Source organism: Acetobacteraceae bacterium (assembly GCA_004843345.1).
Classification (GTDB): domain Bacteria; phylum Pseudomonadota; class Alphaproteobacteria; order Acetobacterales; family Acetobacteraceae.
On the sequence record CP039460.1, the window covers coordinates 1,881,029 to 1,938,699 of the forward strand.

Annotated in this window: 51 protein-coding genes and 2 pseudogenes (2 of these 53 running past the window's edge); 35 read left to right on the forward strand and 18 right to left on the reverse strand. The window is 41.6% G+C overall.

The features are described 5' to 3' along the window. Positions 1-1,725, forward strand: a pseudogene (polA, locus tag FAI40_09200) (DNA polymerase I) (it extends 1,100 nt beyond the left edge of the window). Between the two features lie 55 nt (positions 1,726-1,780). Beyond that, a complete protein-coding gene (locus FAI40_09205; GenBank protein ID QCE35491.1) occupies positions 1,781-3,172 on the forward strand; it encodes an exodeoxyribonuclease VII large subunit in 1,392 nt (463 codons plus the stop codon). Between the two features lie 12 nt (positions 3,173-3,184). Here FAI40_09205 and FAI40_09210 read toward each other — a convergent pair whose 3' ends face one another. Then, the gene (locus tag FAI40_09210; GenBank protein QCE35806.1) at positions 3,185-5,605 is read right to left on the reverse strand and encodes a ribonuclease E/G; all 2,421 of its coding nucleotides are present in this window, start codon (positions 5,603-5,605) and stop codon (positions 3,185-3,187) included. A 581-nt stretch (positions 5,606-6,186) separates the two neighbouring features. On the opposite strand from FAI40_09210, the gene FAI40_09215 reads away from it, so the two are divergent. From FAI40_09215 to FAI40_09250, 8 genes are all read left to right on the forward strand, one after another. Further along, positions 6,187-7,017, forward strand: coding sequence for an N-acetylmuramoyl-L-alanine amidase (locus FAI40_09215; GenBank protein QCE35492.1), 831 nt, complete (start codon positions 6,187-6,189; stop codon positions 7,015-7,017). A gap of 228 nt (positions 7,018-7,245) precedes the next feature. Beyond that, positions 7,246-8,286: a rod shape-determining protein gene (locus tag FAI40_09220; GenBank protein ID QCE35493.1), complete on the forward strand. Its 1,041-nt coding sequence runs from the start codon at positions 7,246-7,248 to the stop codon at positions 8,284-8,286. Positions 8,287-8,319: 33 nt separating this feature from the next. Then, positions 8,320-9,192, forward strand: coding sequence for a rod shape-determining protein MreC (locus FAI40_09225; protein ID QCE35494.1), 873 nt, complete (start codon positions 8,320-8,322; stop codon positions 9,190-9,192). Then, on the forward strand, positions 9,189-9,731 hold the full coding sequence (locus tag FAI40_09230; protein QCE35495.1) for a hypothetical protein: 543 nt from the start codon (positions 9,189-9,191) through the stop codon (positions 9,729-9,731). Before FAI40_09225 ends, FAI40_09230 begins: the two co-directional genes overlap by 4 nt. 64 nt (positions 9,732-9,795) lie before the next feature. Continuing rightward, positions 9,796-11,739, forward strand: coding sequence for a penicillin-binding protein 2 (gene mrdA / locus FAI40_09235; protein ID QCE35496.1), 1,944 nt, complete (start codon positions 9,796-9,798; stop codon positions 11,737-11,739). Positions 11,740-11,871: 132 nt separating this feature from the next. Then, entirely contained in the window at positions 11,872-12,966 is a 1,095-nt protein-coding gene (gene rodA / locus FAI40_09240) for a rod shape-determining protein RodA (GenBank protein ID QCE35807.1), read from the forward strand. Between the two features lie 98 nt (positions 12,967-13,064). Beyond that, positions 13,065-14,342, forward strand: coding sequence for an alpha-keto acid decarboxylase family protein (locus tag FAI40_09245; protein ID QCE35497.1), 1,278 nt, complete (start codon positions 13,065-13,067; stop codon positions 14,340-14,342). Beyond that, entirely contained in the window at positions 14,207-14,752 is a 546-nt protein-coding gene (locus FAI40_09250) for a hypothetical protein (protein QCE35498.1), read from the forward strand. The genes FAI40_09245 and FAI40_09250 overlap by 136 nt, the downstream gene beginning before the upstream one ends. A gap of 74 nt (positions 14,753-14,826) precedes the next feature. On the opposite strand, the gene FAI40_09255 is transcribed toward FAI40_09250, so the two are convergent. Next, entirely contained in the window at positions 14,827-17,022 is a 2,196-nt protein-coding gene (locus tag FAI40_09255; protein QCE35499.1) for a glycine--tRNA ligase subunit beta, read from the reverse strand. Then, entirely contained in the window at positions 16,907-17,797 is an 891-nt protein-coding gene (locus FAI40_09260; GenBank protein QCE35500.1) for a glycine--tRNA ligase subunit alpha, read from the reverse strand. The genes FAI40_09255 and FAI40_09260 overlap by 116 nt, the downstream gene beginning before the upstream one ends. Positions 17,798-17,922: 125 nt before the next feature. Here FAI40_09260 and FAI40_09265 point away from each other — a divergent pair, with 125 nt between their 5' ends. From FAI40_09265 to FAI40_09285, 5 genes are all read left to right on the forward strand, one after another. Next, positions 17,923-18,699 (forward strand): DUF2076 domain-containing protein, encoded by a 777-nt coding sequence (locus FAI40_09265; protein QCE35501.1) that lies wholly within the window; start codon positions 17,923-17,925, stop codon positions 18,697-18,699. 119 nt (positions 18,700-18,818) lie between these two features. Further along, positions 18,819-20,627 (forward strand): aspartate--tRNA ligase, encoded by a 1,809-nt coding sequence (gene aspS, locus FAI40_09270; protein ID QCE35502.1) that lies wholly within the window; start codon positions 18,819-18,821, stop codon positions 20,625-20,627. A 62-nt stretch (positions 20,628-20,689) separates the two neighbouring features. Continuing rightward, positions 20,690-20,899 carry a hypothetical protein gene (locus FAI40_09275; GenBank protein QCE35503.1) on the forward strand — a complete coding sequence of 70 codons (210 nt, stop codon included), beginning with the start codon at positions 20,690-20,692 and terminating at the stop codon, positions 20,897-20,899. Between the two features lie 219 nt (positions 20,900-21,118). After that, positions 21,119-21,763 (forward strand): hypothetical protein, encoded by a 645-nt coding sequence (locus FAI40_09280; protein QCE35504.1) that lies wholly within the window; start codon positions 21,119-21,121, stop codon positions 21,761-21,763. A gap of 44 nt (positions 21,764-21,807) precedes the next feature. Next, positions 21,808-22,350, forward strand: a complete 543-nt coding sequence (locus FAI40_09285; protein ID QCE35505.1) for a hypothetical protein — start codon at positions 21,808-21,810, stop codon at positions 22,348-22,350. A 127-nt stretch (positions 22,351-22,477) separates the two neighbouring features. Here the strand turns inward: FAI40_09285 and xth are convergent, their stop codons facing one another. Together xth and FAI40_09295 are read right to left on the reverse strand one after the other, a co-directional pair. Beyond that, positions 22,478-23,275 carry an exodeoxyribonuclease III gene (gene xth, locus FAI40_09290; protein QCE35506.1) on the reverse strand — a complete coding sequence of 266 codons (798 nt, stop codon included), beginning with the start codon at positions 23,273-23,275 and terminating at the stop codon, positions 22,478-22,480. A 52-nt stretch (positions 23,276-23,327) separates the two neighbouring features. Further along, complete coding sequence (locus tag FAI40_09295; GenBank protein ID QCE35507.1) at positions 23,328-23,687, reverse strand: iron-sulfur cluster assembly accessory protein; 360 nt, start codon at positions 23,685-23,687, stop codon at positions 23,328-23,330. 131 nt (positions 23,688-23,818) lie between these two features. Between FAI40_09295 and FAI40_09300 the strand changes: the two genes are divergently transcribed. The 5 genes from FAI40_09300 to serS all read left to right on the forward strand — a co-directional run bounded on the left by FAI40_09300 (position 23,819) and on the right by serS (position 29,378). Next, positions 23,819-25,633, forward strand: a complete 1,815-nt coding sequence (locus FAI40_09300) for an arginine--tRNA ligase (GenBank protein ID QCE35508.1) — start codon at positions 23,819-23,821, stop codon at positions 25,631-25,633. Then, positions 25,633-26,622 carry an SPOR domain-containing protein gene (locus FAI40_09305; protein QCE35509.1) on the forward strand — a complete coding sequence of 330 codons (990 nt, stop codon included), beginning with the start codon at positions 25,633-25,635 and terminating at the stop codon, positions 26,620-26,622. Before FAI40_09300 ends, FAI40_09305 begins: the two co-directional genes overlap by 1 nt. 47 nt (positions 26,623-26,669) lie before the next feature. Continuing rightward, entirely contained in the window at positions 26,670-27,239 is a 570-nt protein-coding gene (locus tag FAI40_09310; GenBank protein QCE35510.1) for a hypothetical protein, read from the forward strand. 74 nt (positions 27,240-27,313) lie between these two features. Further along, on the forward strand, positions 27,314-28,084 hold the full coding sequence (gene tatC / locus FAI40_09315) for a twin-arginine translocase subunit TatC (protein ID QCE35808.1): 771 nt from the start codon (positions 27,314-27,316) through the stop codon (positions 28,082-28,084). Between the two features lie 31 nt (positions 28,085-28,115). Then, entirely contained in the window at positions 28,116-29,378 is a 1,263-nt protein-coding gene (gene serS / locus FAI40_09320) for a serine--tRNA ligase (GenBank protein ID QCE35511.1), read from the forward strand. Between the two features lie 63 nt (positions 29,379-29,441). Here the strand turns inward: serS and FAI40_09325 are convergent, their stop codons facing one another. From FAI40_09325 to FAI40_09340, 4 genes are all read right to left on the reverse strand, one after another. Next, positions 29,442-29,903 carry a hypothetical protein gene (locus tag FAI40_09325; protein ID QCE35512.1) on the reverse strand — a complete coding sequence of 154 codons (462 nt, stop codon included), beginning with the start codon at positions 29,901-29,903 and terminating at the stop codon, positions 29,442-29,444. Positions 29,904-29,923: 20 nt separating this feature from the next. After that, positions 29,924-30,586 carry a hypothetical protein gene (locus FAI40_09330; protein QCE35513.1) on the reverse strand — a complete coding sequence of 221 codons (663 nt, stop codon included), beginning with the start codon at positions 30,584-30,586 and terminating at the stop codon, positions 29,924-29,926. 18 nt (positions 30,587-30,604) lie between these two features. After that, complete coding sequence (locus FAI40_09335; GenBank protein ID QCE35514.1) at positions 30,605-31,054, reverse strand: hypothetical protein; 450 nt, start codon at positions 31,052-31,054, stop codon at positions 30,605-30,607. Between the two features lie 82 nt (positions 31,055-31,136). Beyond that, the gene (locus FAI40_09340; GenBank protein QCE35809.1) at positions 31,137-33,443 is read right to left on the reverse strand and encodes an RNA helicase; all 2,307 of its coding nucleotides are present in this window, start codon (positions 33,441-33,443) and stop codon (positions 31,137-31,139) included. Positions 33,444-33,829: 386 nt separating this feature from the next. Here FAI40_09340 and FAI40_09345 point away from each other — a divergent pair, with 386 nt between their 5' ends. From FAI40_09345 to FAI40_09355, 3 genes are all read left to right on the forward strand, one after another. Continuing rightward, positions 33,830-34,738 (forward strand): ferredoxin--NADP reductase, encoded by a 909-nt coding sequence (locus tag FAI40_09345; protein QCE35515.1) that lies wholly within the window; start codon positions 33,830-33,832, stop codon positions 34,736-34,738. A 23-nt stretch (positions 34,739-34,761) separates the two neighbouring features. Continuing rightward, positions 34,762-36,186, forward strand: a complete 1,425-nt coding sequence (locus FAI40_09350; protein QCE35516.1) for a glutathione-disulfide reductase — start codon at positions 34,762-34,764, stop codon at positions 36,184-36,186. A gap of 89 nt (positions 36,187-36,275) precedes the next feature. After that, positions 36,276-37,118: a DMT family transporter gene (locus FAI40_09355; protein ID QCE35810.1), complete on the forward strand. Its 843-nt coding sequence runs from the start codon at positions 36,276-36,278 to the stop codon at positions 37,116-37,118. On the opposite strand, the gene FAI40_09360 is transcribed toward FAI40_09355, so the two are convergent. After that, entirely contained in the window at positions 37,115-37,546 is a 432-nt protein-coding gene (locus tag FAI40_09360; GenBank protein ID QCE35517.1) for a hypothetical protein, read from the reverse strand. The genes FAI40_09355 and FAI40_09360 overlap by 4 nt on opposite strands. Positions 37,547-37,773: 227 nt before the next feature. Between FAI40_09360 and FAI40_09365 the strand changes: the two genes are divergently transcribed. The 5 genes and pseudogenes from FAI40_09365 to FAI40_09385 all read left to right on the forward strand — a co-directional run bounded on the left by FAI40_09365 (position 37,774) and on the right by FAI40_09385 (position 41,704). Further along, a complete protein-coding gene (locus FAI40_09365) occupies positions 37,774-38,925 on the forward strand; it encodes a nicotinate phosphoribosyltransferase (GenBank protein ID QCE35811.1) in 1,152 nt (383 codons plus the stop codon). A 50-nt stretch (positions 38,926-38,975) separates the two neighbouring features. Next, positions 38,976-39,314 (forward strand): annotated as a pseudogene (locus FAI40_09370) (hypothetical protein). Between the two features lie 122 nt (positions 39,315-39,436). After that, positions 39,437-40,777, forward strand: a complete 1,341-nt coding sequence (locus tag FAI40_09375; GenBank protein QCE35518.1) for a glutamate--tRNA ligase — start codon at positions 39,437-39,439, stop codon at positions 40,775-40,777. Positions 40,778-40,780: 3 nt separating this feature from the next. Beyond that, on the forward strand, positions 40,781-41,200 hold the full coding sequence (locus tag FAI40_09380; GenBank protein ID QCE35519.1) for an antibiotic biosynthesis monooxygenase: 420 nt from the start codon (positions 40,781-40,783) through the stop codon (positions 41,198-41,200). A 204-nt stretch (positions 41,201-41,404) separates the two neighbouring features. Next, positions 41,405-41,704 carry an antibiotic biosynthesis monooxygenase gene (locus tag FAI40_09385; GenBank protein ID QCE35520.1) on the forward strand — a complete coding sequence of 100 codons (300 nt, stop codon included), beginning with the start codon at positions 41,405-41,407 and terminating at the stop codon, positions 41,702-41,704. Positions 41,705-41,733: 29 nt separating this feature from the next. On the opposite strand, the gene FAI40_09390 is transcribed toward FAI40_09385, so the two are convergent. Next, positions 41,734-42,522: an RNA methyltransferase gene (locus FAI40_09390; protein ID QCE35521.1), complete on the reverse strand. Its 789-nt coding sequence runs from the start codon at positions 42,520-42,522 to the stop codon at positions 41,734-41,736. Further along, positions 42,519-43,892 (reverse strand): cysteine--tRNA ligase, encoded by a 1,374-nt coding sequence (locus tag FAI40_09395; protein QCE35522.1) that lies wholly within the window; start codon positions 43,890-43,892, stop codon positions 42,519-42,521. Before FAI40_09395 ends, FAI40_09390 begins: the two co-directional genes overlap by 4 nt. 113 nt (positions 43,893-44,005) lie before the next feature. On the opposite strand from FAI40_09395, the gene FAI40_09400 reads away from it, so the two are divergent. Then, positions 44,006-45,412, forward strand: coding sequence for an MATE family efflux transporter (locus tag FAI40_09400; protein ID QCE35523.1), 1,407 nt, complete (start codon positions 44,006-44,008; stop codon positions 45,410-45,412). 50 nt (positions 45,413-45,462) lie between these two features. Here the strand turns inward: FAI40_09400 and FAI40_09405 are convergent, their stop codons facing one another. Beyond that, entirely contained in the window at positions 45,463-46,656 is a 1,194-nt protein-coding gene (locus tag FAI40_09405) for an MFS transporter (protein QCE35524.1), read from the reverse strand. Between the two features lie 263 nt (positions 46,657-46,919). Between FAI40_09405 and rpsD the strand changes: the two genes are divergently transcribed. Beyond that, positions 46,920-47,537 carry a 30S ribosomal protein S4 gene (gene rpsD / locus FAI40_09410; protein ID QCE35525.1) on the forward strand — a complete coding sequence of 206 codons (618 nt, stop codon included), beginning with the start codon at positions 46,920-46,922 and terminating at the stop codon, positions 47,535-47,537. A 133-nt stretch (positions 47,538-47,670) separates the two neighbouring features. Then, entirely contained in the window at positions 47,671-49,200 is a 1,530-nt protein-coding gene (locus tag FAI40_09415; GenBank protein QCE35812.1) for a peptide chain release factor 3, read from the forward strand. Here the strand turns inward: FAI40_09415 and FAI40_09420 are convergent. From FAI40_09420 to alaS, 3 genes are all read right to left on the reverse strand, one after another. Then, positions 49,197-49,997 carry an endonuclease/exonuclease/phosphatase family protein gene (locus tag FAI40_09420; protein QCE35526.1) on the reverse strand — a complete coding sequence of 267 codons (801 nt, stop codon included), beginning with the start codon at positions 49,995-49,997 and terminating at the stop codon, positions 49,197-49,199. The genes FAI40_09415 and FAI40_09420 overlap by 4 nt on opposite strands. Before the next feature lie 71 nt (positions 49,998-50,068). Further along, positions 50,069-50,743, reverse strand: coding sequence for a carbonic anhydrase (locus FAI40_09425; protein QCE35527.1), 675 nt, complete (start codon positions 50,741-50,743; stop codon positions 50,069-50,071). A gap of 41 nt (positions 50,744-50,784) precedes the next feature. Then, positions 50,785-53,442: an alanine--tRNA ligase gene (alaS, locus tag FAI40_09430; GenBank protein ID QCE35528.1), complete on the reverse strand. Its 2,658-nt coding sequence runs from the start codon at positions 53,440-53,442 to the stop codon at positions 50,785-50,787. Positions 53,443-53,698: 256 nt separating this feature from the next. Here alaS and FAI40_09435 point away from each other — a divergent pair, with 256 nt between their 5' ends. From FAI40_09435 to FAI40_09445, 3 genes are all read left to right on the forward strand, one after another. Next, positions 53,699-53,992 (forward strand): hypothetical protein, encoded by a 294-nt coding sequence (locus FAI40_09435; GenBank protein ID QCE35529.1) that lies wholly within the window; start codon positions 53,699-53,701, stop codon positions 53,990-53,992. Then, positions 53,992-54,930 (forward strand): recombinase XerD, encoded by a 939-nt coding sequence (locus FAI40_09440; GenBank protein QCE35530.1) that lies wholly within the window; start codon positions 53,992-53,994, stop codon positions 54,928-54,930. Before FAI40_09435 ends, FAI40_09440 begins: the two co-directional genes overlap by 1 nt. 165 nt (positions 54,931-55,095) lie before the next feature. Next, a complete protein-coding gene (locus FAI40_09445) occupies positions 55,096-56,064 on the forward strand; it encodes an acetyl-CoA carboxylase carboxyltransferase subunit alpha (GenBank protein ID QCE35531.1) in 969 nt (322 codons plus the stop codon). A 7-nt stretch (positions 56,065-56,071) separates the two neighbouring features. Here the strand turns inward: FAI40_09445 and FAI40_09450 are convergent, their stop codons facing one another. After that, complete coding sequence (locus FAI40_09450) at positions 56,072-56,830, reverse strand: competence/damage-inducible protein A (GenBank protein ID QCE35532.1); 759 nt, start codon at positions 56,828-56,830, stop codon at positions 56,072-56,074. Positions 56,831-56,845: 15 nt separating this feature from the next. Then, entirely contained in the window at positions 56,846-57,262 is a 417-nt protein-coding gene (gene mutT, locus FAI40_09455; GenBank protein ID QCE35533.1) for an 8-oxo-dGTP diphosphatase MutT, read from the reverse strand. An 86-nt stretch (positions 57,263-57,348) separates the two neighbouring features. On the opposite strand from mutT, the gene yajC reads away from it, so the two are divergent. Next, positions 57,349-57,671, forward strand: partial view of a preprotein translocase subunit YajC gene (gene yajC / locus FAI40_09460; protein QCE35534.1) — the 5' portion only. 37 nt of this gene lie beyond the right edge of the window; the window shows 323 of its 360 coding nt (coding positions 1-323); its start codon is at positions 57,349-57,351; the stop codon falls past the right edge of the window.

Below are 57,671 nucleotides of genomic sequence, written 5' to 3' on the forward strand. Positions count from 1 at the left end.
ATTTCAAGATAGATTTTTGGAAGGGCTTGGAGGAATTGCGCTTGCGCCAAAAGAAGGAGAAGGAGCTTTATTGCTTTTTCCTTCATCTGAGGCAAAAACAGGGGATTTATTGGAAAAGACCTCTTCTTTATCGAAGGAGACAATTTTTTCTTTATTGAATCCTATTTTGACAGATCCTTCCATTTTAAAGATTTTTTATGATCGTAAGGCGCAAAATAGACTTTTAAAAGAAGTTGGTTTTTTTGATTCAGAACCTTCTGCAGATGTCCAGTTGATTTCTTATGCGCAATCTATGGGGGAGTTTTCGCATAAATTAGAGAAAATGACAGAACGAAATTTTCAAAAAGAGCTGCCTGAATATGGCGATATTACAGATAGGCAGCGGCAGAAACGTTCACTTCTTGAGATAAAAGCGGAAGAAGCTCTTCTTTATTGTGCTGTGCGGGCGGATAGTGTTTTGCGTCTTTGGGAGAAATTACAGCCGTCTTTAAGAAGAACAAAATCACTTTCTTTGTACCAAGAGACAGATCTTCCTCTTTCTAAAGTTTTAGAAAAAGTTGAGGATAGGGGGATTTTGGTTGATGAGTTTGAGTTGAAGAAAATTTCAGAAGAATTATCTCTGCGAATGAAAGTTTTATCAGACAATATTTTTGAAACTGCTGGGCGTTCTTTCACATTAGGCTCTCCTAAACAATTGGGAGAGGTTCTTTTTGGTGAAATGGATTTACCCGCACCAAAAAAAACAAAAACAGGCGCATGGTCAACAGATGCTAGTATTTTAGAAGAGCTGAGTGAAAAAGGATATGAAATTTGTGCCAATATTTTGGAATGGCGCCAACTTGATAAGCTTAAAAATACGTATGCTGATGCTCTTCCAAAGGAAATTAGTTCTAAAACAGGACGTGTACATACAAATTATCAAATTGCTCTAACTTCTACAGGACGTTTTTCATCTATAGCCCCTAATTTACAAAATATTCCAATCCGAAGTGCTGAAGGTGGTCGTATTCGAAGCGCCTTTATTGCGCCAAAAGGGCGAAAGTTGATTTCTGCGGATTATTCGCAAATTGAGTTGCGTCTTATGGCAATCGTCGCACAGGTAGAGCCTTTGCTTGAGGCTTTTCGTTTAGGGCAGGATATTCATGCAAGAACAGCTTCCGAAGTTTTTAATATTCCGTTGGAAGAAATGACACCTTTAGTGCGGCGTCAGGCTAAGGCAATTAATTTTGGTATTATTTACGGCATTTCGGCTTTTGGATTAGCCCGTCAGCTTCAAATTTCGAATGGGGAAGCAAAGCACTATATTGAGACGTATTTTAAGCGTTATCCAGGTATTTTAGATTATATGGAGCGAACAAAGACGCAGGCAAAAGAGCAGGGCTATGTTGTCACACCTTTTGGACGAAAATGCTATATTCCTGAAATTAAAGCAAAAGGCGCACGCCGGGCTGGCGCAGAAAGGCAAGCAATCAATGCCCCTTTGCAGGGGGGGCGGCAGACATTATGCGCCGTGCCATGATTGAGGTGGAAAAGCAACTGTTGGAAAGTAAGTTGGACGGTAAAATGATTTTGCAGGTACATGATGAGCTTGTTTTTGAAGCCTCCGACAAAGACGCAGAAGCTGTGGCAAAACTTGCGAAAGAAGAAATGGAAAACGTTGTTCATCTTCCGATAACGTTAGAAGTTGAAACGGGCATTGCCCAAAATTGGTCAGAAGCACATTAATTTTTTTTGGACGTTAGTTAAAGCAAAGCTCACACGAAAGAAAAAGTCTCATTAAATGAATGATTTACGGGAATATTCGGTTTCATCTCTTTCAAAAGAGATTAAGGATACGCTAGAGGGAAAATTTTCACGTATTCGTGTTCGAGGTGAAATCACTGAATTAAAGCGTTATCCTTCGGGACATATTTACTTTTCCTTAAAAGACGAAGGTGGAAAAATTTCAGGAATTGTTTGGCGAAGTCAGGTTACCCGTTTGGGACTTGCTCCAGAAAATGGTCTTGAAGTGGTTGGCACAGGAAGAGTCTCTGCTTATGGCGAACGCTCTTCTTATCAATTTATTATTGAAAAATTTGAATATGCAGGTGAGGGAGCCATGCTCGCCCGCATTGAAAAACTAAGGCAACTTTTTATTCAAGAGGGCTTGTTTTCCTTAGAGCATAAAAAAACTTTGCCGTATTTGCCTTTAAAAATTGGGGTTATTACTTCCAGTGCTGGCGCGGTTTTACAAGATATAAGAACAACGTTAGAGAGACGTTTTCCACGGGAAATTTTGTTGTGGCCTGTTTTAGTGCAAGGGCAGGAAGCAGCAGAACAAATCGCAGAAGCCATTGAGGGGATGAATCAATTGTCATCACCACCCGATGTGTTGATTGTTGGTCGTGGCGGTGGCTCTTTGGAAGATCTTATGGCTTTTAATGAAGAAGTCGTTGTTAGAGCCGTTTTTAATTCCAATATTCCTGTGATTTCTGCCGTAGGACATGAGACAGATACAACATTAATTGATTTTGTCTCTGATCAGCGGGCTCCTACACCGACAGCCGCAGCAGAAATGGCAGTTCCATTGCGAAGTGAGGTTTTGTCTGATTTGATGCACCAAGATGTTCGTTTAAGGCAAGGGTTAGGGCGATATTTACAAAATCTACATCTCTCTTTGGAAAATAAAGCAGGACGCTTGCCAAATATGCTTCATTTTTTTGATGGGGTACGGATGCGTCTTGAGGATCGCTCTCAGCGCTTAAGAGATATTCTTCCTGAATATTTGAGGGGGTTGAGACAAAGCGTTAGAGATGAGGGGCGGAACCTTCGTCCTATGACGCAATATATTTTAAAAATGGCAGAGAGTGATTTAAGACAAATTCTATCACAAATTCTGGCTGCTAAAAGACTTATATTCGAGAAAAAAAATATTTTAGAAAGCAAACAAAGACAATTAGAAGCGCTATCGCCTAAGGCTATTTTAGAGCGTGGCTATGTCTTAGTTGAAGATAAAGACGGACAGATAAAATCACGTTCTTCAGAAATTAAAAAAGGTGCAATGATCAGTCTTGTCTTTTTTGATGGGCAAAGAGATGCTCAGCTTGATACGGAGAAAAAAAATCTTCCTAAAAAGACAAAAGCTAAGAAAAAAGGGCTGCCATCAGGAGATGGCAACCCTCGTTTATTTTAGAAGTTTAAGACTTCATTTTCGAGCCCAAGGATTAACCCATTCCTTTTTTTCAGACATTGAATCGATGTCCACGGCTTTTGGTGCATTTAAATTTTCTGGAGGTCTTTCTTTTGGGATCTCCTTTTTAATCTCTTCTTGAACCGTTACCTTTGGATTAGATTTAGTTTCTTGTACGGCTGCTTCATTCTCTTTAGATAGGTTTTTAGAAGTTTCTTCTTTTACAGGAGATTTTTCTTCTTTCTGTTCAGACGAAGATGACTTTTTAGAAGCCGTCGTTCGACGAGATGTTCGACGGCGACGTGGCTTAGAATCTTTTTTCTCAGTCTTATTGTCTTGAGAGATGGATGGATTATCCTCTTGTGAAAGAGCTTCCTTCTCAGCAAGATTGTCAACGGCTTCTTCCTGCACAGACTCATTTTTAGAAGAGTCATCATCAGTATCCTCTGAGGATTTAGAGGAGGGCTTTTGACGTCTTTTCTTTTGAGAAGAAACGGATTTCGAACGCGTCTTTCGTTGCGGCCTGGAGGATGTTTCCTCTCCACTATCAGAGGTTTTTTCTAACTCTGCACTTTCTGTTGACGGCTCATTTTCTTTTGCTTCCTTCGTGCGGAATGCCTCCTGATTTTGGCCTTCTTGCTGACGTTCTTGACGCTCATTGCGATCGTGACGTGACCTAGAACGCTGGTTACGTCCGTTTCTGCGTTGAGAGTGATCTTCCTCAGCTTTTTGAGGCACGGCTTCAGAGGCTTCCTGTCCCTGAATTTGAAGCGCATTTTCCGTAAAGCTTGAATCGGCAGTACAGATAATTTTGATATTGTGCCGTCGCTCAATTTGTCTCAGACTATCACGTTTATGATTTAAGAGATAAAGCGCAACATCAGTTGGCAAGGTGATTTGTAAATCGCTTCCAGTTTGGGTGGTTGCTTCACGGTCTAAAATACGCAAAGCACGAAGCGTTAGACTTTCAATACTCCGTAAACGTCCTGTGCCTTCACAATGTGGGCAAGGGGTTGAAAGAGTTTCGGAGAGAGAAGGACGAAGGCGCTGGCGGGACATCTCTAGCAATCCGAAATTGGAGATGTTTCCAATTTGGAGGCGCGCTCGATCCGCTTTTAAAGAATCTTTTAGTCTCCGTTCAACCTGCGCATTGTGACGATTTTTCGTCATATCGATAAAATCGATGACAACAAGCCCAGCTAGGTCACGGAGGCGTAATTGGCGTGCAATCTCCTCTGCCGCTTCAAGGTTTGTTCGAACTGCGGTTTCTTCAATATTTCTCTGACTGGTTGATTTTCCGGAGTTAACGTCAATGGCAACCAATGCTTCTGTTTGGTTGATGACAATATATCCACCAGATTCCAGCTGCACGACAGGAGAGACCATACTATGAATGTGGTCATCTACATGAAAATGCGCAAAGAGGCTTTCTTTTCGGCCATTCCAGATGCGTAATTCAGGCGCATTTTTAGAGAGAAGGCTTGAAGCATAATTGCGTGCAGTTCTAAAAGCATCTCTTCCATCGACAAGAATTTCCTCGATGTCAGGCGTTAAAAGATCACGCAAAGCACGTTTTATGAGGTTACCTTCTTCGTGAATTTGTACAGGCGCTTCGCTTTCAAGCGCTAAAAGACGGAGTTTCTCCCAAAGTTGGCGTAAATAATCACAGTCTTTTCTGATTTCAGCATCAGGCTGACCACTTCCGGCGGTACGAATAATCATCCCCATGCAAGAGGGAAGTTCAAATTGCTGAATGAGATTTCTTAAACGTCTTCTATCCTCTCTTGAAGAAATCTTTCTCGAAATACCGCCACCATGCAGTGTGTTGGGCATAAGAACAGAATATCTGCCAGGAAGAGAAAGAAACGTGCTGAGCGCTGCCCCTTTATTCCCTCTTTCTTCCTTTGTGACTTGAACAAGTACAACTTGGCGAGGACGTAAGACTTCTTGAATACGATAGTTCCGCAGAAATTTTGTTAGTTCTCCTCTTGGAGAGCCTGCTTCGTCTTTCGCTGAAGCTTCAGAATCTTCTTCCTCTTTTTCGGCATCTGGAATCAGTTCAATGATGGGTTCTGGTATAATTTCATCATCAAAAGTCTGAATTTCTTCAGAAGATTCTTCCTGAAGTTCTTCCTCTTCTTGTGCAAGAAGATAAGCGTTTTCTTTTTCCTGCAGCTCTTGTAATTTTTTACGATCGGCTACTGGAATTCTAAAATAATCTGGATGAATTTCGTTAAGGGGAAGAAAGCCGTGCCTATTTCCGCCATAATCTACGAAAGCGGCTTGAAGACTTGGTTCAATACGAATGATACGGGCGACATAAATATTGCCTTTAAGAGGTTTTTTAGAGGCAATTTCGACATCATATTCTTCTAGGCGATCACCATTAATAACAGCAACCCTTGTCTCTTCTGAGTGGGTTGCATCAATGAGCATGCTCTTTGACATGTAAATATATACTCCTGACGGATTATTTTCTTGTGTTTAATCACGAGAAATATCCGTTGAGAAATGTGGAAAATAAGTGGGGGTTGGCGTGCGCTGAAAAACAAGCGAGGGTGCAGAACTTATCCCATTTTGACGAGAAAAGAGGGGCAAATAAAAATTGTGTCGTTCGTTACACTCAGTTCGCAATAAAAAATTCAGTCGCAAGTTACCACAAAATTAAAATCTGGGTCCTCAATAGATAATAAATGAGGACAGTACACCTGATTTTTAAATCAGACGAAGGAAAGTTAGAGACAATACATAACTCTATATCAGTGCTCTGACGTAATATATGTTCTACCTATTGCCACGAATTTTTACTGTTGAACGCCATGTGAAGCTCTTTTTCATAGAGAAAAGATAAATCTTTACAGCACAGCATTCACTTAAACAGTTTTCTACCTTTTTAATGGCCTAATAAATGCTTTCGGGCAAGTATGAAGATGAAATTTAATTGATTTAATTGTAATATTTTTTCAAGGCCAGTTAGATTGGCTCTGGATTATTTGGAAAATGAAGAGAGGGGATGGATGGAAAGTCGCAGTATTTCTCGTCGGAATATTATACGGTCGGGTGGTTTGGTTTGTGGTGCGGGTGTCGTCTCCTCACTTTTTTTACCTTCACAGGTTTTTGCTGCACCTTATGTTATGAAAAAGCCTCAAAAAGAGCTTCCTTTGGTTGTTATAGATCCTGGGCATGGGGGAAAGGATCCGGGTGCTATTGGAATAACAGGGATTTATGAGAAGCATGTGGTTGAAGCAGTTGCTCAAGATTTGCGTTTGGCCTTGATCAAAAGTGGTAAATGCCGTGCAGATTTAACCCGTCGAACGGATAGTTTTATATCGCTCAATGATCGTGTGGGAATTGCACAAGAGAAAAAAGCTTCTTTGCTTATTTCACTCCATGCTGATTCTTTTAAATCTCCAAAAATTCGCGGTGCAAGTGTTTATACCAAAGGCAAAACCAGTGATCCTTTGACGTTATCTATTGTGCGGAATGAAAATGCAGCTGATCGTTTTGGTAAGTCGCATATGAAAGGCGTCGATTCTGATGTGATGAATATTTTGACGAGCATGGTCGGAGATCGTGCTCGGAAATCATCGGCACATATTGCTTCGGCAGTTGTAAAGTCTTTTCAGGGAAAAACGCCTTTGCTAGAAAGTCCTATGCGGCATGCAGGATTTTTTGTCCTTAAATCAAGAGAAATTCCTTCAGTTCTTGTTGAGATGGGATTTTTGTCGAATCATCAGGATGAGCTTGCTTTGAAAAATCGTTTGCATCGGGGCATTTTGGTTAGCCAGCTTGCAAAGGCAGTTAATAATTATGTAGTTTGGCAGAAAGTAGAAGGATATTCTGTTTAGATATTTTTGTAACGGATATTGCTAAATCATAGTGTCTATCTATTACGATTAAGGCCTCTTTGGGTTTAAGGGGCATGTGTGAGTACCTAGTGAGGGGTTGCTTTTGAACTCTTAACTTTGTGTTTTTTGAAAAATTTGTACTTTATAATCGCTTTTAATTTAAAGTGAGTTTGTGTCTTTTAATCCGACAAGATTCGGCTGTTGTATGGATGGGGAAAATCGTCAGGCATGTTATCGCGTTTATTAGGTCTTTTTTCGGCTGATATGGCAATTGATCTTGGAACAGCAAATACCTTGATTTATTTGAAAGGCCGTGGGGTCGTTCTAAATGAGCCTTCTGTTGTTGCTGTGAGTGAGCAGAGAGGTCGTGCTCAGGTTCTTGCCGTCGGTTCTGAGGCTAAAAAAATGGTGGGAAAAACACCTGATTCCATCAAGGCTATTCGACCATTAAGAGACGGTGTCATCGCTGATTTCGACATTGCAGAGGAAATGATTAAGTATTTTATCCGTAAAGTGCATAATCGCGGTGCCTTTTTTAGTCCTAGAATTGTTATTTGTGTGCCTGCCGGTTCAACGGCTGTTGAGCGGCGTGTTATTCAAGAAAGCGCCGAAAGCGCAGGGGCTCGTAAAGTTTTTTTAATTGAAGAGCCAATGGCCGCTGCAATCGGTGCTGGGATTGGTATTTCAGAAGCTGCCGGTGGTATGATTGTTGATATCGGTGGCGGGACAACAGAGGTTGCTGTGATTTCTCTTGGAGGAATTGTGGAGGCACGTTCCGCTAGGGTGGGCGGAGATAAAATGGATGAGGCGATTGTCTCTTATATCCGTAAGTATTTTCACTTGCTGATTGGAGACAGTTCTGCAGAGCGTGTTAAAATAGAGATCGGTTCAGCCATAGCGCCAGAGGACGGGACAGGGCCTATGCTTTCTTTAAAAGGGCGAGACCTTTTGAACGGTGTGCCGAGAGAGATCGTCGTGAGTCAGGCTCAGATTGCAGAGGCTTTGCAGGATCCTATTCAACGTATTGTTGAAGTTGTTCTTCTTGTTTTGGAAAATACGCCGCCAGAGCTTTCGGCAGACATTATTGAGCGAGGCATTGTTCTTTCTGGTGGAGGAGCACTTCTTCATCGTTTAGATGAGGTTTTGCGAGAAGCTACAGGGTTGCCCGTTATTGTTGCTGAAAATCCACTTTCTTGCGTTGCTTTTGGTACTGGGCGTGCTTTAGAAGAAATGCATAATTTACAGCATATATTAAGTACAGTGTATTGATTTTTGAAACTGTTATAGGCTTGGAAGTTTAAGATGCTATCGGTTAAGAGGCGAGAGTTTCTGGCGAGTGTCATACGAACAGGGGCTGTCTTAGGCGCAATTTTCTTAGTTTTTTTGGCAAGCGCTTTTCCAGAGCCTTTTGAAAATATGCGAATTTTAGAAAAATCTCGCTTGGCCTTTTTCTACGAGCGAGCTCTCTTCCCTCAATATTTTTTTGATAATTTGCAGCGTCGATTTTCTTTTTCTCTCTTTTTAGTCAATGAAAATGAACGGTTGCGCTTAGAAAACCAGAATTTAAAGGCGGAACAGGAAAACTCATTTCAACTAAAAAGTGAAAATGAGCATTTAAAAAAGTTACTTCATTGGAGTGAGATTCCTGGCTTTGGATATGTGACGGGGCATGTTTTTGGAGAAGAGCGTGGGCCTTATCGTCATGCTGTATTGATGGGATGGGATGGAGTTTCCAAAGCGCCTACAGTTGGAAGCGTTGCAATGGACTCTCGCGCACTTGTTGGGCGTGTTACGGAAGTTTCGAAAGATGCTTTGCGTATCTTACTGATAGACGATGAAGCCAGCCATGTGCCTGTTGTTGGAAAAGAGAGTGGTTCTCACGCTATTTTGAGTGGGAAGGGAGAGGAAAAAGGACTGGAGCTGGCTTATTATGTTCAAGGAGCAGCTCCTGTTGAAGGGGAAATTGTAGAAACACTTTTAAAAGATGGGACAATTTCGGGTATTCCGATTGGGCGTGTGCATTACCAAGGGGAAGGGCATCCGATTGTTTTGCCATTTGCAGATTTGAGTCATTTGTCTCTTGTAAAAGTTGTGGATTATGCGCCACTTTTGAAGGCAGCACCGAGTGTGGATGTTAAAAGTCATGCCACACGCAAGCAAGAAGTAATGCCATGATCTTCCAGAATGAAAAAGAGTTAGAGAGCGCTGGTGCTGTTAAGCTCATCGCCCGTTTTATCTTTCCTATTTTGTTTCTGACGGTGCTTGCCCTTTTGCTTTCTGTTCCTTTTCGTATTTTAGGGCGTCCTGAGCTTCAGATTGCAATTTTATTGGAAACAGTTTGGTTTTATACGCTCTATGCTCCTGCTTGGATGGGCGCTGGGAATATTTTTATCGCAGGGCTGTGTTGTGAATTTTTTGTTTCGACACCGCCGGGATTTATTGTTTTTTGGATGGTTGTGGAGGGAGAACTCATTCGGATTTTAAGGCGTCGTTTGTACGAAAGCGGTGTGTTATTTTCCTGGTTTTTATTTAGTATTTTATTTGCTGTTGCAGCGCTTTCTCTTTGGGGGTTATGCACACTTCAAGATTTTTCATATTTATCTCTTTATCCTGTTTTATTTTTATGGCTTTTAAGTATCGGAATTTATCCGCTGATTTATTTATTTTGGCAGGGGATTTTGTTTTCTTTTGGGAGACAAAAAAAGTATTCATAGAATGACAATCAGGAGAGCTGTTTAGCTTTTTGTTTTTGCTCTGTTTTTCGGGTATTTCCACCTTATGTCACGCCGCCGCCGTTCCCGTTTTAAAATTTCACACCGCTCCTTCAGTTTGGGCTTTGTAAAGAGATATTTAAAATCGAAAGAGGTGACAACGGAATATCAGCGAGAGGCTGTTGCAGGTAAGATTTTCGGCAGAAGGGCAACATTGTTATTGTTTGCCCAGATGGGGGTTTTTGCAACATTATCCACTAAGCTTTATAAAATTCAGGTCACAGACAGTGAAGAATTTTCGGAGCAAGCCCTACGCAACCGTCTTTTGAGACGTTATATCGTTCCACCAAGAGGGTTGGTTTACGATGCTTCTGGAAAGCATTTGCTAGCAACAAATAAACTCGTTGTGCGTGCCGTTATGTCTTCTGATGGAAGAATAGACGTAGATGATTCTATAGCGAGATTTGAGAATCTCATCGCAATGGATAAAAAAGATTATCGCAGGGTTGTACAGGAACGCAGGCGTGGCGGTAAAAATATTCCTTTCACCTTGAAAGATTCTTTAACGGAAGAGGAAATCATTCGAATCAATCAGGAGCTTCCTCCGATTGCGGGTCTTTCTTTGGATGAGGGATTTGACCGAATTTATCCTTTTGGAGAGTTAACAGCGCATATCACGGGATATGTTGCGGTTCCGAATGAAAATGATGTTCGCCGTAATAATGTTTATGCCTTGCCAGGAATAAAAATAGGCAGAGGCGGTTTAGAAGAGAAAGAAGAGGATTTATTACGAGGTACACCTGGAAATCTCGAAAATGAGGTGGATGCTCGGCGTGATTTTATTCGAGAAATCAGCAGTACAAGCCCCCTGCCTGGCAATAATCTGCGTTTAACATTGAATCTTCGTTATCAGGAAGTTCTCAAAAGGAATATCGAAGATAAGGTTGCCAGTGCTGTTTTGCTAAATTGCCAAACAGGCGCTGTTTGCGCCATGGTGAGCAGCCCTTCTTTTGACCCCAGTGCTTTTGAAGATGGTATTTCTTTTAAACAATGGAATGCTTGGCTGGAAGATCCCGCAACGCCTTTAAATAATAAAGCTATTTCTGGATTTTATCCTCCTGGCTCTACTTTTAAGCCGGCAGTTGCATTGGCCGCTTTGCAATCTAAAGCCATTTCACCAAAAGAACGGATTGAGTGTCCTGGATATTTAGATATTGGTGGTGGTCGTTTCCATTGCTGGCTGAAATCTGGACATGGTGCTTTAAATGTGAGGCAGGCCTTAAAACATTCCTGCGACGTCTTTTTTTATCAGGCTGCCCGTCGATGTGGGATGGAAGAAATTCATAAAGCCTCAGAAGCTTTGGGACTGTGCCGGCCTCCGACGATTGAATTGGCACATGCAGGAACTGGAATTGTACCTAATGCAGAGTGGGCTCTAAAGCATAATCATCGTTGGCGTGTTGGTGATACAATTAACGCTGGGATTGGGCAGGGCTATGTCCAGACGACTCCTTTAGGGCTGGCAGGATATGCAGCCTCTTTAGCAACAGGTGTTAAAATTTCGCCTTACTTGGTTCAAGATCAACTCAGATGTACGGGGAGTGCCTGTTTTGAAAGTTTGCCTTTTGATCCCGCCTATTTAGAGATTGTTAGGCAGGGAATGTGGGATGTTGTCAACGCTTATAATGGCACGGCACCACGGGCAAAATTACATTTTCAGCACATTCAAATGGCAGGAAAGACAGGAACTTCTCAGGTTAGGAGAGTTTCTAGGGCAATGCGCGAATCTGGAAAATTTAATTCAATGGATTTGCCTTGGAAGTACCGGCCGCATGCCCTTTTTATTGCTTACGCTCCTTTCGACCGTCCACGATATGCACTTTCCTTAGTGATTGAACATGGCAATGCGAGTGCGTCTCAAGCGGCGCCTCTCGCAGGAAAAATAATGGAAGAAATTTTGGAAATGGATCCTGCCGTCAACGATACTGTGCTTACAAATAATGTGGCTTAGCACTCAGGTTATGTTTATTGTGGCATAAGATCTTAAGTATTTTAGATTCATTAGAATTAGGAGGTTATCTCAGTGAAATTTTCACGTGTGCCGAAGCAGCATTCAAAAAGATTATGGCGCACTGGTTCTGAGATTAATTTTTTTCAGCATCTGCTTGGTGTGAATTGGGTGTATATAACGCTTGTAGTACTTCTCGCTTTAGCTGGCTATGTTGCGCTTTTTTCTGTCGCAGGCGGTGCAGCGTATCCTTTTGCTGAACCACAGGCGTTGCGTTTTGGGTTTGGTTTGTTTCTGATGACTGCCATAGCCCTTTCTCCGATACGTCTTGTTTATCATATGGCAGGCATAGTTTATGCCTCCTCCATCCTTCTTTTGGGAATGGTCTTAGCGATGGGGCATATTGGGAAAGGCGCTGAAAGATGGATTAATCTATTAGGGTTTCAATTTCAGCCTTCCGAAATCGCTAAAATTGCTTTGGTCTTGGGCTTGGCGGCCTTTTTTGCACATCCTTCTGTAAAAAATTTGAAAACTCCTTTGAAATGGGTTGTTCCCGTATTGATGGTTTTATTGCCTGTTATTTTGGTTTTAAAAGAACCAAATCTAGGAACCGCTGTTATCATTGGGGTTATTGGAGGTTCTCTCTTTTTTTGTTCTGGTTTTCCACTTTGGATAATCGGTGTTGCAGCGGCTTTTTTTCCTCTTTTAGGAAAGATTCTTTACAATCATTTATATGATTATCAAAAAGCTCGAATTGATACTTTTTTGCATCCTGAGCATGATAGGCTCGGTGCTGGCTATAATATTTTACAGTCAAGGATCGCTCTAGGATCTGGGGGGATATGGGGGAAAGGCTATTTGCACGGAACACAAGGGCAATTGAATTTTTTGCCAGAGAAGCAAACAGATTTTATTTTTACGATTATTGGCGAAGAGTGGGGGTTTGTTGGTGCCATAAGCATTATTGTTTTGCTTGCTATGTTGACAATCATGGGAATGGTCATGGGAATTTTATGTAAAAATACTTTTTCCCGTTTGCTCTGTTTAGGGATTTCGATGGATTTCTTTCTGTATTGTGCGGTTAATCTGTCAATGGTGATGGGCGCTATCCCTGTTGGGGGGGTGCCTTTACCACTCATTTCTTATGGAGGCTCAGCGACACTTACGATGATGGTGGGATTTGGTATTTTACTCTGTGCCTGGCGTAACCGTTTTCAAGAAGAAATTTAGTGATCATTGTCTATGTTCGTTATCTGTTATGTTATGTTTAATTTTTAAAAATATACGGTTTTTAGGATAAGATTTTCTAAAATAAGAAGGGGTAAAAAATGATCTCTATTGGTAAGTATCTTATTAACCGTCTTTATGAGGCAGGTTTACGAAGAATTTACGGTGTTCCTGGTGATTTTAATTTAAATTTTTTGGAACTTTTGATTGAAGACGGTCGTATTGAATGGGTTGGGTGTTGTAATGAGCTAAATGCGGCTTATGCTGCGGATGGGGATGCTCGGATAAGCGGTTTTGCCGCTGTTTTGACAACTTATGGGGTTGGCGACCTTTCTGCGCTTCAACCACTTGCAGGGTCATTTTGTGAAAATGTACCTATTCTTTCTATTTCAGGTTTACCCTCTTTAAATGCGGTTAAAAACCGTTTTCCATTGCATCACACACTTTTAAATGGTGATTATGACAATGTGATGGCTGCGCATCGCCCGTTTACGGCTTATCAGGCACGGTTAACACCGGAGGGTAAAGCAGGCCAAGAAATCGATCGCCTTATTGAAGGAATCTTGAGAGAAAAGAAGCCTGGCTATTTACAGCTTCCAAGCGATGTTACACAGGTTTTAATCCCAGAATCACAGCAACCTTTGGATCTCATTTTTCCACCGAGTGATCCTGAAACGTTGCGTGTCATTACAGCGTTTCTCGTTGAAAAACTCAATGCTTCTGAGAGGCCCTTCATCGCAATGGGTTCCTTGATTGGGCGTTATGGTTTGCAAGGAGAAGTTTTGTCTTTATGTCAAAAACTCAATATTCCTTATTGCTTAACGGCGGATTCAAAAACGCTTTTACCGAGGAAAAATCCACTTTTTGCTGGACAATATGCAGGGAAAGGATCCATTCCTTTAACGCTTTATCATGAGATCGCACATTCAGATTGCATCATTGCAATTGGCATTGCTTTGTCTGATCTTACCAGTGGCTTGTTTAGCAATGATGTGTCAGCCGATATTCGTATTGAATTAACACCTTATGGCGCAACAACAGGCTTCGCTGTTGCTGGGCGAGGTCTAGGAAAGAGCTTGACGGGTGCACGTTTAAAAGATGTGTTAGATGGCGTTAAGGCAAAGGCTAAGCCACATTCTGGACGTGCGTTGCCCCAAGTTGAAGAAGAAGGGCAACGAGTAGATCAAAAATGGGGATTTGAAGCTTTTTTATACAAGATGCAGTCTTTTGTTTCTGAAAAGATTTGCTTTTTGTTGAGACGGGAACGTCTTCCATTTCCTTCAACCGTTTTGACTTACCAGATGGTATTAAATATGAGACGCAGAATAATTGGGGCGCTATCGGATGGGCAACGCCTGCCGTTTTCGGAGGGGCATTAGCTCAAAAAGCTTTGGGAGAAGAGCGTCGGGTTATTCTTCTAACGGGAGAAGGCGCTTTGCAATTAACGGCGCAGGAAATCTCAACGATGGCACGTCAGGATCTGCCGATTATTTTTGTTGTGAATAATAAGGGCTATACAGTCGAGCGTGCCATTCATGGAAAAAATTCGGAATATAATGACATTGCAGAGTGGGATTATTCCAAACTGCTTTCTGTTTTCGCTCCAAAGAAAGATGTGAATAATTTCTCTGTTCATAATTTTTCTGAGTTGGAACAAGCTTTTGAAAGCGTTAAATCAGGCAAAAAATTAAGCTTGATTGAGCTTCATTTTGATCCTTTGGATGCACCAGAATTTTTATGGAAAACAGGAGAAGTTTTGGCAGAGTATGATTACGGCAGAACATTGTAATCTTTAGAAACTAAAAGAAAAAGCCTTCTACTGAAACGTAAAAGGCTTTTTTTCTTGTTTAGAAAAAGGAATAATTACCCTTTTTTCTCAATTTTTGAGAAATCGGCAACTCGATTACAAAGATTACAGAAATTTGAAATGAGCATTAAACGGTTATGACGAATATGCTCGTCAGGATCATTGACGAGAACATTTTCAAAAAAGGCATCAACAGCACGATATAATTGAGCAAAAATTTCAATCGCTTTCTGAAAATCACGCTCTTGGAGTTTTTCCAAAATTACGGGACGAGCTTCTTTTAGCTCTTTGAAAAAGGCAGTTTCTTCTTTCGATGTTAGAAGATTGCTTTCAATTCTTCCCTGTTGTTTCCATCCTTTTTTTATTTCTGCTTGTAAAATACTGCTTGCTCTGCGGTAAGCATTCAGGAGATCTGGCCAGCCAGAAATATTCTCTTCAGCGGCTTGAAGGAGAGAAGCTCTTTTAAAAATTTCAGAAATGATTTTTCCGTCTAATTTTTTGAAGATTTTTGCGTTTTCAGACGTTGTATTGTCTAAATTTAAAATGGCCTCGGCAATGCCAGCTTCTATATTTTCTTGACGTAACTGCACTCGTAAACGATCTATTAAGAAATCCTCTAAATTTTCAGGTAATGTACCATCAGAGGCAAGTGCTAAGAGTTCTCCGAGGTCTGCTTTAATGTGGTTATGTTGAAGGATTCTAAAAATTCCAAGTGCAACACGGCGTAATCCAAAGGGATCACCAGAGCCAGTTGGGGTTAAACCAATAGAGAAAAATTTAACCAGTGTATCAATACGGTCTGCAAGCGCAGCTGAAATTGATACAGGATTTTCAGGCACTTCACCAGAATTTCCTCTTGGCAGATATTGCTGCTTGATGGCCTCAACAATTTTAGGCGTTTCTTTATCATGCTCTGCGTAATAGCCGCCGATGATACCTTGCAGGGAAGGAAGTTCTCCAACCATTTCGGTCACAAGGTCTGCTTTTAGCAATAAACCAGCACGTCCTGCCATTTTTTGGAGGTTAGCATCATATCCTAGTGTTTTTGCAATTTTTTCAGAAAGTTTTTCAAGGCGCAGGGCACGATTTTTCTGAGAGCCTAATCCTTCTTGAAAAGTCATTTTTTCAAGATCATCCACACGGCTTTCAAGAGGTTTCTTTTGGTCTTGAGTCCAAAAATGCCGACCATCTTCTAGACGGGCTCTTAGAACTCTTTCATTTCCATGGGAAACAAGTTCATTATCATCGAAAGGATGGTTAGCAACGAAGGCAAAAAAAGGCGCTTCTTTTCCATTTTGAGAAAGAGGGAAATAGCGCTGATGCTCTTCCATAAGATCATCCCGAACTTCATGCGGGAGCGCCATATGGGAGGCTTCAATTTGACCAAGATAGGCGGTTGGGATTTCACAAAGCCCTGTGACTTCATTTAACAGCCGGTCGTTAAGGATAACGGTAAGATTCTTGGCCTGAGAAATTTCTTCTAAAGAGGTTTTAATTTTCTCCAGACGTTCCTTGTGAAAGGGGATAAGTCCTTTGGAACGCAACCTATTTTCCCATGTTTGGGCGGAAGTTACCTTGAATGCTTCTTGATAGCCAAAAGGTCCGTCTTCGCTGACATCTCCAGATTTTAGACTATGGGCGTGATCGCCATCACGTTCTAGGGAAAAGGAGATAAGCTGATTTTCTAAAAGGCAAACAATTTTATGAAGAGGACGCACCCATGCAAAACGTGATCCTGCTCCCCAACGCATCGCTTTAGGCCATGGAAAGTTCCAAAGTAGAGAAGGAATTTCTTCTTTTAGAATTTCTTGGGCGGATCGGGCGGGCAGATTTTCTTCAAAAAAGAACGCACCGTTTTCCTGCTTTAAGGCCTTGGGTGAAACGCCATATTTTCGAGCAAAGCCAGCAATGGCTTTTTCAGGCGCTGTTAGCTTTGGCCCTTTAATAAGGGTTGTTTTGGCAGAAATCTCTGAATTAATGTCCAAGATGCAACCAATGCGTCTCGGGTCAGAAATCAAAGTTTTGACTTTTGGATGTAGCGCAGAGAGACGTTTCTCTAATTCCTTAGCGAGTGTCTCGGCTCCAAATTGCTGAAAACGGGAAGGAATTTGTTCACTGATAAGTTCTAAAAAAAATTCAGCCATTTTTGGATGCCTCCATCTCGAGCCACGCTTCGCAGGCTGCTTTTGCCAAAGTTCTAATACGCCCGATATAGGCAGCTCTCTGTGTTGGAGAAATGACGCCACGAGCATCTAAAAGATTAAAAATGTGAGACGCTTTTAAGCAGTAATCATAGGCAGGTTGTGCCAATCCAAGTTGAGAAAGCCGTGTTGATTCTGCCTCGTTTTCCTCAAACCATTTTTGAAGAACAGCCGGATTTGAATGCTCAAAATTATATTTGGAATAGTCTTGTTCGGCACGCTTAAAAATGTCGCCGTATTTGACGCCTTTTCCGTTAAAATCAAGGTCGTAAACATTTTCAACACCTTGAACGTACATCGCAAGACGCTCTAAGCCATAAGTAAGTTCTGTTGATGGCTTCGTCACAGCAATGCCGCCAACCTGTTGGAAGTAGGTAAATTGCGTGACTTCCATGCCATCGCACCACACCTCCCAGCCAAGTCCCCAAGCACCGATGCTGGGATTTTCCCAATCATCTTCGACAAAGCGGATATCATGCTTGTCTGTATCAATTCCGATAGCACGATAGCTTTCGAGCAAGAGCGCTTGGCTATCTTCAGGGCTTGGCTTTAAGAGAACCTGAAATTGGTAATAATGCTGGAGACGGTTTGGATTTTCACCATAGCGACCATCGGCAGGACGTCGGCAGGATTGTACATAAGCTGCCTTCCAAGGGGTATCGCCGAGCGCTCTAAGCGCTGTATGCGGTGAAAGTGTGCCTGCGCCGACTTCCATGTCATAAGGCTGGAGAAGCACACATCCTTTTTCTGCCCAGAAAGTTTGAAGGCGTAAGGTTAGTTCTTGAAAACTAGGCGGACGAGACAGGTTTGATTTTGGAGCGGACATAGGAAAAAGAACGCTTTCAGCGATTTAAATTAGAGTAGAATAAGGAATGAAAAGTTTTTAACATTTCTTAACTTTCTTTTAAATGATATAATTCGAAGACGGCCATATCTAGAAGGTTAATCTAAATGAATAATGAAGAGCAAAACATTATCGGTCAGTTCCTCGCAAGAGTGGGCGGTGGACAAGGTGTTCAACAGGCACTTCCGCCGATTGATCCAGAGGCCGATCGTTATATTGGACAGCAATTTCAGCGCTATCCTGAGGCAAGATATCGTGTAACGCAGCTCGCTGTGGTGCAGGAGGCCGCTTTGAGAAATGCGCAGGCTCGTATTCAATCTTTAGAATCACAGTTGCAGCAGGCACAAGCCGCATTAAATCAAGCCCGTCAGCAACAGCAGGGCGGAGGCGGATTTTTCTCTAATTTATTTGGTGGCGGAAAAGGAAATCCAGCACAAGGCTATCCACCACCGCCAACAGCAAGGGGGATGCGCCAACCTCCTGGTTATGGGCAGCAGGGTTACGCCCAACAGCCACAATATGGACAGCCGCCAATGGGGGCTTTTCAATCTTCAGGCAAAGGTTTTTTAGGATCTGCTTTGCAGACGGCAACAGGTGTTGCGGGTGGTATGCTAGCAGCGCATGCCCTAGAGGGGCTTTTCTCTGGCCATCATGAAGCAGGCGCTTCGGGTGGTTTCGCAGATGGCGGTTCTGGTTTTGGCGCAGGCGCAGCTGGTGGCGGAGCAGATGCTGGCTATGATCCATCGTCCGATCCCTTTGCTGGAACAGGAACAGAAGACAATTCAGGCTTTGCAGATTCTGATTTTGGTGGAGATGATTCTGGCGGAGGCGGTGATTGGGGTGGTGGAGATGATTTCGGCGGATTTGACGATTCGATCTTTTAAGTCGTCTTTGAATATTTAGGGAACATGTTTAAAGCGAATGAGAATGGAGATTTTCATTCGCTTTTTAGAGTTTAGATTAGCACAGTAGAATTTTGATTTAGTAAAGAGATAATTTGAAAATGAATTCGTATCGGACACATCATTGTGAAGCCCTTAGAGCAGCAGATGCTGGAAAGGATGTACGCCTCTCAGGTTGGCTACAAAGCAAACGGGATCATGGAGGGGTGCTGTTTCTAGATTTGCGTGATGCGCATGGTGTGACACAAATTGTTGTCCCTGCGGGAAGCCCTTTGACGGAAGCACTTGAAAAGCTCCGTATTGAAAGTGTGATTACAATTGACGGAAAAGTGATTCTCCGTGGTGAAGGTCAGCAAAATACAAAAATTCCTACAGGCGAAATTGAAGTTACTGCGGAAAAACTGACTGTTATTTCTGCGGCGGATCTCCTACCATTTCAAGTTCACAGCAATGAAAAATATCCAGAGGATTTACGCTTAAAATACCGCTTTTTGGATTTGCGCCGTCCACAAATGCGCAACAATATTCTTTTAAGAAGTAAAGTGATTTCCAGTCTGCGCCGTCATATGGAGGCAGAAGGCTTTTTGGAATTGCAAACGCCTATTTTAACAGCTTCCTCTCCAGAAGGCGCAAGAGATTTCTTAGTGCCAGCCCGTTTGCATCCAGGAAAATTTTATGCGCTTCCACAAGCGCCTCAGCAGTTTAAGCAGCTTGCAATGGTGGGCGGATTTGAAAAATATTTCCAAATCGCCCCATGTTTTCGAGATGAGGCATCGCGTGCAGACCGTAGTCCAGGTGAGTTTTATCAGATGGATATGGAAATGGCTTTTGTCACACAAGAGGATGTTTTTGCGGTTCTTGAACGGGTTCTTTCTGGTGTTTTTAAAGAGTTCGTGCCTTCGGATTGGAAGGTGGACGAAGCACCTTTTGAGCGTATTCCTTATGCAGAATCAATGGCAAAATACGGATGCGATAAACCAGATTTACGAAACCCCTTAATTCTTTCAGATGTAACAGAAGCTTTTGAAAACTCTTCCTTTGGCCTGTTTGCTAAAATTGCCGCAGATGGCGGGCGTGTTGTTGCCATTCCAGCACCGGGTGCCGCGGAAAAAGGACGTGCTTTCTTTGATAAGCTCAATAAATGGGCACGGGAAGAAGGCATGGGAGGTTTGGGTTATGTGATTTTTGCCGAAGAGGGTGCAAAAGGGCCTATTGCTAAAAATCTTGAGCCAGAACGTCTGGAAAAAATTAAAGCGATTTCAGGTGTAAAAGAGGGCGACGCCGTCTTCTTCTTAGCATCCTCAGGAAAACCAGAAGAGCTTAATCGTTTTGCAACGGTTGCGAGAATGCAGGTTGGGGAAGCATTGGATTTGGTCGAAAAGAATGCTTACCGCTTTTGCTGGGTGGTTGATTTCCCAATGTATGAAAGAGATGAGGAAACAGGGCAAATTGATTTCTCCCATAATCCATTCTCAATGCCTCAAGGCGGAATGGATTCGCTTTTAAACAAAGATCCTTTGGAAATTAAAGCATGGCAATATGATATTGTTTGTAACGGTGTTGAACTTTCCTCAGGCGCTATCCGTAACCATCAGCCAGAAGTTATGATTAAAGCCTTTGAAATTGCAGGTTATCCAGCGGAAGAGGTCGAAAAACGCTTTGGTGGATTGTATAATGCGTTTAAATTTGGCGCTCCTCCACATGGTGGCGCAGCCCCTGGTGTTGACCGTATGGTAATGCTCCTAGCGGACGAGCCAAATATCCGTGAAGTCACACTCTTCCCTCTAAATCAGAAAGGGGAGGATTTGATGATGGAAGCTCCTGCGGAAATCACAGAAGAACGTTGGAAAGAACTTCATTTAAAATTGAACCTTCCGCCAAAACCTTCTGTTTCTGTTGAAAAGAAATAAAAATAAAGAAAAGCCTCTCTGAAACCAGAGAGGCTTTTTTGTTTAGATGGGGAAAATAGAAAATGACAAAATTAACAAAAGCAGAAAGAGATGCGCTTCCAGATAGTGCCTTTGCTTTGCCACAAAAAAGAATGTTTCCGATTTTTGATCGCTCTCATGCGAAAGCGGCCTTATTAGATGCTCCTAGAGCTTTAAAAGATGGTTCAATCACTGAAGAAGAAAAAGAATATATTGATCGGCTAGCAAGAGAAAAATTGGCTAAGAAAATCTAAAAACAAAAATATTTTAAGTCCTTTGACTCCGTAGTTTTCTAGGTAATTTTAAGGTCTGTTTTGCGATTTTCAGAAAAAGGACTAACCTCAATTCGAGGTGAGGATTTTCTTGCCTTTTTGATTTTTATTCATTTTGAATGGAGGACTAATGACGAGTAGTAAAAACGTCTACCTGATCCGTATGAGCTAGAAAAATACTGCGTTAAAGCAAAGCCTTTAGTGGATGAATTTCTAAAGCAGCGACGGAAACTTTTTTCTAAAAAAAGAGAGCTTTTAAGGGCTAAAGATTTAAATGATCTTTTTCAGAAGTTGGAAAAAGTTGATGTTCCCGTTTTTGTTAGGCATGGTTCAGCTTGGACGCAAATTCTTGGAACCAAGGAAGTCCCAACTGTGGCAACTTTAGCCCTTTTGTTAGATCCTATAGTGTCTGGCCCCGACTATCTAGCTCTATTTTTAGAGATGTTAAGAGATAAAGGAGCAATGCATCTCTCTCTTCTTTCATTGAATGAAGTTTCTCGTTTGAGAGTGAATAGAGAGGTGTCTTCTGAGCGAAAAAATCGCACTGATCTAGAAATTGTTGGTGATGGGTTGAAAATTGTCGTTGAGGCTAAAGTTAAAGCTAACGTTGCCAGTGCGGCTGAAGGTGAGGAAGAGGATCAATTAGGACGTTATTCTAAGGATTTAAAGGAAGATAGGAGAGAATCTCAGTTGGTTCTTTTGAGTCCTCGGAAATCAACATCAAAAGTTTCGCATATTTGGATTACTTGGTTAGACGTCGCAGATGTTCTCAGAAAAGTTGGAGATCGTCATTTTTCCTCTGTTTCTGTTTATGATTTTACCGATCATATTGTTAAGTTTCGGTAAGTTTTTATTTTTAAATTTGGGGAGTAGTTTACAATGTCAGAACAATGTCAGAACAATGTCAGAACAATGTCAGTCTTAATGAAATTATGATGAAAAATTTATCTACATTGGATGGTTCTGCCATTCAAGTAGAAAAAATTTGGGAGAAACTTTGGCGAGCTTTATGTTCAGAGGGGCGGAGTTGGTTGCGCTCAAAAAATGATTGGGACGCAGGTAAGTTTGAATATGAGGCTTACGATGATGATTATTGGTCGGAGGAGCGTTTTTGTCCCAGAGTTTGGTTGGATCATGATGGGGAACCTATCGCTGAATTCTATTTTGATGATTTGGAACAAAGATCAGCTGACTGGAAAGAGGGTGGAGTTTATTTCCCTTTGACACGTTATACAGGCAATGAAGGTGAGTTTGGAATTAGTTTTGATTTTGTCCCAGAAGATGATTCAACAAATTGGAAAGTAAAATTAGAAGAATGGATGGAAACAGAAGAATTTAATCAGGTAGAAGAGCTTGGTTTTCGTTTCTTCCCTGAACACAAAATTTTCTTTTTTCCGTTATTTTTGATAGAGAAGAAATTGCAAAAGATTTAGAAAATCGTCAGTGGGTTAATTCTTTGCGTCCATTGCGAGAGGCATTTGATGCTGTAGAAAAAGCCGTACCTTATTTTTCTACATTTGTAGAAAAATTAAGAAAGTAAGCGCTTAAAATTGTAAATGATCATTTCATAACTGAAGGAAATTCAATAACAAGGGGAGCGTGGTCAGAAGGTTTTTCTTTGCTACGCTCCTCAATATCAATCCAAGCTTTTTCTAAATCCTCTGCTAGTTTTGGTGTCAGCAGGGCGTGATCAATTCTCAAACCGTTACCTTTTTGGAAAGCGCCCCCTTGGTAATCAAAAAAACTATATTCAATGTCATTCGGATGTAAGGCTCTGAGAGCATCTGTAAGGCCAAGCCATTCAAGGCTTCTAAAGCCTGCCAAAGATTTTGGGTGAAGCAGGGCATCTGTTTGGGATAAAGTACCTTTTGCGTAATCTTTTTCTGAGGGGCAGACATTAAAATCCCCTAAAAAAATGAATTGTTTTTCTTTTTTAATGAGTTCTTTGCCTCTTAATCTAAGAGCCTCAAAAAAATCAAATTTTTGCTGAAGGCCTATGTCCCCATTACTATTGCCATTTGGCAAGTAAAGGTTTCCGAGAGTGATCTCTCCTAAAGGCGTTTCAAGTTCCCCTTCGAGGTAGCGTGCGCCAGATTCATCTTGTCCGTCTAGACCTTTTTTAAGATTTTTAAGAGGAGAACGGCTGATAATCACAACGCCGTTATAGGCTTTTTGCCCTAAGATAGCAGTGTAAAAGCCCTCTTTTTCAAAACAATCTGGAAATTGCTCATTTTCGCATTTGATTTCCTGTAATCCCACAGCCAAACATTCAGGATGTCTTTTGAGCCAATCCAGCACAAGATGCGAGCGGGCACGGATTGAATTGATATTCCAAGAAGCGAGTGAAAAAGAGGACATGTTCTGCCGTTGATACGTTTGAGAGATTTAAAAGCCGATTATGGAGAAGGGGTTAGTCATCCTCATCTTCAGGGAGGGAAAAGCTATTGCCACAACCGCAGCAGGAAGCCGCATTTGGATTTTTAATTTTAAAATGTGCTCCCATGAGTTCATCTTCGTACTGAAGTTCGCTTCCTTTGATAAGGTCGAGACTTAGTTTATCAATGAGGACAATAGCCCCGTCTTCTTCAAAAATAATATCTTCTTCGGGATTGGCTTTATCAATCGAAAATTTATATTGATAGCCGTTGCATCCACCTGCATCAACGAGAATACGCACCCCTGATTTCTGTCCTTCAACCGTTTTTTCATCGGATAGGATTTCAGAAATGCGTTTTTTTGCACCAGAAGAAATTAAAAAATCATGTGTCATGAGAAATATACGCCGTAAAAATGATATTATGTCTAAGTTATATAGAATAGGACGAAAGTTTCCGCTAAAAAAGAATTACTTTATAAAATAAAAATCTAGCTAAAACAGATTGGGTAAAATAGGAAAACGGAATGATTCAAGAGGTAAAGACAACTCCAGCTTTGGACATTACGAAAAATGGCGACTTATTGGGGGCTGCAAAGAAAGTCATTTGCGATGTTTTGGCTGAAAAGTTAGCGTTGCCAGAGGAAATTCTTTCCCGTGTTGAATTAACCCTTTCCAGAGATGCTGCGCATGGAGATTTGTCAACAAATGCGGCAATGATTGCCGCACGGCCTCTAAAAACAGCCCCTAAAGTTTTGGCGTCTAAAATTGTTGAAGCGCTGCGAGACCATAAGGCTTTCACGAAAATTGAGGTCGCAGGGCCGGGCTTTATCAATTTTACCCTTGATCCAGATATTCTACGCCAAGTGATTCCAGCCGTGCTTTCTTTGGGTTCTGAACAATGGGGAAGATCCACGTTAGGTGCTGGCAAAAAAGTAAATATCGAGTATGTTTCTGCAAATCCAACAGGTCCTTTGCATGTTGGGCATTGTCGTGGCTCTGTTGTTGGAGATGCTTTGGCAGGCGTTTTCGAGCGTGCAGGTTATGATGTCACACGGGAATATTACATTAATGATGCTGGAAATCAGGTAAAGGCTTTGGCTTGGGCCTCTTATTGGCGCTATCTTGAGGCCATTGGCAAGGCTGTTCCTGCTGAAGAATTTACACAGCATGCTCCTGGTGGTCTGCAATATCAGGGAGAATATCTCAAACCTGTTGGCGAGGCCTTGAAAGAAGAATTCGGAGAGAGTCTGATTAAAGACGGTCTCTTGACCCCATCAAAGGAAACCATTGCCATGATCCGCAAAAAAGCGGTTGCCATGATGATGGACGATATTAAAAATGATCTAGAAGCGCTGGGCATTCATCACGAAATTTTCACGAGTGAAGCTGCCATTTTTGAAGAAGGAAAAGTTGATAAAACAATTGCTTCTCTCGAAGCTAAAGGCCTTGTTTATGAAGGAACGCTTCCGCCACCAAAAGGGAAACTTCCAGATGATTGGGAAGAGCGTCCACAAAGGCTTTTCCGTTCAACAGATTTCGGAGATGATGTTGATAGGGCGCTCAAGAAAAGCGATGGTACAAATACTTATTTTGCAAATGACTTAGGCTACCATGCAGATAAGGCCTCTCGTGCAGATATGATGATTGACGTTTGGGGCGCAGATCATGGAGGCTATGTTTCCCGTTTAAAATCTGGAGTGAAAGCTTTTACAGACAAGCCTGTTGCGTTTGAAGTATTGCTTTGCCAGATTGTGCGTATTTTAAAAGATGGTGAACCTTTTAAAATGTCGAAACGTGCGGGCACATTTGTGACGGTTAGGGACTTGTTGGGTGAGGTGGATAAGGACGCTGTGCGCTTTACCATCCTTACCCGAAAAGCAGATGCGCAGATGGATTTTGATCTTGATTTGGCAGTTGCACAAAGCAGAGACAATCCTGTTTTTTATGTGCAATATGCGCATGCAAGATGCTGTTCTGTTTTAAGAATGGCGCAGGAGAAGTTTAAAGAAGCAGAAACGGTTTCTTTGGCAGATGTTGATTTATCTTCTTTGACTTCACAGGAAGAGCTTGGGATCATTCGTAGAGTGGCAGAATTTCCAAAGGTGGTTGAGGCTTCCGCCCAACATCGTGAGCCACATCGCATTGCAACTTACTGCATGCAGTTAGCAAGTGATTTTCATGCTCTTTGGAATAAAGGTAACGATCAGCTGGAATTACGTTTTATTCAAGAAGATAAAGGAGCAACTTTTGCTCGTTTAGCCTTGGTGAAAACAATTGCAGAAACGATTAAAGCAGCTTTGTCTGTAATAGGGGTGGATGCCCGTGAGGAAATGCGCTGATGAATGACCATAATTTTGATCAGGAAGATTATCCGCCTCATGGTTATGAGACAGATTATGATGCCTATCCTCGTGCGCCTTTGAGCGGCACGGAAGGGCGTTCAGGTTTTCTGGGAAAAATGGGTTTTTCAAATTCAGGAGGGCTTTGGCGTCTTCTTGGTGTTGGGTTTATTCTTCTGGCTTTAATTGTACTGGGTTTTACGGTTTGGCGCTTTGTAAATACGTCTCATAAAGATTTGATTCCGGTTATTGCGCCTCCTTCTGGACCGGAGCGTGAACGGCCAGAAGATCCTGGTGGGTTACAGATTGATGATTTTGGCAGTATGGAGGAAGAAGATCAGGAGAAAAATGTACGTTTAGCACCGCCACCAGAGACGCCAGATCGTCATCTTTTGGAAGAACAGCACGAGGCCTTTGAGCGTCATCGTCTCGAAGAGGAAAAACAGGCACAACTTCAGAAAGAAAGAGAAGAAAAGGTAGCGGAAGAAGCGAAGGCAAAAAAAGAAGAGAAGCTTTCTGCACGAGAAAAAGCAAAATCCCATTCAAAATCGTCACTCTCTGATGGGGGTGTGAAAGAAAAAGCTAAAGAGGATGTCAAACCTGAAGCCATTGTACCTGAAGAAACAGCAGGGGATAGCAGCTTTGATTTAGATGCAAGAATGTCCAGCCTCTCTTCTGAAAATAAATCCCATAAAAAACAGTCTATCGCTGATTCTTCTAAAGTTCTCTCTCAGCAGGTAAATGCAGGACATTATGAAATTCAAATTGCAGCTTATAAAACAGAGGATGAAGCCCTTTCAAAATGGCAAGATTTCTTAAATAAGGATGCAGAAGATTTTCAGTCTCACAATCCTGTTGTCATAGAGGTGCAAACAAAGCACGGCTCTTTATACCGTCTTAGAACGGGAGGTTTTTCATCATCAGATGAAGCAAAGGCTTTTTGTGCTTCTATAAAATCTTTTAATATTCCTTGTAATCCTGTCGGCTAGAGCCTTAGTGGTTATCTGTTAAATTTTTTGTTGATAGGAAGATAGATATGTTCGGTCTTAGCTGGGCTGAAATGTTAGTTATTGCGATAGTGACTTTGGTGCTTGTTGGTCCACAAGATATTCCAAAAGTGATTAAGGCGATTTCTCAAGCCTTTAATATGGCGCAAAAAATGGCAGCAGAATTTAAAATGCATGTCGCAGAATTGGCTCGGGAAGTGGATGTTCATGAGCTTTCTAAAGACTTAGATAAGCATTTAGAATTGCCAAAATTGGACATTGAAAAGCGTATCACAGACACAGTTGACTCAGATCATCAGATTAGGAGTAGTTTTTCTCCAGACTATCAGAATGATCGTTTTGAAGAAAAAGTGCCAACGAATCAAAAAGACCTCGCTTTGGTAGAGGAAAAAGTTCCAGAGCGACGTCGTGAAATGTGGGAAGAGCCAGAAAATATCGTTTTGTTAGAGAAAGTACCTTCCTTACTGCCCCCACGTATTGCGTTGCGTTTGGCTGAGGAACAAAAGGAATGGCTTAGGCCATCTGTTATTCCACCTATGGTCGCTTTACATGATGGAAGGCGTGCTGTTGTCGCCGCCGAAATAGGTGCAAGAGAGTAAATAGCGATGGGTAAATTTTAAAATCTATGTCATTAGGAAAAAAACAAAAAGTGGAGAAAGACCCTACCGGAACGATGCCCTTGATGGAACATTTGAGGGAATTGCGTCGCCGTATTATTTGGTCCTTGGCCGTATTTTTAATTTCGTTTGGCCTTTGCTACCATTTTTCTGCTGAGATTTATAAGTTTTTGGCTGAGCCTCTTATGCAGGTCATGAGGGAGCAGGGGGTGGCTGATCCGCATCTGATTTCAACGGATTTAACAGAAGGGTTTTTCACCTATATTCGTGTTGCGATGTTCGGTGCGCTGTTTCTTTCATTTCCTTTTTTAGCCATTCAGATGTGGATGTTTATTGCGCCAGGTTTGTATAAAAGTGAAAAAAGGGCGTTTTTCCCTTTTTTAATTGTAACGCCTATCCTTTTTATTTTGGGTGGGGCTTTGGCATATTATGGGATTATCCCTTATGCATGGCGCTTTTTCCTCTCTTTTCAACAAGGCGCAGATACAGGGGTTGGCATTAAGCTCGAGGCCAAAATCTCTGAATATCTTTCATTGGTTATGAAACTGATTTTTGCTTTTGGCTGTTGTTTTGAGTTGCCTGTTGGTTTGACTCTGATGGTAAGGGCAGGTCTTGTCACAGTACAGCAATTGATTTCTTGGCGGCGTTATGCCTATGTTGCCGCATTTGCACTGGCGGCAGTCTTAGCCCCTCCAGATGCGATTACAATGATAGGGTTGGCCATTCCTTTGCTTGGTTTATATGAAGTTTCAATTATTGCTTCTAAAATTATGCTGAGAAAGAAAAAGCACGAAGACGAAGAAGTTCAAACAGATACAGAAAATTGAGATTAAATTAAGATAGAGATAGGTTTATAATATGCATGATATTCGTTTCATTCGTGAAAATCCGGAGGAATTTGATCGTCAGCTTTCTCGGCGTGGCATTGCACCGATATCTGAAGAAATTTTAGAAATTGATTCAGAATGGCGAAAATTGACGGCTGAAACGCAGGAATTCCAGTCCAAGAGGAAGAGTATTTCCAAAGAAATTGGGTTGTGCAAGCGTCAGAAACAGCCCAGTGATCATTTAGAAGCTGAAGTTCTTCAGCTTAAAAAATCATTAGAACTCTCGGAGGAAAAAGCCAAAGAAGAAGCTTCTAAACTGCAAGCTATTTTAGAAACTATTCCTAATTTGCTCTCAGAAGAAGTGCCAGAAGGAAAAGGGGAAGAAGAAAACCAAATTGTCCACGAATGGGGGAAAAAACCAGATTTTTCTTTTGAGCCTAGGCAGCATTTTGATCTAGGAGAAAAATTGGGGCAGATGGATTTTCCAACGGCAACAAAAATTTCAGGTGCCCGATTTACAATCCTTCGTGGTGGTTTAGCGCGTTTAGAACGTGCATTGGGACAATTTATGTTGGATTTGCACACCCAAAAATTTGGCTTTGAAGAAACAAGCGTGCCTATTCTCGTTAATGAGGAGGCGATGTATGGCACAGATAAGTTACCAAAATTTGCGGAGGAATCTTTTCAAACAACCGATGGAAGATGGTTAATTCCAACAGGTGAAGTCTCTTTAACAGCGATGCAGGCAGAAGAAATTATTCCAGAAGAAAAACTCCCTTTGCGAATGACGGCTTTAACAGCTTGCTTCCGCTCTGAGGCTGGAGCTGCTGGGCGAGATGTTCGTGGGATGATTCGTCAGCACCAATTTGTAAAATGTGAACTTGTCGCTGTTACAAAACCTGAAGAGAGCGATGCTGAGCATGAGCGTTTGACCAGAGCTTCTGAAACTGTTTTGGAGCTATTGGAATTGCCATATCGTCGTATGTTGTTGTGTGCAGGGGATACAGGCTTTGGATCTACTAAGACATGGGATTTAGAGGTTTGGCTCCCAGGAGCGAAAGCGTGGCGTGAAATTTCTTCTTGTTCCAATACAAAAGAGTTTCAGGCGAGACGAATGAATGCGCGTTACCGCTCTCAAGAAGGCTTAAAGTTCGTCCATACATTGAATGGATCAGGCCTTGCTGTCGGGCGTACCCTTGTTGCTGTTATGGAAAATTATCAGACAGAAGAGGGGCATATTCGTGTGCCGAAAGCGCTTCTGCCTTATATGGGTGGCTTGGAGATTATTTCTTAATAAAGAAGAGATGGCGAAAAAAAAGGGGCAAAAAAGCCCCTTTTTATAAATATAACGGATGTATTAGTTTGCGGAACTCTGAGGAAGAATAGGAAGAACGGAACCACCATTTGTAGAGTAAATATCCATTCGGCTTCTGCCTTTATTAAAGGAGCCAGCAACAGAATCTGTCGTTGTTTTGCTGTTTTGCGTTTGCTGATTCTCAAAGGCAATATCTGCTTTTTGTTTATCTAAAACAGCTTTTTGCTGGTTAAGGGCAAGACGATCACTTTCAAGTGCCATATTTTTACGCTCTAAATCAGCTTCCCATGCTGGTGGCGTGATAGAATTGCGAATGGCATCATTCTGACGTTGTAGTTCCATCATGCCGTCCAGAGAGCCTTGTCCTTGTATCTGTTGTGTCTCATTGGCAAGATGACGTACATGATGGCCGACTTTATGTCGAGCATAAGCTGTCGAGGATAAGAGAGAAAATGAAAGGGCGATTGTAACGCTTCCTAAGCAAAATTTAGAAAAGATTTTCATGATTGGGTTATCCTGCTGTCTTAGTCGTTGGCATAAGTTTGTGGTTTTGGCCAATTTTGCTGGCTTTGTAAGCGCATCGCTTGTTGGACAGGAGATGATGTCACATTATTTTGCCAGTTCGAAGAGGCAGGAGCTGCTGATCCGGCCTGTTGGGGTGCATATTGAGCAGAAGATGCTGCCGGCGGAGGGGATGCAGGTGGTACGGCAGCATCTTGTTCCGCTAGTCTTGTTGCTGCTTTACCGCCTTTATGTTTTTTCTCGTTCGCAATTCTGAGGCATTCGTCAAAGTTATTGGGTTGAATTTTTGTTTGCCCATCAATCAGCACAGCATAAGCTGTACCTGTTTTAAATTCGCAAGGTTTCGCAATTTCAATCGCACTTTGAATTTGAGGATTGTTAGGATCTTGATAAGAAATGACGAGAGACTGTGGGTGGAGTTGGGGAGATTCAAAAATTCCAATTAAGCCATCAGCATCTTTGTTTGTGTTCGTGACACGGGCACGGGAAGCCATTAGTGAAAGAATAGTCACTAAACGTCCCTCAGAAGAACGGTTCAATTGATCCTGTCCAAATGTTGTTGGTTTGAGATCTTCAACAGGTGTATAGCACCCTGAAAGTAAGGATAAACTTGCGATTGAAGAAAAGAGTGCGCCAGTTTTAAGAAAGCGTAAGTTAAAAGTCATTGAGTATTATCCTTGGTTTTATTGCGCATTATCGAGCATTTTTTGCGCCGCATTTCTTACAGCGTTTGCAGATACAAGCCATTTATCATGTATTTTTGATTTCGGAGCGGCTTGGATTTGCTTGATTTGTTCATCAAGTGCGGAGAGGTTGTCACTTAGGGCTTCTTTATGCGTTGAAATTTCATCTGCGCTTGCTTGGCCTTTTTTATGGGCATTTGCAGATGTCTTTAGGGATTTTTGTCCCTCTTTAACTTGAGATATAGCACTTTCTAAGGCACTCTTTAGAGCATCATCTGTCGGTATTTTTTTTGCAATTTCGGGTTGAATGTCTGAGGCATGAGGAACATCTGCAAGGCTTGCATCGGCAGCAAAGCTCTGAGCTGGCAGTGAAAAAAGAGCAAAAGAAGCGATTAAAGCACTGGAAGTCAAGAAAGTGGCTTTCTTAAAGCGCAGAAGAGAAAAAGACATAAAAACCTCAAAAAATCAAAAAGAAGACGATTACTTCATTATAGTTCAGAATATACATTTCTTTTTCATTGCAAAAAAGTCTTCATCTTTTCGGGTGTTTTTTTAAGCTGTTTTTTTGCTTTGAACGGGATGAGGCTGATTTCTGGCTATGCTCGTTTTTGCGTTTTGTATGATGTTTTTTGTGAGAGGCCTGTTTATGCGAGTGATGCTTATTTTTACCTCGCATTTGGCTTTGGGTGCGTAAGACCTGTTCAATCCAATCATTAAGCATTTTTGCATTTTTTTCTGCTTGTGGAAGGTCGGCGTAGATTTCAGGAAAACGCATGGCTAACCAGCGCCAGCTGACCAGTCTTCTATGGCGTTTTTCTGCTTGTTCAAGTTCTTCTCGTGATGTTTGAAGTGGATTAGGCAGGCGACCAGTTCCAGGTGGTGTGATTTGTTCACGGCGAGAATGGTATGAGGCCCATTCGACAAGGCGAGTAATCCCTTTATCTTGAATTTGAATAGGACACATGGCGTAAGTCCAACGTGTATTCAAGTCAAGATTTTCAACGCCTTCAAGCGCAGCCGCAATTTCCAGCGCCTGATCCATATTCGCCAACCTGTAATTTGGATCATTAGGCTGTAAGACCGCACGTTGAAGTCGACTTAATGTCCCATAGAGGCTGTCTGTGCCAACTTCTCTTGCAACCATGTGAATGATATCAGAATCTGGCTGAACTTGTGGGCGGGTGTCTTTGATAGGATCTGGTGGCGCAAGAAGAGCTGCATGTATCCTTGAAGGGCTTCCAGCGCCCTCTAAAACGCACACCAGTCCTTTTTCATGCCTTCCAAAACGTCCGGCTCTTCCGCCGATTTGCTTGATTTCTTGATTATTGAGAGGACGAACATCACGTCCATCAAATTTTTGGAGCGCACTAAAAATAACACGGCGGATGGAGAGATTGAGTCCCATGCCAATTGCATCTGTTGCAATTAGAATGTCGGCTTTCCCTGCGTTGAAGCGCGCAGCTTCTGCGCAACGAACCTCAGGACTCAGAGCCCCATAAATAACTGCAACCTTACGTCCAAGAGACATAAGTTCCGCACGGAGATCTAGAACTTCTCTGCGCGAAAATGCAATAAGGGCATCTCCTTTACGAAGCTTGTCTAAAGAGAGCACAGGACCTGTTTCTAGAGGACTTTTACGTTTTAGGTGCATTTCGGAGACTTCATCTCCGCAAAGTTCAGCAATACGCTTTACCATAGGAATACAGTCTGGAGCGCCAAGAACGAAAATTTCTCTTGCAGGTGTACCCATGATCGCTGCCGTCCAAGCTGCGCCTCTATCAGGATCTGTGAGCATTTGCGCTTCATCAATGACGGCAACATCGACAGGGTGATGAAGGGGGCACATTTCTACGGTTGCGGCTAAATGACGGGCGTTTGAATCGATGAGTCGTTCTTCTCCTGTTGTCAGGGAAGTTTTTATGCCTTGGGAAAGGAGGGAATCATAAAACTCATGCGCAAGCAGGCGTAAAGGCGCTAAAGCCATACCACTTTCTGCCTTTGTTAGTGCTTTTAGGGCTGCGTATGATTTTCCAGAATTTGTTGGCCCGGTAATAATTGTAATATGCCGCTTCATTGCACGAGCTGTTTTGAAGTGTGCAGCGAACTTGTCTAAAGCAGCGACTTTGGCAATTGCAGCATTGCCTTCACGGCTTCCGCGGGGAACAATTGGAAGCTCATGAGGCTTTTTATATTGTGGAGATTCGTCACGCCGCCATTCAAAGACAGATTTTTTGAGACGAGAAAGAAGTTTTGGATCAAAAAGATAAATCTCGATGCCATTTTTTTCTTCTCTTTTTGTCGGAACAAGGCGTTTTTCAGCAATCCAACGGAGAGCTTCACGTCTGCTACAATGAAGGATTTTAGGCAAGTCTTCGAATGGAACAAGACTTTCTTCCCATTTTTGAATTTTTTCTAATTCACGCAGACGGTTTATTTCAGCACGTTCTTTAATTTGCTGTTGGTTTTTAAGTCGTTTTTCTTCTTGTTTTGCTAGAGATTTTGCAAAATTTGTATTTTTTTCTCCGAGCGCTTCCCCGATAGAAAGTGCAAGCATTTCAATTTGGATCGGAGAGAGAAAAATACCCTTTTCTTGTAATTCTTCTGTTGTGTCTTGCAAAATTTGAAGGGGAGAGAGACCCATTTTCTTCCAATTTTTTGCCATCATATCAAATAATGTATGGCGAAGTTCAGCATCAGAAATATTTAAACGGGAAATGGATTTTGCCGCCTTGGTTGTATTTTGAAAACTGATCCAAAGATGTCCATTTGATTGACATTCATGGAAGAGTTTTTCTGCCCATTTTTTCTGTCGGAGATGAAGGAGTGTCTCTTGAACCATAGAGGCGCATTGTTGATCATCAGGTACATTTTCTTCAGCTCTATGTTTTAGAATCTCAATGAGAAGATTTTTCTCTGAAGACTCAATAAAAGACAAAGAATCCTTTTCGCTGAAAGTTGTTTCTCCGTATGTTTTTGCTTTTTCTAAGACAGATTGTGCAAAATCTAGGGATGTATTTGCAGAAACATCGAAGATGTTCTCGTTTTCATTAGAAAGAGGATTTTTTGTATTCATAAGCTATAGTGATCTATTCTTTATAGAGACGCAATGAGAATTAAGGATTATTAGAGGAAATAGAAGATGTGAGGGTAGAAGATTTTCTTTCTTTCTCGTAAGTTCTTCGTATTTTGAGATAATTATTTTAAATAAATCTGCTGGAGTTTTCGATGAATTTTACACCTTTTCCAGAACATGCCGCGCCGACACCTTCTGAAGAGAAGGCACTAACGGGGTTGGTTTCACTTTCAAATGAAGGGAATGCGATTGAAAATCAATGGCATCTGGCAGAACCTTCTAAAGAGTATGCCCATCTTTATCCAGCTAAAGTTTTAAAAGTTCATCATTGGACGAAGCGTCTTTTTAGTTTCATTACAACCCGTGATCCAGGACTTCGTTTTAAAAATGGTCAATTTACGATGATTGGCTTGGAGGTTGAAGGGAAGCCTTTGCTACGTGCGTATTCCATTGTATCAGCGAATTATGAAGATTTTATGGAGTTCCTGTCGATTGCAGTTCCGGAGGGCCCTTTAACATCTCGGCTGCGTCACGTGAAGGAAGGAGATACTGTTTTGATTGGTCGTAAGCCAGTCGGGACTCTTTTATTGGATAATTTGCGTCCAGGACGTAATCTTTATTTTTTCTCAACTGGGACGGGACTAGCACCTTTTATGAGCTTGATTAAAGATCCTGAAGCTTATGCACGTTATGAAAATATTATTTTAACGCATACGGTACGTGAAAAAGATGAATTAGCTTATCGTCATTTTATTGAAGAAACATTGCCTAAGCATGAATTTCTGGGAGAAGAAGTTGCGCAAAAACTTCGTTATTACCCTTCGGTTACCCGTGAAGAATTTCACAATCAAGAACGTATTACGACTTTAATTAAAAATGGTCGTTTATGGAAAGATTTAGAACTAGATCCTCTTGATCCTAAACATGATAGAGCCATGATTTGCGGATCTCCTGAAATGTTAGCTGATACAGAAAATCTCTTAATTGAAAGAGGATTCGACGAGGGCAATAATAACCACCAGGGGGCTTATGTCGTCGAAAAGGCGTTTGCCGAACGCTAATTTCCTTTAAGGATGGGGGAACCATGAAAAATTTTGATTGTATTGTGATCGGTGGAGGGTCTGGTGGCGTTCGCTTTGCAAGGATTGCCGCCCAACGGGGAGCAAAGGTTGCAATCCTTGAAGAAAGACATTGGGGAGGCACTTGTGTTAACATAGGGTGTGTCCCTAAGAAGCTCATGGTTTATGGGGCCGCTTTTCCTCATTTTCTTGAATCTGCTAAAGTCTACGGTTGGAATTTTAAGAGTGAAGGGTTGGATTTTGGGCATTTCCAAGCCTTAAGAAACGCTGAAATTTCTCGGTTAGAAAAAATTTATGCGACCAATCTAGAAAAAGCAGGCGTTACTTTGATTGAAGGTCATGCTTCTTTTGTGGATAAGAAAATTATTGACGTTTCTCCCTCTCCTTTATCCCCCAATGCAGAAAAAATGTCTTTGACAGCGCCCATAATTGTGATTGCGGTCGGCGGCGAAGCGATGCGTCCTAAAATTGAAGGTGCAGAGCTTGGATTGATTTCAGATGATATGTTTGCTTTGGAGTGCCTGCCTAAGCGCTTAGCTGTTGTGGGAGGAGGCTATATTGGTCTCGAATTTGCAGGGATTATTGCAGGGTATGGTTCAAAGGTAGATTTGATTTATCGGCAAGATTTGCCTCTTCGTGGTTTTGATGAGGAAATTCGTCAAGAAGTTGCAAAACGTATCCCTCTTTTTGATATTAACGTTCATGCAGGTCATTCCCCAAAAATTCTTCAAAAGACAGAAGAAGGCTTTCGTTTGATTTGTGATGGGAATTTGGAAATTGAAACAGATGCAGTTCTTTTTGCGACTGGCAGACGTCCAAATTTAGATCATTTAGGCTTAGAAAAAACAGAGATTCAGCGTTCCATAGATGGTTATCATCTTAGAGAAGGCGAAGAGGAATATACAACGACTCAAGAAGGCGTTTATGCAATTGGGGATGTTTTAGATAAAGTTAATCTGACGCCGTTTGCTTTGGCCCAAGGGCAGTCTTTAGCAGAAAAACTCTTTCCGGATACAGCTAAAAAACAACGTCATTGGAACTTTAGTATTGTTCCAAAAGCGGTTTTTTTCTCAGCAAATATTTCTTGCGTTGGACTTTCTGAAGAAGAGGCTGCGGAGCAGGAAGATCTTCATATTTTCACGAGTCAGTTTACACCACTGTTTGCTTCTCTGGAAAAAGGACAGCTGAAAGAAAGAGAGAAAATCTTCATTAAAATTATTGTGAGTGTAAAAACAGACTGTGTTTTAGGAGCGAGCATGATTGGAAAAGATGCTGCTGAGATTATTCAAATGATGGCAGTATGTGTAGCGAATAAAATGACAAAGGCAGAACTGGACGCAACGCTTGCACTACATCCTACGACGGCAGAGGAGTTGGTTACTTTGACATCTAAGCCACGCTTTGTGTTAAAAAAAACAGGATTAATTTAACTATTAATTTTTGGCGTTAAGTGTAGGGCGTTTTTGTGGCAAAAATAAGCGGTTTATCTTTGCAAGAAATAAGCTTGCTCTTTATCACAATGATTTGGGGCTCTTCTTATTGTGTTATGCAAGTTGGGTTAGAGCATTGTCCAGCAATGTTTTTTGTTGCAGCCCGATTTTTACTTGGCGGTATTTTAACTGCCTTCATTTTTTTTCGTTCTGTATTGCAAATAACGAGAAAAGACCTTGTTGCGGGATTTATTACAGGGAGTATGGCTTTTCTGGGGCAGGCTTTGCAAACTGTCGGTCTCGAAACAATTACTGTTAGTCAATCTGCTTTTTTGACGGCTTTATATGTTCCTCTAGTCCCTCTTTTTCAGTGGATCGTTTTTAGAAAACCTATTGGCATTTTCTCTTTATTAGGTGTTCTATTCGCTTTTGCTGGACTTGTTATTATTTCAATGCCCACAGGGGCGAAGTTTTCTTTAGGGATTGGGGATATTCTGACGCTTTTATCGGCTGTCGCAATTGCTTTTGAGATTGTGCTTATCAGTAAATTTAGCAAAGGTGTTTCTATTGTCAATTTCGCCATTATACAACTTCTTGTTTGTGGTGGGTGGGGAATTGCAGCGATGCCGCCTATGGGAGAAGCTTTTCCAGCTGTTTCTTTGGGATGGATTTGGCCTGTTTTGTTTCTAGGGGGAGCCAGTGTTGGTATTCAACTCGGAATGACATGGGCTCAGAAAACAATTTCGGCGTCTCGAGCTGCTGTTATTTATGCAGGAGAGCCAGTATGGGGAGCCTTTTTTGGGCGTTTGGCTGGAGATAGATTACCGTTTTCAGCGTTTGTTGGAGGCGCACTTATCGTTTTGGCGGTGCTTATTAGCGAGTGGCCATCTCCCCGAAAAAAATATGAAAAAAGAGCTGAAGTTAAGAGTTAGCCGTTATCCCAGCCGTTTGTCCTAGGCGCAACCCACCCATTACCAGTGGAGTCTCCAAGAGTTCCTTGTCCCATAGGGCTACTGTTCTGATAGTCTGTTCCAAAACGGTCTAAATTTGTACCTGTTAAGGTATCATGTTGTACATGATGTTCTGGATCAGGGCCGTATTTAAAGTCTTCCTGCACTGGAGCTACGATATATCCTCTTGGTGGTGGGTGGTGACCATAAGCGTGGATATGCTCGCCTTTATCATTTTTCTTGAGTGTATCAGCTGGTTCTGAATCTGTATCGGTAAAGGGTTTCCCAAACTCCACAGCTTGCGCATGTGCCGCTTTATTTAAAGGATTAAGCGTAAGACTTGCGCCACTAATTAAAGAAATCCCGATGAGAGAAAAAACGCGAGGACGGGAAAAGTTAAAAAGAAACATAGAATATTTTCGTTAAGAGACGATAGAATAGAGAGAATATAGTTGAGCTTCTTAAAAAATACATATTTAATCATCTTTTTCTGTATAAAAAAAGAATATGTTTAAAGAAGAAGTGTAAAATAAAATTCTGTTCAAAGATATTTTTGACGTTTGAGCAAATTAAAGTCCTAAGGTTTACTGTGACGAAGAATAAATTGATCTCCGTATTATCTGAAAAAGAATTATTGATTCGTGAGAGAGCCATCAAAAATTCGCCTTCCGTGCGTAAGGTTACTTCAAAAGAAGAAATTTCTGCTTGGACAGATAGTTATTTTAATCGAACCTCTGAAATTGTTCAGAATTATGGAGATGTTCAAGTTACTTATGCGTTTTTTTTAAGGCGTCCAAGTTTGTCAGCTTGTTCTTTAGCATTGGAATGGCTGAAAAACGTTTCCGAAGTTCAAGGATTTTCTTATAAAATAGAGGCATTTGTCCCTGAAGGCGAATGGGTTGGCGGGGGAGATCCTCTATTTTATCTTGTTGGACCACTGCATTTTTTAGCTCCGTTAGAAACGTTGCTTTTGCAGAAAATAGGGGCAGCATGCGTTGCTGCTTATAACGCTTTTCAGTTGGCAAGTGAATTGTTACTCACGCCTTTTTTGGCAATGGATGCTCGCCATTGTGCTGGAAGTGAAATGCAGGAGATTATGGCTTATGCGGCTTCCGTTGGAAGTCTGGCAGCTAAACAAATCGGTGCAAAAGGCTTCATCGGGAGTGCAAATAATATTACAGCACCTTTTTTTGGGTGTGAAAAGGGCGTGGGCACGATGCCTCATGCCCTGATCGGATACGCAGGTTCTACTTTAGAAGCTGCAAAAATGTTTCATGAGACTTATCCAGATGAGAATTTGGTGTGTCTTGTTGATTATTTTGGAAAAGAGATCACGGACGCAATAGAGGTAGCTCAGTATTTCCCTGAGATGGTAGAACAGGGACGTTTCTGGGTACGTTTGGACACACATGGCGGGCGTTTTTTAGAGGGCTTAGATCCGCAATCTTCGTATGCTGTGATCGATCGACATATACCGCAGATTATTCGGCGTTACTGCTCTGAGAGAGAATTACAGTATCTCGTTGGGACAGGGGTTTCTGCCGCAGCTATTTGGAAGATGAGAGAAAGTTTAGATCAGGTAGGCTTGCAAAAAGTAAAAATTCTAGGGTCTTCTGGGTTTAATGCGCGAAAATGCATGGTTATGCGAGATGCTAAAGCGCCGCTAGATGCTATTGGAACAGGGTCTTTTTTGCCATCAACGTGGTCAGAGACTTATGCGACAGCTGATATCGTTGAATATGATGGGGTTAAAAAAGTAAAAATTGGAAGAGAGTTTTTATTAAGGTAAGCTGGTAAAAGCACCGTTTTAAAATGTGAGAATAAATAAAGGGATTCGTGATGGCTTCGGCTCGAGCAAAAGGTACTGAAAAATCTCAGTTGGTTGTTTATTTAAAGGATTTGTCAGGATCAGGAAATGAGCCTGAGGCTGTTGGTGGGTTTAAAACAGATACAGACGCCTTGGCTTTTGCAAGGGCTTATGTTTGCGATAGCGTGGAGCGTTGCCGTATTGCAGATGCTGTTGGAAAGCCTGTGTTGGAAAGCTGGAAGCTGTTTGGCGAAGATACAGAGGTCTTTAAGGGAGATGCGCTCGTTTGGACTTCCGAAGAGGATATTAAGCAGTTTGTAAAAGCTAAGTCACAGGATCAAGAGCGGAATTGGCGTGTATTAGATCCTCGCCATAAAAGCAATATAGTGGACTTTGATGGATGTGATTGCGGTCATGAACATGTTTGCGAGCATGAAGACGATCATGAGCATGAAGTTTTTGAAAATGATGATAATAATTTGATGGTTGGATTATGAAATTACGTTTTGCTCCTTCTCCGACAGGGCGGTTACATGTTGGAAATGCGCGTTTGGCTGTGGCAAATTATTTGTTTGCACGTCATCACAATGCAACGCTTCTTTTGCGTGTCGATGACACAGATGCAGAACGCAATAAAGATGAATATGAGCAGTCTATTCGTCATGATTTAAAATGGCTCGGCATTGATTGGGATGAGGAGGCTCGCCAGTCAGATCGTAAAGATCGTTATCAACTTGCGATTGAAAAGCTTAAGGAGACGGGGCGTCTTTATCCATGCTTTGAGGGAGAGGAGGAGTTACGTTTTAAACGTGAGCAAAAGTTAAAGGCAAATCTCCCCCCTGTTTATGATCGAGCAATGCTTTCTTTGACAGCTGAGCAGCGTAAAAAGGCAGAAGAAAACGGGAAAAAACCTTATTGGCGCTTTAAGTTATCTGATAGGGTTTGCAAATGGGATGATTTGGTCATGGGTAAGTGCCATGTGCCTTTGAGAACTGTTTCAGACCCTGTTGTTGTGCGTGAGGATGGAGAAGTCCTTTATTCACTCGCATCTATTGTGGATGATATTGAGCTAGGTGTAACGCATATTATCCGTGGGCAGGATCATGTTGGGAATACAGGTATTCAGATTGATTTGGCCGAAGCTTTAGGGGCTAAAGTCGATAGATTTACGTTTGCGCACTTTCCTTTATTGCTTGATGGAGAAGGTAAAAAATTTTCCAAACGACGAGGTGCCGATGCAAGTCTCGCAGGCCTGAGAAAAGATGGCTTTTTGCCTGAGGTAATTGTTTCTTTTTTAGCGACATTAGGTAGTTCTCAAGATGCTGTATTAAGAACTAATGAAGAAAATATAAAGATCTTCGACCTGTCAGCTATTTCGAAAGCCTCTCCACGTTTCGAGATGACACAGTTGTTATCTCTTAATCGCAAAGCTTGGCACGAAAAATCATATTCAGAAGCTAAGAAACTCTTGCCAGAGGGCGCTTCAGAGAATTTTTGGAATGCCATTCGTGGTAATATTGAGCTCGGGACAGAAATTCCGCATTGGGTAAATGTGGTTCAAGGAGAACTTGCGATTGAAGCACAAGATGGGCAAGAGGCTTTCTTTGATGCCGCTATTGCTTTACTGCCGGAGGCGCCATGGACAGAAGAAACTTGGAAAGCTTGGACCAATGCGCTTAAAGAAAGAACAGGTCAAAAAGGAAAAGCTCTTTTTCATCCTTTACGCTTAGCTTTAACAGATGAGGATTCTGGCCCTGAGATGCGCCTTTTACTGCCCTTAATTGGACGGGAAAAAGTTCTTGCTCGTCTAAAGTCTGCTCGAGGAAGTGTTTAGTTTATGAAAAAAATAATAAGGTTCGCTTTTTCTGCGCTTTTTCTGGCGACGTCAACGTCTGCTTTGTTTGTAGAAGCAGAAGCAGGACCAGTTGCGCAGAGAGAAGAGCAGCTAACAACTGTTCCAACTTCAAAATCTTTGTACGCCCAGATTACAGCTCTTCCAGGCCATGCGGATGAGGTTGCTAAACTTTTATCCGATTTGGCTAAAGAGATTCGTGCAGAAAGGGGCTGTGTTAGTTTTATGGTTTTCAGGCTGGCTGATGATCCAAATGTTTTTCATATAGATGAAACTTATTATGATGAGGCCGCTTTTCAGGCGCATATTGCGACAGAACATGGCCGTAAATTTAATGAAGCAATTAAACCGCTTGTTAAAGGTGGAAAATCTGAACTGTTTTTTGTGACTCCTGTTACTGACTAAGCAAGTTTTACCTAAAGAAAAGATTTAATTTAAAAGAAGGTGATAATGCTTGGAATTCTTTTTTGAAGAGGCGTATAAATTAAGGAGCGGCTTCTAAAGCACATGCCTCTCAGCCCTATGGCACAGAATCCGAAGGCCAATCGTTGAAGCTGGCGCCGTAAGAGTCGTTTTTTAATGCGACATAAAAATAATAAGGAGGATGTTATGACCCAGAAATCTCTTTATGCTGTGATTACGGCTTTGCCGGGAAAAGAAGAAGAAATAGCAAAGCTTTTAAAAGAGTTGGCTGTTAAGGTTCGTGCTGAAGCTGGGTGCGTTCGTTTTCTACCGTACCGTCTTGTTGAAAGCCCCCAAGTTTTTCATATTCACGAGACTTATGAAGATGAGGCTGCTTTTAAAACGCATATTTCGCAAGAGCATGGCAAAATCTTTAATGAGAAGTTAAAGTCCTTAGCCAAGGGTGGTGGTTCCGAGGTAAATTTTTTAAAAGCTGTTGTTGAATAAAACGATGTTTAGAAAGGTGTAAGCGGAGTTTAATTCTCTTGCTTACGCCTTTCTTTTTCTTCTCCTAGAGCACTGATAATACCGTGCAGAGTACGGAGTTCTTGTTCCGTAATTGATCCTCGTTGAAAATATTGACGGATATTTCTTACCATACCGTCTCGTTTATTTTTATTTCGGAGAAAGGGAGAGTGGTCGAGGCGATCGACAAGACGATTAAGAAAATTATCAATTTCTCCCTTTTCGGCAGGGGGGGAGTGTGGTGTTTGCAAGCTTGATTCTAAGGGCTTATGCCCTGCATTCCACCATTCATAAGCCATGATAAGAACGGCTTGCGCTAGATTGAGGGACATAAAATCAGGGTTAAGAGGATAGCGAACCAGCGTATCTGCGCAGGTTAATTCATCCTTATCGAGCCCCGCACGTTCACATCCGAAAAGAATACCAGTTTTTTGATTCTGTGAGGCGAGTCTTCTTAACTCTTTTCCTGCAATTTGTGGTCCCATAAGGTTAATTGTTGCTTCTCGAGGGCGTGGGCAAGTGGCAAAAACGCGGTGCAGATCCGTAGTTGCTTCTTCGACAGTTTTAAAAACAGTTGCTTCTTCTAAAATACGGTAAGCGCCAGAGGAAGAGCTCCAAGCTTTTGATTGTGGCCATCCATCCCTTGGTGAAACTAATCGGAGATGGAAAAGTCCACCATTTGCCATTGCACGAGCCGTTGTTCCGATATTGTCAGCCAGTTGTGGGCGGACAAGGATAATGACAGGATCATTTTCAGAAGTGGGAGCAAGATTCGCCCCTTTAGTACCACGTCCAGTCATGCTTTACGCCAAATCGTACCTTGAGCTTTATCTTCTAAGATAATGCCTTGGGAAAATAAATCATCACGAATTTTATCGGCTGTACGAAAATCACGTACTTTTTTTGCATTTTGTCTTTTTTGAATTAGACTTTCAATTCGTTTTTTTTCTTCGTCATCTCCAGATTGAAACCAGTCTTGTGGAGATGTTTGGAAAAGTCCAACAAAATGGCCGGTTTTATAAAGTCGTTTTGCAGCTGAGAGTGAATTCTTATCTTGCTGTTGGATTTGATCCGTTAAAAGATGAAGATTTCGAATAAGATCAGCTGTATTTAGATCATTCCTTAAGCTTTCTATCATAGGCGGAATATCGTCATTATTCGTGTTATAGTCCATTTCATAAAGCGAAAGGGCACGATAGAAGCGATCCATCATTTTTTTTGCTTCTGATAATTTTTCCCATGTAAAATCAAGCGGTGAGCGGTAGTGAGTCATTAAAAATAAAAGCCGTAAGGCTTCACCTGGAGCTCGCTCCAGCGCATCTTGGACAGTAAAAAAATTTCCCAAGGATTTTGACATTTTTTCGCCATTGATGGTGAGCATGCCAGAATGTACCCAATATTGAGCAAATTTTGAGTTGTCAAAGCAGCAAAGTGACTGCGCACGCTCATTTTCATGATGGGGAAAAAGAAGATCACTTCCTCCGCCATGAATATCAAAATTATCTCCTAGATATTTTTGTGACATAGCAGAGCATTCAATATGCCAGCCAGGTCTACCGCGTCCAAATGGACTGTCCCATCCAGGTTCATTTTCTAAAGAGGGTTTCCAAAGGATAAAATCTTGAGGTTTTTTTTTAGAGGAGCTTACTTCAATTCTTGCGCCTGAGAGCTCATTTTCTAACGTACGCCCGGAGAGAGCGCCATAGGTGGAGAAGGTTTGTACATTAAAAAAGATTTGATTATCTGCTTGGTAAGCATGTCCTTTTTTCAAGAGCGTTTGGATAATCGAAATCATTTCAGGGAGATGTTCTGTTGCGCGTGGTTCAATATCAGGTGGTAAAATCGCAAGGGCACTCGTGTTTTGGTGGAAAAGCTCGCTCATGCGCTGCGTCAGCGCTGAAATATCCTCTTTATTTTCAGCAGCCCTAATAATAATTTTATCATCAATATCTGTAATATTTCGTACAAAAGTAACTTTTGGATAGTATGCTCGTAGGGTACGCACCAGAAGATCGGCACAAAACATAGCCCGTAAGTTGCCTAAATGGACTTGATCGTAAACGGTAGGACCACAAAAATAGATCCGGATATGAGAAGGATCTATCGGAGAAAATGTTCGGAGTTTTTGATGCGAGCGATCGTATAGCTCTAGGTCTTTTTGTTCAGTCATAGTCAATTGAGTTTTTGGCTTTGGTTAAGGGCAGAAATAGATTAGAAGATATGATTTGCAAAAATATTACATCATGGAAGAGAAGTCATCTGATTTTTCAAGAAGGTTGAGGCATGGACACGGAAAGTACATCTTTAGAGAAACAATCCATACGTTTTAGTATGCGGTCGCATTTGTTGACGTTGCTCATGATTAGTTTGCCTTTAGCACTTTCTCAACTTTCTGAGATGGCAATGTCAACAACAGATACAATTTTGCTCGGAGGATTAGGCGTTTCTGCTGTTGCGACTGGTGGTTTGTCAAATAATTTCTTCATGTCCACAATGGTTACTTGTCAATGTATTTTAGGCGGTATGGGGGTTCTTCTCGCACAGTCAAGAGGAGAGAAAGACCATGGAAAAGAGTCTGAACATAAGGGAAGAGAGATTGTTTCAGCAGGTTTTTTACTTGCTGTTTTGATTTTCGTTCCAGCCTTCGTTCTTCTTGTTCTTTCAGGACATTTGTTTGCATGGATGAATGAACCTCTTGAGGTGATTTCTGATGGTTCACAATATATTCATATTTTATTGTGGTCACTGCTGCCAGATTTAGCGTTTATTGGTGTTTGTCGAGTTGCCTTTCCAGCTCTTGGTTCAGAGAAAATTCTTCTTTGGATTATGCCTCTGATGGCATTTGTTAATGGCTTATTTAATTATGCACTCATTTATGGAAAATGGGGATTTCCAGCTCTTGGTTTGTTAGGATCCGCTTGGGCATCTTCCATTACAGCGATAGCTATTTCTCTTTTACTGGTTTTGTGTGCGATTTCTTTACCTTCCTTGCGCCATGTTATGATTTTAGGCGCATTAAGAATAAAAACATTTCTTGAGGTGAGCCGCTTAGGTATTCCAATGATGTGCGCTGCTGCTTGTGAAATTTTGCTTTTTCAAATTACGACATTAAGAGCAGGACAATTAGGGACGCAAAGCCTAGCAGCCCACCAAGTTGCCTTAAATACATCTTCATTGCTTTTTATGGTTTGTCTCTCAATCGGGCAGGCTGTGAATATTCGAGTGGCTTATTGGAATGGTGCGGGCCTCCCTAAACAAGTTAAAAAATCTATTTTTTCAGCCTTAGCGCTTGTTTTAATCTGGACGTTCTCAACAGGGATTTGTTTGATATTTTTTGGAGATGAGATTGCTAAGTGTTTTTTTATGGGAAAAGTTCCCGATACAGAAACATTAAACTTAACAACAAAGTTATTGATGTGGGCAGGGATTTTTCAGATTGTAGATGGAATTCAGACGGTAACTGGTGGTGCTTTAAGAGGATGCGGTGATGCTGTTGGGCCTCTTCTTATTGGTCTTGTGAGCTATATTCTCGTTGGATTGGGTTTTGGAAGCTATTTAGCTTTTCACTCTGTTTATGGTGTTACGGGGCTATGGATTGGTTTGGCGGCAGCCTTGGCGGCAACTTCTGTGATGTTTAGCTTTCGTTTATACCGTGTTGTGCGCCGTCTTTCGAAACTCAACGTTCCGTAAGATTGCTTTGTGCTGTTTGTAATAAAAAGGCCGCTTATAGCGGCCTTTTTTTAAGAAGCAGAGTGTTGTTTGCCTTGTTTTAGAAGAACTAAGGCTAAGCCATAAAAAATGAGTCCGCCAATGGAGAGAACTGCGCCCCCCCATCCTGGCGATCCCAGGCCAAAATGCTTTGCAATGAGGAAAGCGCCAAACATTGAACCGATAGCATTTGCAAGGTTAAAAGCTGCATGGTTAAGAGAAGCTGCCAAAACTTGGGCTTCACCAGCACAATCCATTAGTCTTGCCTGAAGGGCAGGGACAAGCATGTTGATGGTGATAGGTAGCAGGAGACAGATTGGAATGATAAAATAGATGTGGGGTAAAGCAAGCGAATATCCAAGCAGGAGAGGAAGGCTTAAGACAAGACCGCCAATAACAGCATAATTGATATTTCTATCACTGATAGCGCCGCCAAGGTTGTTTCCGCAAAGCATGCCAAATCCCCATAATGCTTGGCAGGCTGTTACTTGCCAGGGAAGGAGATGTGTTGTCCGTGATAAGCCATCTGTTAAGAAAGTATAAACGCCAAAAAGCCCTCCAAAACCGATGCACCCTGTGAGGAGAGTTAGGATGACTTGAGGGTGAAAAATATCGGTAATACCCTTCCGAAGATCTGCTTTGTCCTTGTCTTCAATGGAAGGAAAGAGAAAGAACATGAGAATAAAGCAGAGGACACTTAAGCAGGCAATCGTTCCATAAATAAATCGCCAGCTAATTTGATCCGATGCGTAGGTACATAATGGCGCACCAACGATAGTTGAGAGCATGATGCCGGAAAGAACTAGACCAATTGTCCGTCCACGTCTTTCAGGTGGCGCAAGCGAAGCTGCAGCTAAGGCGGCAGTTCCAAAAAAAGCACCATGAGGAAGCCCTGTTATAAAACGTGAAACTTCAACAAGGATCAGGTTAGGTGAAAGCACTGTTGCTGTATTTCCAACGGCAAAAATTGCCATGAGGAGAAGTAAAACTTTTCTCTTATTCATTCCATTCGCAATGATAGCGAAGAGAGGTGCGCCAATAACGACACCCAGAGCATAAGCTCCAATGGCATTACTTGCCTCTGCAATATTGATATGCAGAGATTTTGCAAAATGGGGCAAAAGTCCCATTATGGTAAATTCGCCTGTTCCAATGACAAATGTGCCAAGTAACAGGCAAATAATCGCGTCTCTGAGTTTATGAGAAAAATAAGATTCAGATGTCATATAGACAATCCATTATCATCAAGAGAGAAGGAAAAATAATCGATAAACAGAAGGGACATTATGGACTAATATCTTTCTTAGTCAAAGAGAAACTTGACGAAATACGTTCAGATCTGTTAAGGGCTAATGTATCGCTGGGAAAGTGAAAGTGTATATTAACGATAAAAGCTTTCTGCTTCATTCATGCTTTAGACTGAAAACATGATGAAGACTACCGGTTCAATAAAATGATGTTTAGCATCGAAAATAAGAATAGGGACATTATGTCAAAACGTTTAGCAAGTAAGTATAAAATTAACCGCCGTTTAGGGGTTAATCTTTGGGGGCGTGCAAAATCACCTGTTAACCGCAGAGAATACGCACCAGGTCAACATGGTCAGCGCCGTCGTCAAAAGCCTTCTGATTATTCCATTCAGTTGATGGCAAAACAGAAATTAAAAGGTTACTACGGCAATATTGGTGAGAAACAATTCCGCCGTTATTATGAAGAATCTGCCCGTCGTCGCGGGGATACTTCTGAAAACCTTGTCGGTTTGCTAGAGCGTCGTTTGGATGCAGCTGTTTATCGTTTGAAATTTGCGATTACGCCTTTTGCCGCACGCCAGCTTATTAATCATGGACATGTTCAGGTTAATGGGAAACGCGTTAATATTCCTTCTTATTTATTGCGTGAAGGTGATGTTATTGAGATCCGTGAGAAGTCACGTACGCTTGCAGTTGTCATCGAAGCAACACAGACTCCAGAACGTGATGTTCCTGATTATTTCGATGCGGATCTTGAGAAATTAAAGGGTACTTTTACACGTATTCCAGAATTTTCCGATATTCCATACCCTGTGCAAATGGAACCAAATTTAGTGGTCGAGTTCTACTCCCGTTAATTTTGGATTTGTTTTTTGGAAAAGGCCTGCCTCGTTTTCGGGCAGGTCTTTTTTATTTTAAATGATTTTTATACCTGTCATTATCAGGAAGCGTAGGACTATGTCGTTGGACATCCAAAAAGAAAAAGTAAAAATGTCTCCGATTGAAAAAGAAGTTAGGCGTCGCCGAACTTTTGCCATTATTTCGCATCCTGATGCTGGTAAAACAACTTTGACTGAGCGCATTTTGCATGCGGCGGGTGCTATTCAGATGGCTGGCCATGTCCGTGCAAAGGGGGAACGCCGTCGGACCCGTTCCGATTGGTTGGCGATTGAACAACAAAGGGGGATTTCTGTTGCGACCTCTGCAATGACTTTCTCTTGGCATGATTATGTTTTTAATTTGCTGGATACGCCGGGGCATGAGGATTTTTCAGAAGACACCTATCGAACTTTGACGGCCGTTGATTGTGCCATTATGGTAATTGATGCGGCAAAAGGTATTGAGGAGCGCACAAGAAAGCTTTTTGAGATTTGTCGTTTAAGAGATATTCCAATTTTAACGCTTATCAATAAGATGGATAGGGAATCAGAGGATTGCTTTGATTTGCTGGAGGAAATTTCCTCAGCGTTAGCCTTAGATGTTTGTCCTGTAACTTGGCCTGTTGGGCGCGGGGCAACTTTTTGCGGTATTTATGATATTTCCACAAAACAGTGGCGTCTTTCTAAAGAAATTCCAGAAGATGATAAAAGAAGGCAGGTAGCCTTAGAAGAGGCCGAAGTCGCCGCAGATATTTTGCCAAGTTTTGATTCAAAAGCTTTCTTGGAGGGGTCTTTATCTCCTGTTTTCTTTGGATCCGCTATTAAAGATATTGGAATTGAAGATTTGCTTATGGGGCTTGCTGAAAAAGCACCTTTCCCTAAGGCACAGCACGCTATTGAGCGAGAGGTTAATGCTGAAGAAGACAAATTAACAGCTTTGGTTTTTAGAATTCAGGCTAACATGGATCCAAATCATCGGGATCGCATGGCCTTTGCGCGGATTTGCTCTGGACGCTTAGAGCGCGGAATGAAATTAACCCATGTTCGTTTAGGGAAACAATTTGGCTTGAATGCTCCGCAATTCTTTTTTGCAAAAGATCGTCAAATCGCTGAAGAGGGATATGCAGGAGATGTCGTTGGTATTCCTAATAGGGGAAATCTTCGAATTGGAGATACTCTGACAGAAGGGGAAGTGTTGCATTTTACAGGGGTCCCTTCATTTGCTCCTGAAATTTTGCGTCGCATTCGGATTGTAGATGCGATGAAAGCTAAAAAGTTGCGGCAAGGTTTAAAAGAGCTTGGCGAGGAAGGTGTTAGTCAAATTTTTAGACCTATGGACGGTTCCCAAGCCTTGGTCGGTGTGGTGGGAACTTTACAGTTAGATGTTATGCAGGCACGTCTCGCAGCGGAATATAAAATTGAAGTAACTTTTGAGGGAACGAGCTTTTCTGAAGTTCGCTGGGTTCGGGGAGAGCGTACAAAATTAGAGGATTTCTTTGCTATGCAACGTTCTTCAATAGCAGAAGATATTGACGGAGATCCTGTTTTTCTATCTTCATCTGCTTTTATGATGGAACGGACAATTGCCGCTAATCCTGATTTAGAGTTTTTGTCGATTAAACGCTTGCAGGGGGCTTCTTAAAAGTTCAATTTAATTGAAACAGGGCAGTGGCCAGAAAGGATTAGATTTTCATCTTCCTGTTTTATTATTTGAACTTTCAGACTTTGGGGAACGAAATTTTTTTTTAAACCGTTGTTTATAAGAATGTGATCAATGAAATATTCGCCTCCTTTGCAGGGACTGGCAAGATTTTCACTTGTTAGGGTGAGTGGTTTATTTAAATTTGTACTTATCTCTTGAAAAAGAAAATCAGTTTTTGAGAGTCTTCTGTTAAAATCACCAAGAATGATGAAATCTTGGTTTTCAGCGTCACTTTGTTGTGCCCATCTTTTAATAAGTTGAAATTGCTTAGAGAGAGTAAGACATGAATGCTTTTTCTCTTTTTGCGGACGTTCCCAGCAGCCTGCTTTTAAATGCACACCTAAAAGTCGGATCTTTTTTTGATTGGGAAAAATAAGAAAAGCGTCAAGGCCGGGACGGAGTGGAAAATAGCCTTCAGGATTTTCAGAAAGAGATTCAAGGTCTTTGTTTTGTTCTACCTCAATGTTTAGACTTTTCTTAACGGCAAGAATCTCTTTTTGAGGAATGTTTAGATCTGTTTGATAGAGTTTGTATTGGGAGCTTGGGAATATTTTTTCAGCCGTAAAAGTGGAATCTACTTCTTGTAACAGAATAATATCAGCTGAAAGTTTCTGGGCATAATATTGAAGTTTCGCCCAATCTTTAGGTGAGCGATAGGGAATGTCTTCGGGTAATTTATATTGATTTAGGGCTTCATTTGAAAGAAGCCAGTTCATATTCCAAGTTACAATTTTCACTGGGCCCGCTAAAGCGGGATCAGTGAAAATGTAATTTAGAAAGATAAAAAAAGCGATAGTAGCAAAAAGCTTCAATTTCTTCGTTTTTTTAAGAGAGCCAACTCCTCAGATGCTAGAAGAGGTGGGGTATCACTATCTTGGACGACAGAAACCGTACCTGTTCCAATATTGTAGTACCATCCCTTGATATTGATGTTTCTTTTCTTTTTGGCTTCTTGAATGAACGAATAGGTTTTTAGATGGGAAATCTGCAATCGAACATTTGCTTCTGTTAGGTTACAGCAAACATGCTCAGATTTTTCAAAAGAAGTTTTTTTAACTTTTTCTAAAGCCGCTTCTGCGTATTTTAACCAGTCTGCAAGATCGCTCGCTGGCCATTTCCCTGTTTCATCAAATTGCTCTAGTGCCTTCATTGCGCCACAGTTAGAATGCCCACAAATAATGATATTTTTGACCTTCATAACTTCCACGGCGTAATGAAGAGCGGCAGTGATATTGGGATCTTTTACATCGACTTGTGGAACGATATTTCCGACATTTCGAATAATAAACAATTCCCCGGGAGAGGATTGTGTAATTAAATTTGGATCAACGCGACTATCACCACAAGTAATGAACAAAGTATGCGGGCTTTGCGCATTTGCAAGTTTACGAAATAAATCTTCTTCATGGGGATAGACTTCTTTTCCGAATTTTTCGACACCTTTTAAAAGGCGAACCAAAGAAGCGTCTGATTTTTTCGTCATCTATTTTTCTTTCATCTTGAGGCGATAGCCCATCTCCAAATTTACTTTAAGCGGAGTAAGCTCTCTTTTAACATATTTTTGATCTCTTTTTCTGCGGTAATTTTTCCTCCAGCCTGTGCCGCATTTGGTCTTCCTCCACCTCCTTTTCCTCCCATAAGGAGAGAAGCTTTTTTTACAAGATCAACAGCGTTGAGATGTTTCTGTAATTCATCACCAAGAGCGATGGCAATACTTGATTTTTCACCATCAAAAGCAAGGAGAGCTGCAAGAAGCGTTGGTTTTCCGTCAACAGCGTTAGTCGCCATTGTTTTGAGTTCTTTAGGATTAACCTCTCCAAGATTAGAAAGGATAAATTCGTATGAATTTATCTTCTCAGCTGGTTTATCCATTTCTAGCTGAGCTAATTTAGCTTGAAGTTGACTTATTTGCGTTGAGAGTGATTTACGTTCTCCCAGAAGAGATGAAATTTTTTCTGGAGCATCTTGTGGCGTTACTTTTAAAAGAGACGCAATTTCTTTTAAAAGAGAGGCTTCGGATTGCGTGTAACGTTCTGCGGCTTTTCCACAAACAGCTTCCAGTCGACGAACACCTTCACCGACGGCCGTTTCAGAAATAATTCTAAAGCTTCCAATGTCTCCTGTGCGCTCGACATGTGTTCCGCCACAAAGCTCTCTTGAAAAAGCATTATCTTTGCTATCAACATTCATGGAAACGACACGAACATTATTTCCATATTTTTCACCAAATAGTGCCATTGCACCTTTTTTTGAGGCTTCTTCTGGAGACATTTCGAGCGTTATGACTGGAGAGTTCGAACGGATCTGCTCATTAACTTCTATTTCAACACGCTTGATTTCATCGTTCGTTAATGGCTGGGAATGGCTAATATCAAATCTTAAAGTCTCAGGTGAATTTCTGCTTCCTTTTTGAGAGACATGTTCTCCTAAAATTTTACGTAGAGCCGCATGTAAGAGGTGGGTTGCAGAGTGGTGCGCACGAATAGCATTTCGGCGATTGACCTCAATGCTTGCAGAAATTTTAGAGCCTGGTTTGAGCGTACCCTCTTGAATTTTTGCATGATGCAAGAAGAGGCCATTTGCCTGCTTTTTTGTATCAAAAACTTCAATTTTAAGAGGTGAGGAATTTCCAGCAACACCTTCTAGAAAACCGTGGTCTCCGTCTTGTCCGCCACTTTCACCGTAAAACGGGGTCTTGTCTAATAAAATTGTAACCTCGCCAGTGGATACGCTGGCTTCTGCCAGTTCATTTTCATCTTTAAAAATGGCGTTGACGGTGACTTCAGCTTTTGAGCTATCGTAGCCTAAGAATTCTGTTTCACCATATTTCTCAAAGGCTTTTTGCCAATGCGTAGATTTTCCAGTATCTCCAGATCCAGACCAGTTTTTTCGGCCTAGCTCTTTTTGATGCTCCATGGCTTGCTCAAAGCCTTCAAAATCAAGAGAAATATTTCGTTCTCTTAGAATGTCTTGTGTCAGATCAATTGGAAAGCCATATGTGTCATACAGACGAAAGGCCGTTTCGCCAGAAAGTTTTCCTTGTGTAGAAACAGAAGAAAGCTCCTCTTCAAGAAGTCCCATGCCACGGTGAAGGAGGGAGAGGAATTTTTCCTCTTCTCTTTTCATGGTTTTTATGATGAGAGAGCGATGTTGTTCAAGTTCCGGATAGGCTTCACCCATTTCTTGAATGAGCGCTGGGAGGAGTTTATAAAAAACAGGTTCTTTTGCGCCCATTTTATGTAAGTGGCGCATGGCACGGCGCATTATACGCCGCAGAACGTAACCGCGACCTTCGCGTTCTGGAAGAACGCCATCTGCAATAAGGAAAGACGTTGATCTTAAGTGGTCAACAACAACACGGTGACTGGTTTTAAAAATACCGTCAGGTTCTTGGCCGAGCAGATCCGCAGACACTTCTATTAGAGGCCGAAAAATATCCGTATCGTAGTTATCATGTTTATTTTGCAGAATAGTTGCAAAACGTTCTAGTCCAAGACCCGTATCGATAGAAGGCTTTGGTAAATGGATTTGTTCTTTCCCAGGCTCTTCATAATACTGCATAAAAACGAGATTCCAGATCTCAGTGAATCGGTCTCCATCCTCTTCGGGGCTTCCTGGAGGTCCTCCAGCAACGCTTGGTCCATGATCATAAAAAATTTCGGAAGAAGGTCCACAAGGACCCGTATCCCCCATTCTCCAGAAATTATCTGAAGTTGGGATGCGGATGATTTTTTCTTCAGGCAGGCCTGCAATTTTTTTCCAAAGTGTCGCAGCCTCTTCATCCTCAGAATAGACTGTCACAAGAAGCTTTTCTTTGGGGATTTGAAAATGTTTTGTTAACAGCGTCCAAGCTTGCAGAATAGCTCTTTCTTTAAAGTAATCCCCGAAGCTAAAATTTCCAAGCATTTCAAAGAAGGTATGGTGTCTGGAAGTGTAACCGACATTATCAAGATCATTGTGTTTTCCGCCTGCTCGGACAACTTTCTGAGAAGATGTTGCTCTTGGAAAAAGAGGCTTTTGTGTTCCAGCAAAAATATCTTTGAAAGGCACCATTCCTGCATTTGTGAACAGAAGAGTTGGATCGTTCTGTGGTACGAGGGAGGCCGAAGGTAGAATTTTATGCCCATTTTCATCAAAGAAGTTTAAAAAAGTAGAGCGGATATTATTAGCACTGAAAGTCATAGATTTTAATAAGTTCTGATAATTAACGAGGAAAAGACCAAATAAAGGTATGCAACGGAAGGTATCTGAAACATTATATCATATTAAAATAAAAAAATAGATTTATCTCTCCTTATCAAAGGTATCATTTCAAAGTTATGAATTTATTTAAATATGATTTAAATTGGCGTATCTTAAATTCTTAAAAATTTGTTACAAGTTTCAGGGTATTTTAAAGGGTCTCTAGTAATTAGGACGAGGATAAAGGGGTTTGGTAATGAGTGGAAAGTTTAACGCAAGAACTTATAAGGGAAGTAATCGTAGAGTTCTCGGGCTTTTTGTAATTGGGATTATCTTATTAGCGTGCAGCTCCCTTTATTTTTTACAACCATCCCCCCCTGTTCCAGAAGAAGTACGTCAAGACATTTCACTCGTTATTGAAAGGGCGGCCTTGCCAGCTCCTTCTAAGGCATCGGAATCTCCAGCTCCTGCTTCTGCGGCAGGATCTGTTGCAATAGATTCTACATTACCGACTTTGCCAGTAGCTGGTTCAGCCGCACAATCCGAGTAATGTCTGGGTTTTGTAGAACTGATTCTGGTTTAATTGAAGATTTTTTAGCTTTTTTTGTCGCTGAACGGGGGGTATCTCCTAGGACGCAAGAGGCTTATCGTCGGGATTTAAAACTTTTTGCCAATTTTTTAGGCCGAGGTCTTGTAAATGCAAAAGAAGAAGATGTGAGGTCTTGGGTTCAAGAGGCGGTAAAAGAGCTTAAAAGTCCTGCCACCGTTGCACGGCGCCTTGCTTCTCTAAGACAATTTTATATATTTTTAGGGGATGAGGGAATGTGTTCCCTTAATCCTGCATTGAGAGTAGCTTCACCGAAAAAACGTGAGCATTTACCACGTTTTTTAAGCGAAAAAGAGCTTGAAGCGTTATTAGATGGTGCAAGAAATATTTTGCCGCAAAAAGTATCATTGCAAGCTGTTGCCATGATTGAATTGCTTTATAGTTCGGGTTTGCGTATTTCAGAGTTGCGCATGTTGCCTGTTTTGCCTTTTTTGAGAAGGCAGGAAGACCGCCCAGAGATGCTATCTGTTCGTGGAAAAGGTGGAAAAGATAGGCTTGTGCCAATTTCTTTATCTGCTTGGAATGCAGCTGTCGCTCTTGCAAAATTTAGCCAACAATATGGTCGTAAGAATCCTTATTTATTTCCTGGAAGAAAAGAGAGCGATCCTTTGACAAGGCAAGCTTTTGATATTTTATTGTCGAAAGCGGCGACTTTATCAGGGATTTCTTTAGAAGGGTTGTCTCCACATGTTTTGCGCCATTCTTTTGCAACGCATTTATTGGACAGAGGCGCAGATTTGAGGGCGTTACAGACCCTATTAGGGCATCAGGATATTGTGACAACACAGATCTATACTCATGTTTTGGAAGGCCGTTTAGCAGAGGCTGTTTCATGCCATCCTATGTCTAAAAAAAGGAATAGAGTATATAACAGCGTATAGTAGAGTTGAAGTTAGTGTGAAACACTGTAAAAGAAATAAGTTATTTGAGAGTTTAAAAGAAGCAGAATTTTTAGTAAAAGGTCACCTTAAAAGTTATTTTTACGCCATTGTGCTAAATAAACGAGTGGAACTTTTTTAATTAGTTTGCGTACAACAGGGAACGCCATGCGCCAGTTTTTGGATTTTGAAAAGTCAATTGCCCAACTTGAGTCAAAAGTCGGTGACCTTAAAGGTACCAGCAATGCTCAGAATATTGAGAGTGAAGATTCTGATATTCAGGAGGAGGTCAAAAGCCTAGAAGAAAAAGTCGAGAGGCGTTTAGGGCAGATTTACAGTAAGTTGACTGCACACCAAAAAGTTCAAGTTGCTCGTCATCCGCAACGCCCACATGCTATTAATTATATTGAGGCATTAACGACCGATTTCACGCCTCTATCAGGTGACCGTCTGTTTGGAGACGATAATGCAATGGTAGGGGGGCTGGCTAAATTCAGAGGCGTGCCTGTTGTCGTTATTGGGACGGAGCGTGGGCACGATACGCAGAGTCGTGTGAAGCACAATTTTGGAATGGCTAGACCTGAGGGGTATCGTAAGGCACAGCGCTTGATGAAGCTTGCTGCGCAGTTCTCTCTCCCAATTTTGACTTTTGTTGATACGGCAGGCGCATGGCCTGGGATTGATGCAGAGGCTCGGGGGCAGGCAGAGGCGATCGCCCGTTCTACTGATATTGCTTTGCAGGTTGGTGTGCCTGTGATTGCGACGATTATTGGAGAAGGTGGTTCTGGTGGTGCTATTGCAATTGCTGCTTCGGATCGTACTTTGATGTTAGAACATTCAATTTATTCCGTGATTTCTCCTGAAGCGGCAGCCTCTATCCTTTGGCGAGATCCTTCACACGCTTCTGTCGCTGCCGAGAGTTTAAAATTAACCGCACAGGATTTGAAGTCTTTGGGGTTGATTAATCGGATCATTGGAGAGCCTATTGGTGGAGCGCAACGTCTTCCAGAAAAAGCAATTGAAGCGGCTGGAGAGGCTATTTGGGAAGAGTTGCAGGGGTTGCAAAAGTTGTCTTCTGAAGAGCTTTTGGCTCGCAGGCGCTCCCATTATTTTAAAATGACGAGAGCTGCGATTTGATTTTATTTCAGCTTTGAAAGTCTCCTTCATGAGGCGTGCCACCATGTTTTCTAATGATATTGGGAAACATGGATGCTGCTGTTTTTACAGCGTCTAAATTATTTCCTTTCGATACGAGAGTAACCCCTTCTTTATCTCCATTTCTGAACGGATAAGATCCAAGTTCTGCGTTTGGAAAATTTTCCTGCAACGTTTGGAGGTCTTTCGCAAAGTTGCTTTCGGACAGATTGAAACTGTGCCATGCGAAGCTATGGAGGGGTGTTCCTTTGCTAAGTTGAGGAATAAGCCATTTAACCATAGATTTAAAAATGGCTGGAACACCTGCCATAACATGAATATTTTTTATGCTAAATCCTGGTGGGGCATTGCAGTTATTTTCGATGGGTGTGCTTCCTTTCGGAAACCATGCCATTTTTTCTTTCATTTGATTACATTGTTTATTTGGGCTGTTTCTTTTCAGAAGCTCGAAAGTCGGTTCGTGGCGCTCCAGTGGTAAATTAAGTGCCTCGGAAATACTTGCGCTGGTGATATCATCATGTGTTGGGCCTATGCCGCCACTGGTAAAAACCTCATCGAATTTGTGAGAACATTCAATAGTTGTTTGAATGATTTGATCTTTTTTGTCTGGGATAATACGTGCCTCAGTTAAACGAATACCTTGTTTATTGAGGAGGTCCGTTAAAACTGGAAGATTTTTCTCTAAGGTTCTGCCAGAAAGAATTTCATCCCCAATGATGATAAAGCAGGCTGTAGGTGTTTTTGTCATTTTCAAGAAATTCTCTTATAAAATTTCGTTTTGGAGAAAGGATTCAATTAGAGGAATAAGAGGAATGTCTGCCGGTGGCATATCAAAATTTTTAAGTTCAGAAAGTGATATAGCTTTTAGAGCTTGATTTTCTTTCGGTGTTAAATCACCTGTCCACCTTCGAATAACGAACAATGGCATTAATAGATGAAATTTGGGGTAGGTGAAGCTTGCAAAAGAGAGTGGTTCCATCTCTTTCACTAAGGCATTGATATTTAATTCTTCTTTTAATTCGCGTTGAAGTGCTTCTTCTGGTGTTTCGCCTGTTTCTACTTTTCCGCCGGGAAATTCCCAAAGGCCAGCTAGAGGTTTTCCCTGCGGGCGTTGTGTAATGATAATCTGGTTATTTTTATTGATTAAAAGGGCTGCTGAAACGAGAAGAATTGACGTCATGGGTATCCACGGAGTTTATATATAGATAAAGAAGAGGGTAACGTATAAGGATTTTACTTCTTTTTAGAGTAGAATAGGATAAAAAAATGTTGAATTTATTATTTTCCCCAGCCTACGCTGATACTGCGGCGGCTGGATCATCAGGGGGTTCTTCGATGTTAGAGGCTGCCGTTCAGTTCGGTCCAATTTTATTAATTTTTGTTATTTTTTATTTTTTATTGATTCGACCTCAGCAAACAAGGCAGAAAAAATTAAGGGAACAATTAGCTAATTTGAGAAGAGGCGACCAGGTAATTACGGCGGGTGGTATCATTGGGGAAGTTCAGGCAACACGCCCTGAAGCGAGTGAGATTGATGTTTTGATTGCACCAAATGTTAAGGTGAGAGTTGCACGCCAAACAATTGCTTC

Bases quoted from the DNA above. Each gene is read 5' to 3' on its own strand.
- rpsD (QCE35525.1), top strand. From the start codon at position 46,920: ATGTCAAAACGTTTAGCAAGTAAGTATAAAATTAACCGCCGTTTAGGG.
- FAI40_09395 (QCE35522.1), bottom strand. From the start codon at position 43,892: ATGACTGAACAAAAAGACCTAGAGCTATACGATCGCTCGCATCAAAAA.
- FAI40_09390 (QCE35521.1), bottom strand. From the start codon at position 42,522: ATGACTGGACGTGGTACTAAAGGGGCGAATCTTGCTCCCACTTCTGAA.
- FAI40_09400 (QCE35523.1), top strand. From the start codon at position 44,006: ATGGACACGGAAAGTACATCTTTAGAGAAACAATCCATACGTTTTAGT.
- FAI40_09360 (QCE35517.1), bottom strand. From the start codon at position 37,546: ATGTTTCTTTTTAACTTTTCCCGTCCTCGCGTTTTTTCTCTCATCGGG.
- FAI40_09295 (QCE35507.1), bottom strand. From the start codon at position 23,687: ATGACACATGATTTTTTAATTTCTTCTGGTGCAAAAAAACGCATTTCT.
- FAI40_09255 (QCE35499.1), bottom strand. From the start codon at position 17,022: ATGCTCGTGGCGTCATTTCTCCAACACAGAGAGCTGCCTATATCGGGC.
- FAI40_09345 (QCE35515.1), top strand. From the start codon at position 33,830: ATGAATTTTACACCTTTTCCAGAACATGCCGCGCCGACACCTTCTGAA.
- FAI40_09220 (QCE35493.1), top strand. From the start codon at position 7,246: ATGTTATCGCGTTTATTAGGTCTTTTTTCGGCTGATATGGCAATTGAT.
- FAI40_09335 (QCE35514.1), bottom strand. From the start codon at position 31,054: ATGTCTTTTTCTCTTCTGCGCTTTAAGAAAGCCACTTTCTTGACTTCC.
- FAI40_09260 (QCE35500.1), bottom strand. From the start codon at position 17,797: ATGTCCGCTCCAAAATCAAACCTGTCTCGTCCGCCTAGTTTTCAAGAA.
- FAI40_09445 (QCE35531.1), top strand. From the start codon at position 55,096: ATGCGCCAGTTTTTGGATTTTGAAAAGTCAATTGCCCAACTTGAGTCA.
- FAI40_09225 (QCE35494.1), top strand. From the start codon at position 8,320: ATGCTATCGGTTAAGAGGCGAGAGTTTCTGGCGAGTGTCATACGAACA.
- FAI40_09300 (QCE35508.1), top strand. From the start codon at position 23,819: ATGATTCAAGAGGTAAAGACAACTCCAGCTTTGGACATTACGAAAAAT.
- FAI40_09325 (QCE35512.1), bottom strand. From the start codon at position 29,903: ATGAAAATCTTTTCTAAATTTTGCTTAGGAAGCGTTACAATCGCCCTT.
- FAI40_09450 (QCE35532.1), bottom strand. From the start codon at position 56,830: ATGACAAAAACACCTACAGCCTGCTTTATCATCATTGGGGATGAAATT.
- tatC (QCE35808.1), top strand. From the start codon at position 27,314: ATGCCCTTGATGGAACATTTGAGGGAATTGCGTCGCCGTATTATTTGG.
- FAI40_09405 (QCE35524.1), bottom strand. From the start codon at position 46,656: ATGACATCTGAATCTTATTTTTCTCATAAACTCAGAGACGCGATTATT.
- FAI40_09375 (QCE35518.1), top strand. From the start codon at position 39,437: ATGAAATTACGTTTTGCTCCTTCTCCGACAGGGCGGTTACATGTTGGA.
- FAI40_09310 (QCE35510.1), top strand. From the start codon at position 26,670: ATGTTCGGTCTTAGCTGGGCTGAAATGTTAGTTATTGCGATAGTGACT.
- mutT (QCE35533.1), bottom strand. From the start codon at position 57,262: ATGACGTCAATTCTTCTCGTTTCAGCAGCCCTTTTAATCAATAAAAAT.
- FAI40_09355 (QCE35810.1), top strand. From the start codon at position 36,276: ATGATTTGGGGCTCTTCTTATTGTGTTATGCAAGTTGGGTTAGAGCAT.
- mrdA (QCE35496.1), top strand. From the start codon at position 9,796: ATGTCACGCCGCCGCCGTTCCCGTTTTAAAATTTCACACCGCTCCTTC.
- FAI40_09265 (QCE35501.1), top strand. From the start codon at position 17,923: ATGAATAATGAAGAGCAAAACATTATCGGTCAGTTCCTCGCAAGAGTG.
- alaS (QCE35528.1), bottom strand. From the start codon at position 53,442: ATGACTTTCAGTGCTAATAATATCCGCTCTACTTTTTTAAACTTCTTT.
- FAI40_09305 (QCE35509.1), top strand. From the start codon at position 25,633: ATGAATGACCATAATTTTGATCAGGAAGATTATCCGCCTCATGGTTAT.
- FAI40_09340 (QCE35809.1), bottom strand. From the start codon at position 33,443: ATGGTTCAAGAGACACTCCTTCATCTCCGACAGAAAAAATGGGCAGAA.
- FAI40_09415 (QCE35812.1), top strand. From the start codon at position 47,671: ATGTCTCCGATTGAAAAAGAAGTTAGGCGTCGCCGAACTTTTGCCATT.
- FAI40_09275 (QCE35503.1), top strand. From the start codon at position 20,690: ATGACAAAATTAACAAAAGCAGAAAGAGATGCGCTTCCAGATAGTGCC.
- FAI40_09245 (QCE35497.1), top strand. From the start codon at position 13,065: ATGATCTCTATTGGTAAGTATCTTATTAACCGTCTTTATGAGGCAGGT.
- aspS (QCE35502.1), top strand. From the start codon at position 18,819: ATGAATTCGTATCGGACACATCATTGTGAAGCCCTTAGAGCAGCAGAT.
- serS (QCE35511.1), top strand. From the start codon at position 28,116: ATGCATGATATTCGTTTCATTCGTGAAAATCCGGAGGAATTTGATCGT.
- FAI40_09425 (QCE35527.1), bottom strand. From the start codon at position 50,743: ATGACGAAAAAATCAGACGCTTCTTTGGTTCGCCTTTTAAAAGGTGTC.
- FAI40_09205 (QCE35491.1), top strand. From the start codon at position 1,781: ATGAATGATTTACGGGAATATTCGGTTTCATCTCTTTCAAAAGAGATT.
- FAI40_09380 (QCE35519.1), top strand. From the start codon at position 40,781: ATGAAAAAAATAATAAGGTTCGCTTTTTCTGCGCTTTTTCTGGCGACG.
- xth (QCE35506.1), bottom strand. From the start codon at position 23,275: ATGTCCTCTTTTTCACTCGCTTCTTGGAATATCAATTCAATCCGTGCC.
- FAI40_09435 (QCE35529.1), top strand. From the start codon at position 53,699: ATGAGTGGAAAGTTTAACGCAAGAACTTATAAGGGAAGTAATCGTAGA.
- FAI40_09230 (QCE35495.1), top strand. From the start codon at position 9,189: ATGATCTTCCAGAATGAAAAAGAGTTAGAGAGCGCTGGTGCTGTTAAG.
- FAI40_09210 (QCE35806.1), bottom strand. From the start codon at position 5,605: ATGCTCATTGATGCAACCCACTCAGAAGAGACAAGGGTTGCTGTTATT.
- FAI40_09285 (QCE35505.1), top strand. From the start codon at position 21,808: ATGTCAGAACAATGTCAGAACAATGTCAGTCTTAATGAAATTATGATG.
- FAI40_09440 (QCE35530.1), top strand. From the start codon at position 53,992: ATGTCTGGGTTTTGTAGAACTGATTCTGGTTTAATTGAAGATTTTTTA.
- FAI40_09330 (QCE35513.1), bottom strand. From the start codon at position 30,586: ATGACTTTTAACTTACGCTTTCTTAAAACTGGCGCACTCTTTTCTTCA.
- FAI40_09385 (QCE35520.1), top strand. From the start codon at position 41,405: ATGACCCAGAAATCTCTTTATGCTGTGATTACGGCTTTGCCGGGAAAA.
- FAI40_09215 (QCE35492.1), top strand. From the start codon at position 6,187: ATGGAAAGTCGCAGTATTTCTCGTCGGAATATTATACGGTCGGGTGGT.
- FAI40_09350 (QCE35516.1), top strand. From the start codon at position 34,762: ATGAAAAATTTTGATTGTATTGTGATCGGTGGAGGGTCTGGTGGCGTT.